The 55661-nt window shown below is 72.5% G+C and carries 57 protein-coding genes and 3 pseudogenes (2 of these 60 cut by a window edge); 21 read left to right on the top strand and 39 right to left on the bottom strand.

Annotated elements, in window-relative coordinates; translation table 11 throughout:
• Nucleotides 1-286, top strand: the final stretch of a protein-coding gene (locus OTB20_RS16665; protein WP_267818294.1) for an alpha/beta hydrolase. 1298 nt of this gene lie to the left of the window's left edge; only the last 286 of its 1584 coding nucleotides appear in the window; the start codon falls outside the window, past its left edge; its stop codon occupies nucleotides 284-286.
• Between the two features lie 19 nt (nucleotides 287-305).
• Here OTB20_RS16665 and moeZ read toward each other — a convergent pair whose 3' ends face one another.
• From moeZ to OTB20_RS16615, 11 genes and pseudogenes are all read right to left on the bottom strand, one after another.
• Nucleotides 306-1484: an adenylyltransferase/sulfurtransferase MoeZ gene (moeZ, locus tag OTB20_RS16660; RefSeq protein WP_267755687.1), complete on the bottom strand. Its 1179-nt coding sequence runs from the start codon at nucleotides 1482-1484 to the stop codon at nucleotides 306-308.
• A 63-nt stretch (nucleotides 1485-1547) separates the two neighbouring features.
• Nucleotides 1548-2300 (bottom strand): spherulation-specific family 4 protein, encoded by a 753-nt coding sequence (locus OTB20_RS16655; RefSeq protein ID WP_267818292.1) that lies wholly within the window; start codon nucleotides 2298-2300, stop codon nucleotides 1548-1550.
• Nucleotides 2288-3298, bottom strand: a complete 1011-nt coding sequence (locus OTB20_RS16650; protein WP_267818290.1) for an NAD-dependent epimerase/dehydratase — start codon at nucleotides 3296-3298, stop codon at nucleotides 2288-2290. The genes OTB20_RS16655 and OTB20_RS16650 overlap by 13 nt, the downstream gene beginning before the upstream one ends.
• A gap of 108 nt (nucleotides 3299-3406) precedes the next feature.
• A complete protein-coding gene (locus OTB20_RS16645; RefSeq protein ID WP_267818289.1) occupies nucleotides 3407-4327 on the bottom strand; it encodes a hypothetical protein in 921 nt (306 codons plus the stop codon).
• Complete coding sequence (locus tag OTB20_RS16640; protein ID WP_267818408.1) at nucleotides 4324-6147, bottom strand: DUF3492 domain-containing protein; 1824 nt, start codon at nucleotides 6145-6147, stop codon at nucleotides 4324-4326. Before OTB20_RS16640 ends, OTB20_RS16645 begins: the two co-directional genes overlap by 4 nt.
• 172 nt (nucleotides 6148-6319) lie before the next feature.
• Nucleotides 6320-7899 (bottom strand): annotated as a pseudogene (locus OTB20_RS16635) (dipeptide ABC transporter ATP-binding protein).
• A 47-nt stretch (nucleotides 7900-7946) separates the two neighbouring features.
• Nucleotides 7947-9120 (bottom strand): annotated as a pseudogene (locus OTB20_RS16630) (ABC transporter substrate-binding protein); the annotation flags it as partial.
• Nucleotides 9121-9184: 64 nt separating this feature from the next.
• A pseudogene (locus OTB20_RS16625) lies at nucleotides 9185-10364 on the bottom strand (RNA-guided endonuclease InsQ/TnpB family protein).
• Between the two features lie 224 nt (nucleotides 10365-10588).
• Entirely contained in the window at nucleotides 10589-10684 is a 96-nt protein-coding gene (locus tag OTB20_RS42430) for an Ms4533A family Cys-rich leader peptide (RefSeq protein WP_323182329.1), read from the bottom strand.
• A gap of 46 nt (nucleotides 10685-10730) precedes the next feature.
• A complete protein-coding gene (locus tag OTB20_RS16620; protein WP_267818287.1) occupies nucleotides 10731-12266 on the bottom strand; it encodes a DUF3152 domain-containing protein in 1536 nt (511 codons plus the stop codon).
• Between the two features lie 4 nt (nucleotides 12267-12270).
• Nucleotides 12271-13308 carry an alpha/beta fold hydrolase gene (locus OTB20_RS16615; RefSeq protein WP_267818285.1) on the bottom strand — a complete coding sequence of 346 codons (1038 nt, stop codon included), beginning with the start codon at nucleotides 13306-13308 and terminating at the stop codon, nucleotides 12271-12273.
• Between the two features lie 120 nt (nucleotides 13309-13428).
• Between OTB20_RS16615 and OTB20_RS16610 the strand changes: the two genes are divergently transcribed.
• The 4 genes from OTB20_RS16610 to OTB20_RS16595 all read left to right on the top strand — a co-directional run bounded on the left by OTB20_RS16610 (nucleotide 13429) and on the right by OTB20_RS16595 (nucleotide 15299).
• Entirely contained in the window at nucleotides 13429-13644 is a 216-nt protein-coding gene (locus tag OTB20_RS16610; RefSeq protein ID WP_267818283.1) for a hypothetical protein, read from the top strand.
• A gap of 145 nt (nucleotides 13645-13789) precedes the next feature.
• On the top strand, nucleotides 13790-14428 hold the full coding sequence (locus OTB20_RS16605) for a TetR/AcrR family transcriptional regulator (RefSeq protein WP_267761916.1): 639 nt from the start codon (nucleotides 13790-13792) through the stop codon (nucleotides 14426-14428).
• Nucleotides 14429-14601: 173 nt separating this feature from the next.
• A complete protein-coding gene (locus OTB20_RS16600; RefSeq protein ID WP_250741766.1) occupies nucleotides 14602-14829 on the top strand; it encodes a DUF3107 domain-containing protein in 228 nt (75 codons plus the stop codon).
• 167 nt (nucleotides 14830-14996) lie between these two features.
• Nucleotides 14997-15299 (top strand): hypothetical protein, encoded by a 303-nt coding sequence (locus OTB20_RS16595; RefSeq protein WP_267818280.1) that lies wholly within the window; start codon nucleotides 14997-14999, stop codon nucleotides 15297-15299.
• Between the two features lie 82 nt (nucleotides 15300-15381).
• Here OTB20_RS16595 and OTB20_RS16590 read toward each other — a convergent pair whose 3' ends face one another.
• Nucleotides 15382-16140, bottom strand: a complete 759-nt coding sequence (locus OTB20_RS16590; protein WP_267818279.1) for a ferritin-like fold-containing protein — start codon at nucleotides 16138-16140, stop codon at nucleotides 15382-15384.
• A gap of 482 nt (nucleotides 16141-16622) precedes the next feature.
• Here OTB20_RS16590 and OTB20_RS16585 point away from each other — a divergent pair, with 482 nt between their 5' ends.
• The 3 genes from OTB20_RS16585 (at nucleotide 16623) to OTB20_RS16575 (ending at nucleotide 19926) form a co-directional block, all read left to right on the top strand.
• Nucleotides 16623-18686: a DEAD/DEAH box helicase gene (locus tag OTB20_RS16585; protein WP_324290382.1), complete on the top strand. Its 2064-nt coding sequence runs from the start codon at nucleotides 16623-16625 to the stop codon at nucleotides 18684-18686.
• A 107-nt stretch (nucleotides 18687-18793) separates the two neighbouring features.
• Nucleotides 18794-19675 (top strand): alpha/beta fold hydrolase, encoded by an 882-nt coding sequence (locus tag OTB20_RS16580; RefSeq protein ID WP_267818277.1) that lies wholly within the window; start codon nucleotides 18794-18796, stop codon nucleotides 19673-19675.
• 98 nt (nucleotides 19676-19773) lie between these two features.
• Nucleotides 19774-19926 (top strand): hypothetical protein, encoded by a 153-nt coding sequence (locus OTB20_RS16575; RefSeq protein WP_243335969.1) that lies wholly within the window; start codon nucleotides 19774-19776, stop codon nucleotides 19924-19926.
• 110 nt (nucleotides 19927-20036) lie between these two features.
• On the opposite strand, the gene OTB20_RS16570 is transcribed toward OTB20_RS16575, so the two are convergent.
• The 4 genes from OTB20_RS16570 to OTB20_RS16555 all read right to left on the bottom strand — a co-directional run bounded on the left by OTB20_RS16570 (nucleotide 20037) and on the right by OTB20_RS16555 (nucleotide 23051).
• Complete coding sequence (locus tag OTB20_RS16570) at nucleotides 20037-20642, bottom strand: MarC family protein (protein WP_267818275.1); 606 nt, start codon at nucleotides 20640-20642, stop codon at nucleotides 20037-20039.
• 70 nt (nucleotides 20643-20712) lie between these two features.
• Nucleotides 20713-21579 carry a PHP domain-containing protein gene (locus OTB20_RS16565; protein WP_267818273.1) on the bottom strand — a complete coding sequence of 289 codons (867 nt, stop codon included), beginning with the start codon at nucleotides 21577-21579 and terminating at the stop codon, nucleotides 20713-20715.
• 166 nt (nucleotides 21580-21745) lie between these two features.
• Complete coding sequence (locus OTB20_RS16560; protein ID WP_267757473.1) at nucleotides 21746-22387, bottom strand: DUF6758 family protein; 642 nt, start codon at nucleotides 22385-22387, stop codon at nucleotides 21746-21748.
• A 79-nt stretch (nucleotides 22388-22466) separates the two neighbouring features.
• On the bottom strand, nucleotides 22467-23051 hold the full coding sequence (locus OTB20_RS16555) for a suppressor of fused domain protein (protein WP_267818271.1): 585 nt from the start codon (nucleotides 23049-23051) through the stop codon (nucleotides 22467-22469).
• A gap of 403 nt (nucleotides 23052-23454) precedes the next feature.
• Here OTB20_RS16555 and OTB20_RS16550 point away from each other — a divergent pair, with 403 nt between their 5' ends.
• Complete coding sequence (locus OTB20_RS16550; RefSeq protein WP_267757471.1) at nucleotides 23455-24579, top strand: magnesium and cobalt transport protein CorA; 1125 nt, start codon at nucleotides 23455-23457, stop codon at nucleotides 24577-24579.
• A 31-nt stretch (nucleotides 24580-24610) separates the two neighbouring features.
• Nucleotides 24611-25123 carry a hypothetical protein gene (locus OTB20_RS16545; RefSeq protein ID WP_267818269.1) on the top strand — a complete coding sequence of 171 codons (513 nt, stop codon included), beginning with the start codon at nucleotides 24611-24613 and terminating at the stop codon, nucleotides 25121-25123.
• Nucleotides 25124-25156: 33 nt separating this feature from the next.
• Here the strand turns inward: OTB20_RS16545 and OTB20_RS16540 are convergent, their stop codons facing one another.
• Nucleotides 25157-25927, bottom strand: coding sequence for a hypothetical protein (locus OTB20_RS16540; protein WP_267818267.1), 771 nt, complete (start codon nucleotides 25925-25927; stop codon nucleotides 25157-25159).
• 257 nt (nucleotides 25928-26184) lie between these two features.
• Here OTB20_RS16540 and OTB20_RS16535 point away from each other — a divergent pair, with 257 nt between their 5' ends.
• The 3 genes from OTB20_RS16535 (at nucleotide 26185) to OTB20_RS16525 (ending at nucleotide 29347) form a co-directional block, all read left to right on the top strand.
• Nucleotides 26185-27492: a magnesium transporter MgtE N-terminal domain-containing protein gene (locus OTB20_RS16535; protein ID WP_267818265.1), complete on the top strand. Its 1308-nt coding sequence runs from the start codon at nucleotides 26185-26187 to the stop codon at nucleotides 27490-27492.
• Between the two features lie 94 nt (nucleotides 27493-27586).
• Entirely contained in the window at nucleotides 27587-28135 is a 549-nt protein-coding gene (locus OTB20_RS16530) for a DUF1003 domain-containing protein (protein WP_267818407.1), read from the top strand.
• A 96-nt stretch (nucleotides 28136-28231) separates the two neighbouring features.
• Nucleotides 28232-29347, top strand: a complete 1116-nt coding sequence (locus OTB20_RS16525; RefSeq protein WP_267818405.1) for an Mrp/NBP35 family ATP-binding protein — start codon at nucleotides 28232-28234, stop codon at nucleotides 29345-29347.
• An 82-nt stretch (nucleotides 29348-29429) separates the two neighbouring features.
• Here OTB20_RS16525 and OTB20_RS16520 read toward each other — a convergent pair whose 3' ends face one another.
• The 5 genes from OTB20_RS16520 to sigE all read right to left on the bottom strand — a co-directional run bounded on the left by OTB20_RS16520 (nucleotide 29430) and on the right by sigE (nucleotide 33865).
• Nucleotides 29430-30134, bottom strand: a complete 705-nt coding sequence (locus OTB20_RS16520; protein ID WP_267818263.1) for a hypothetical protein — start codon at nucleotides 30132-30134, stop codon at nucleotides 29430-29432.
• Nucleotides 30135-30268: 134 nt separating this feature from the next.
• Entirely contained in the window at nucleotides 30269-30718 is a 450-nt protein-coding gene (locus OTB20_RS16515) for a sec-independent translocase (RefSeq protein WP_267757482.1), read from the bottom strand.
• A gap of 118 nt (nucleotides 30719-30836) precedes the next feature.
• The gene (locus OTB20_RS16510) at nucleotides 30837-32282 is read right to left on the bottom strand and encodes a trypsin-like peptidase domain-containing protein (RefSeq protein WP_324290381.1); all 1446 of its coding nucleotides are present in this window, start codon (nucleotides 32280-32282) and stop codon (nucleotides 30837-30839) included.
• Between the two features lie 135 nt (nucleotides 32283-32417).
• Entirely contained in the window at nucleotides 32418-33089 is a 672-nt protein-coding gene (locus OTB20_RS16505; protein WP_324290380.1) for an anti-sigma factor family protein, read from the bottom strand.
• A complete protein-coding gene (gene sigE, locus OTB20_RS16500; RefSeq protein WP_267818262.1) occupies nucleotides 33086-33865 on the bottom strand; it encodes an RNA polymerase sigma factor SigE in 780 nt (259 codons plus the stop codon). The genes OTB20_RS16505 and sigE overlap by 4 nt, the downstream gene beginning before the upstream one ends.
• Before the next feature lie 143 nt (nucleotides 33866-34008).
• Between sigE and OTB20_RS16495 the strand changes: the two genes are divergently transcribed.
• Complete coding sequence (locus OTB20_RS16495; RefSeq protein WP_267757465.1) at nucleotides 34009-34671, top strand: O-methyltransferase; 663 nt, start codon at nucleotides 34009-34011, stop codon at nucleotides 34669-34671.
• A 169-nt stretch (nucleotides 34672-34840) separates the two neighbouring features.
• On the opposite strand, the gene OTB20_RS16490 is transcribed toward OTB20_RS16495, so the two are convergent.
• A complete protein-coding gene (locus OTB20_RS16490; RefSeq protein ID WP_003966491.1) occupies nucleotides 34841-35008 on the bottom strand; it encodes a DUF3117 domain-containing protein in 168 nt (55 codons plus the stop codon).
• A 330-nt stretch (nucleotides 35009-35338) separates the two neighbouring features.
• Here OTB20_RS16490 and OTB20_RS16485 point away from each other — a divergent pair, with 330 nt between their 5' ends.
• Nucleotides 35339-36142, top strand: a complete 804-nt coding sequence (locus OTB20_RS16485; protein ID WP_267818260.1) for an enoyl-CoA hydratase/isomerase family protein — start codon at nucleotides 35339-35341, stop codon at nucleotides 36140-36142.
• 82 nt (nucleotides 36143-36224) lie between these two features.
• Here OTB20_RS16485 and OTB20_RS16480 read toward each other — a convergent pair whose 3' ends face one another.
• Both OTB20_RS16480 and OTB20_RS16475 read right to left on the bottom strand, forming a co-directional pair.
• Nucleotides 36225-36803 carry a DNA-3-methyladenine glycosylase I gene (locus OTB20_RS16480; RefSeq protein WP_324290379.1) on the bottom strand — a complete coding sequence of 193 codons (579 nt, stop codon included), beginning with the start codon at nucleotides 36801-36803 and terminating at the stop codon, nucleotides 36225-36227.
• Nucleotides 36800-37135, bottom strand: a complete 336-nt coding sequence (locus tag OTB20_RS16475; RefSeq protein ID WP_267818258.1) for a DivIVA domain-containing protein — start codon at nucleotides 37133-37135, stop codon at nucleotides 36800-36802. The genes OTB20_RS16480 and OTB20_RS16475 overlap by 4 nt, the downstream gene beginning before the upstream one ends.
• A 76-nt stretch (nucleotides 37136-37211) precedes the next feature.
• Between OTB20_RS16475 and folP the strand changes: the two genes are divergently transcribed.
• Nucleotides 37212-38072 carry a dihydropteroate synthase gene (gene folP, locus OTB20_RS16470; protein WP_267818256.1) on the top strand — a complete coding sequence of 287 codons (861 nt, stop codon included), beginning with the start codon at nucleotides 37212-37214 and terminating at the stop codon, nucleotides 38070-38072.
• 87 nt (nucleotides 38073-38159) lie between these two features.
• Here the strand turns inward: folP and OTB20_RS16465 are convergent, their stop codons facing one another.
• The gene (locus tag OTB20_RS16465) at nucleotides 38160-38918 is read right to left on the bottom strand and encodes a TIGR00730 family Rossman fold protein (protein ID WP_267757460.1); all 759 of its coding nucleotides are present in this window, start codon (nucleotides 38916-38918) and stop codon (nucleotides 38160-38162) included.
• A gap of 64 nt (nucleotides 38919-38982) precedes the next feature.
• A complete protein-coding gene (dapE, locus tag OTB20_RS16460; protein WP_267818254.1) occupies nucleotides 38983-40062 on the bottom strand; it encodes a succinyl-diaminopimelate desuccinylase in 1080 nt (359 codons plus the stop codon).
• A gap of 87 nt (nucleotides 40063-40149) precedes the next feature.
• On the opposite strand from dapE, the gene OTB20_RS16455 reads away from it, so the two are divergent.
• A complete protein-coding gene (locus OTB20_RS16455) occupies nucleotides 40150-41127 on the top strand; it encodes a hypothetical protein (RefSeq protein WP_267818252.1) in 978 nt (325 codons plus the stop codon).
• A 228-nt stretch (nucleotides 41128-41355) separates the two neighbouring features.
• Nucleotides 41356-41763, top strand: a complete 408-nt coding sequence (locus OTB20_RS16450; RefSeq protein WP_267818250.1) for an ATP-binding protein — start codon at nucleotides 41356-41358, stop codon at nucleotides 41761-41763.
• A 96-nt stretch (nucleotides 41764-41859) separates the two neighbouring features.
• Here OTB20_RS16450 and dapC read toward each other — a convergent pair whose 3' ends face one another.
• Both dapC and fdxA read right to left on the bottom strand, forming a co-directional pair.
• The gene (dapC, locus tag OTB20_RS16445) at nucleotides 41860-42960 is read right to left on the bottom strand and encodes a succinyldiaminopimelate transaminase (protein WP_267818248.1); all 1101 of its coding nucleotides are present in this window, start codon (nucleotides 42958-42960) and stop codon (nucleotides 41860-41862) included.
• 166 nt (nucleotides 42961-43126) lie between these two features.
• Nucleotides 43127-43456, bottom strand: a complete 330-nt coding sequence (fdxA, locus tag OTB20_RS16440; RefSeq protein WP_048475372.1) for a ferredoxin — start codon at nucleotides 43454-43456, stop codon at nucleotides 43127-43129.
• Between the two features lie 117 nt (nucleotides 43457-43573).
• Between fdxA and OTB20_RS16435 the strand changes: the two genes are divergently transcribed.
• From OTB20_RS16435 to OTB20_RS16425, 3 genes are all read left to right on the top strand, one after another.
• Nucleotides 43574-44566, top strand: coding sequence for a GNAT family N-acetyltransferase (locus tag OTB20_RS16435; protein WP_267818246.1), 993 nt, complete (start codon nucleotides 43574-43576; stop codon nucleotides 44564-44566).
• Nucleotides 44563-45354: a transglutaminase-like domain-containing protein gene (locus tag OTB20_RS16430; protein WP_267818245.1), complete on the top strand. Its 792-nt coding sequence runs from the start codon at nucleotides 44563-44565 to the stop codon at nucleotides 45352-45354. The genes OTB20_RS16435 and OTB20_RS16430 overlap by 4 nt, the downstream gene beginning before the upstream one ends.
• A 155-nt stretch (nucleotides 45355-45509) precedes the next feature.
• Entirely contained in the window at nucleotides 45510-46307 is a 798-nt protein-coding gene (locus OTB20_RS16425; RefSeq protein WP_267818243.1) for a MerR family transcriptional regulator, read from the top strand.
• Between the two features lie 58 nt (nucleotides 46308-46365).
• On the opposite strand, the gene OTB20_RS16420 is transcribed toward OTB20_RS16425, so the two are convergent.
• The 10 genes from OTB20_RS16420 to OTB20_RS16375 all read right to left on the bottom strand — a co-directional run.
• Complete coding sequence (locus tag OTB20_RS16420; RefSeq protein WP_267757451.1) at nucleotides 46366-46983, bottom strand: response regulator; 618 nt, start codon at nucleotides 46981-46983, stop codon at nucleotides 46366-46368.
• Nucleotides 46980-48086, bottom strand: coding sequence for a sensor histidine kinase (locus OTB20_RS16415; protein ID WP_420716422.1), 1107 nt, complete (start codon nucleotides 48084-48086; stop codon nucleotides 46980-46982). The genes OTB20_RS16420 and OTB20_RS16415 overlap by 4 nt, the downstream gene beginning before the upstream one ends.
• Before the next feature lie 92 nt (nucleotides 48087-48178).
• Nucleotides 48179-48934: an ABC transporter permease gene (locus OTB20_RS16410; RefSeq protein ID WP_267818242.1), complete on the bottom strand. Its 756-nt coding sequence runs from the start codon at nucleotides 48932-48934 to the stop codon at nucleotides 48179-48181.
• 5 nt (nucleotides 48935-48939) lie between these two features.
• Complete coding sequence (locus tag OTB20_RS16405) at nucleotides 48940-49902, bottom strand: ABC transporter ATP-binding protein (protein ID WP_420716413.1); 963 nt, start codon at nucleotides 49900-49902, stop codon at nucleotides 48940-48942.
• A 161-nt stretch (nucleotides 49903-50063) separates the two neighbouring features.
• A complete protein-coding gene (locus OTB20_RS16400) occupies nucleotides 50064-52160 on the bottom strand; it encodes a peptidoglycan binding domain-containing protein (RefSeq protein WP_267818241.1) in 2097 nt (698 codons plus the stop codon).
• Between the two features lie 237 nt (nucleotides 52161-52397).
• Nucleotides 52398-52781 carry a DUF6113 family protein gene (locus OTB20_RS16395; protein ID WP_267818239.1) on the bottom strand — a complete coding sequence of 128 codons (384 nt, stop codon included), beginning with the start codon at nucleotides 52779-52781 and terminating at the stop codon, nucleotides 52398-52400.
• The gene (mshB, locus tag OTB20_RS16390; protein WP_267818238.1) at nucleotides 52778-53686 is read right to left on the bottom strand and encodes an N-acetyl-1-D-myo-inositol-2-amino-2-deoxy-alpha-D-glucopyranoside deacetylase; all 909 of its coding nucleotides are present in this window, start codon (nucleotides 53684-53686) and stop codon (nucleotides 52778-52780) included. The genes OTB20_RS16395 and mshB overlap by 4 nt, the downstream gene beginning before the upstream one ends.
• A 65-nt stretch (nucleotides 53687-53751) precedes the next feature.
• Nucleotides 53752-53946, bottom strand: a complete 195-nt coding sequence (locus OTB20_RS16385; RefSeq protein ID WP_266904827.1) for a hypothetical protein — start codon at nucleotides 53944-53946, stop codon at nucleotides 53752-53754.
• 359 nt (nucleotides 53947-54305) lie between these two features.
• Nucleotides 54306-55346: an ABC transporter ATP-binding protein gene (locus OTB20_RS16380; protein ID WP_267818237.1), complete on the bottom strand. Its 1041-nt coding sequence runs from the start codon at nucleotides 55344-55346 to the stop codon at nucleotides 54306-54308.
• Nucleotides 55339-55661: the 3' portion of an ABC transporter ATP-binding protein gene (locus tag OTB20_RS16375; RefSeq protein ID WP_267757442.1), read on the bottom strand. 652 nt of this gene lie beyond the right edge of the window; 323 of the gene's 975 nt are visible here — the last part of the coding sequence; the start codon falls outside the window, past its right edge; its stop codon occupies nucleotides 55339-55341. Before OTB20_RS16375 ends, OTB20_RS16380 begins: the two co-directional genes overlap by 8 nt.

Below are 55661 nucleotides of genomic sequence, written 5' to 3'. Positions count from 1 at the left end.
CACCCCGGACGTCTCGGCGCCCGGCTCGGCGCCCATCCTGGTGATCGGCAACACCGGTGACCCGGCGACCCCGTACGAGGGCGCCCGCAAGATGGTGGAGCGGCTCGGCCCCGGCGTCGGCGTGGAGCTCACCTTCAAGGGCGAGGGGCACGGCGCGTACAACAGCGGTGACCCGTGCGTGCAGAAGGCCGTCGACGCCTACCTGCTCGACGGGAAGGTGCCCGGCGCCGGCACCGTCTGCACTGCCTCGGCGGCGCCCCCGCCCTCCTCGCCGGCGCCCGCCTGACACCGGATCCGGGTGACTGCTAGTAGATCGGCTTCTCGGGCTCGATCTGGTGGACCCAGCCGATGACGCCGCCGCCGACGTGGACCGCGTCCGCGAAGCCCGCGGACTTCAGGACCGCGAGGACTTCCGCACTGCGGACACCCGTCTTGCAGTGCAAGACGATGCGCTTGTCCTGCGGCAGGTCCGCCAAGGCGGTGCCCATCAGGAACTCGCCCTTGGGGATCAGCTTCGCGCCGGGGATCGAGACGATCTCGTACTCGTTGATCTCGCGGACGTCGATGATCTCGATCGGCTCGTCGTTGTCGATCCACTCCTTGAGCTGCTTGGGAGTGATCGTCGAGCCGAGCGCGGCCTCCTGGGCCTCCTCCGACACGACGCCGCAGAAGGCCTCGTAGTCGATGAGCTCGGTGACGGTCGCGTTCGGACCGCAGACCGCGCAGTCGGGGTCCTTGCGGACCTTGACCTGGCGGTACTGCATCTCCAGGGCGTCGTAGATCATCAGACGGCCGACCAGCGACTCGCCGACACCCGTGAGGACCTTGATGGCCTCGGTGACCTGGATGGACCCGATGGACGCGCAGAGCACGCCCAGCACGCCGCCCTCGGCGCAGCTCGGGACCATGCCCGGCGGGGGCGGCTCCGGGTAGAGGCAGCGGTAGCACGGGCCGTGCTCGGACCAGAAGACGGAGGCCTGGCCGTCGAAGCGGTAGATCGAACCCCAGACGTACGGCTTGTTCAGCAGCACGCAGGCGTCGTTCACGAGGTAGCGCGTGGCGAAGTTGTCCGTGCCGTCGACGATGAGGTCGTACTGGCTGAAGATCTCCATCACGTTGTCGGCTTCGAGCCGCTCTTCGTGAAGGACCACGTTCACGTACGGGTTGATGCCCAGCACGCTGTCGCGGGCCGACGCGGCCTTGGAACGGCCGATGTCCGCCTGGCTGTGGATGATCTGGCGCTGCAGGTTCGACTCGTCGACCTCGTCGAACTCCACGATGCCCAGCGTGCCGACGCCGGCCGCGGCGAGGTACATGAGGGCGGGCGAGCCGAGGCCACCCGCGCCCACGGCCAGCACCTTGGCGTTCTTCAGGCGCTTCTGGCCGTCCATCCCGACATCCGGGATGATCAGGTGGCGGGAGTACCGACGGACCTCGTCAACAGTGAGCTCAGCAGCTGGCTCTACCAGGGGTGGCAGCGACACAGGGACTCCGTAGATGATTAAGTCTTAACGGTGGTTCTTCCCGTAACACTGCCACGCCCTCCTTCATTCCGAGACACCCGGTCCGATCCGCGAGACGATTTCGTCCCAGTACCCGGGCATCGACGCCCACGGGTCCCGGTCCACGGCCCCGCGCCGGTCGGTGAACCAGATGGTCCCCGCGCCCTGCCAGCGGGCGATCCGGAGCGCTTCCTCCAGGTGTGTCCGCGGTACTCCGTGCACGAGGTGGCAGAACTGCTCCGGCGGATGGTCCGCCGTCCACTCCGCCACCTGCGACCAGCGGTAGTCGGCCCAGGTTCCGGAGAAGGTGACCAGTTGGTCGGCGGTCTCCGTATATCCCTCGCAGGGGTGGGTGCCGTGTCCGAGGACGATCCGCATGCCCTCCCCGAGTCCCCGCAGGGTGTCCGTGACCCGGCGCACCGAGGCCAGGTCCGCCTCCCCGGCGGGGGCGTCGGCCAGGTAGAAGCCGCCGACGCCGTACCAGTCGCGGAAGCGGTGGGCGTCGGAGACGAGCTCCCCGAAGGACCGCTCCCCGTCCCGCATCGCGAGATGCCCGAGGACCTCGCCCCCCGCGCCGCGGAGCTTCCCGGCCGTTTCCGTGCAGTGCGGGTCGGGCCGCCCGCCCGGACCGTCCGCGACGTTGAGGACGGCCCAGTGCAGGGGCGTGCCGGGCCGGGTCAGCTCGGCCCACTCCACCGGGGCCAGCAGCGGGTGCGCGTAGCCCGGGACCCCTAACCCGAGCCGGTCGGCCTCGGTGGCCGCCGGGCCGGCGGTGGCCGGCGTGGTCAGATGCGGCACGCCGCCTCCATCCAGATGTCCGCGAGGGATTCCTCCAGGTTGATGCGGGGCCGCCAGCCGAGCCGGTCGCGGGCGGTACGCACGTCCGCCTGCTGCCAGGCTCCGCACCCGTCCGGGTAGGGGGGTTGGGCTGTTGCCGCGGCGAGCTGTTCGGCCGTGGCCTCGGAGCGCGGGGAGCCGATGGCGGCGAGCCCGGTGGGCCGGCCCGGGTGCCCGTGCGCCTGCGGGTGCTGCATGTGCTGCGGTACGTCGACCTCGTGCAGCGAGCCTCCGTACCCGGCGACCCGCGCCAGCACGGCGGCCGCGTCGCGCAGCCGGACCGCCCGGCCGGTGCCGATGTTGACGACGCCCTGCGCGGCCGACAGCGAGGCGGCGTGCACCGCCCGCGCCACGTCCCGCACGTCGACGAAGTCGCGCTGGACTCCGAGCCCGCTGAGCTTGAGCTCGCCGTCCCCGGACTGCATCGCGCGCCGCATGGCCTCCGCGAGCCGGCCGAGCGGGGATCCGGCCGGGGTGCCGGGGCCGACGGGTGAGAACACCCGCAGGACGACGGCGTCCAGCCCGGAGCCCAGTACGAGCTCGGTGGCGGCCAGTTTGCTGACTCCGTACGGCCCACCAGGCCTGGGCACGGCGTCCTCGGCCGTGGACGATCCGGGCTGGCTGGGCCCGTACTCTGCAGCGCAGCCGAGCTGGACGAGCCGGGCGCCGCAGCCGCTGCGGCGCAGCGATTCGCAGATGGTGGCGACGGCGACCGTGTTGTGCCGGGTGAGCTCGCGGGCACCGCCCCGGGTGGCTCCGGCGCAGTTGATGACGACGCCCGGGTGCACGGCGTCGAGGAACCGGGTGAGCGCGCCGGGGCTGCCGGTGGCGAGGTCGAAGCGGACGTCGGCGTCGTCGCCGCGGCCGAGCACGGTGAGCTGGACGGCGGGGTCGGCGAGCAGCCGGTCCGCGACGTAGCGCCCGAGGTATCCGTTGGCTCCGATCAGCAACACCCTCATCGCGCGGCCCCTTGGTTGGTTGGCTGGCCGGTCATGTCCTGTGTCTCCTTGCTGGGTGGGTGGATCGGGGTGGGGGGTACGGCGCTTCGGTGTGTGCTTCCGAAGAACTCAGTGGGTTCCGGGCCGCTGCGCGTGCGCGGAGGCCCGTGACAGCGCGAGAACGGCGGGTACGAGGACTCCCACCACGGCGGCGAACGGCGCCGCGGGGAACGGGAGCAGGGCGAGTACGAGGGCCGGGGCCGCGGCGAGGGCCCCGCGAGGGGCTCCGTGGACGAGCAGCAGCCGGGTCAGGAGGAGCAGCACCGCGAGCGGCACGGCCACCGCCGGCGGGGCCCCGGCCAGTGCGGCCGCCCCCGCGGCGGCCACGGCGTACAGCGCGAGCGTCCCGAGGAGCAGCGGTCTCACCCCGTCGGCGAAGTCCTCCAGGACCCGGCTCCCGGCGAGCCGGCGCCGGGCGCGGGCCGCGAAGACGGCGCCGGCCAGGTGTGCGGGGGCGGCGGACACCGCCAGGGCGATCCCGAGCGGGGTCCCGTGCCGGTGGACGGCCCAGCCGAGGGCGGCGGCGGCCAGCAGGTACACGGGGGCGGGGAAGCGGCCCCCGGCGGCCTGGCCCGGCCGGCCGAGCGCGGCGACGGTGGCGAGCACCGTGAAGGCCCCGGCCCAGGGCACCCCGGCGGCGGCCGCCCCCAGCGCGAGGGCCCCGGGCAGCAGCGCGTAGCCGAAGCCCCGTACCGCTTTGGCGTGGACCGGGATTCCGGCCGGCGGGGCGGGCGGGGTTCCGTCGCGGGGGGTGCGGGCGTAGAGCTCCTCGGCGAGGGAGAAGACGTCCCGGTGGCGGAAGCGGGCGGCGGTGCGGTCGGTGATGCCGTGCGCCTCCAGCCCGGCGGCGATCTCCAGTGGGTCCACGGCGTGCTCGCAGAGCTCCCGGTGGCGGTGGAGCAGCGCCTTGACGGGATCCCCGCCGGAGCGGTGCGAGGGTCTGCGCGGTGAGGGGTCGACGGGGGCGGCTTCGTCCAGGGGAACGGTCACAGGGAGGCCTCCGAGCTCGTGACGGGCACCGCGACGCGCCCGGCGCCGGCGTCGGGCGCCACCGGGTGCTCGGTGTCGCCGGCCTCGACGGCTCCGGCCGGGGCCGGGGGGTCCTCGGCGCCCGGGGCTGTCGGGCCGTCCGCCGCGGAGGCGGTGCGGGGCTCCGCCGAGGGCTCCGGGGTGGCCCAGGTGGGGGTGGCCCAGTGGCCCGGGACCCGGGCCTCGGGCGGCTGCTCGAAGGGCACTCCGGTACCGGTCGCGTCGGGGCGGGCCGGGCCGTGGGCGAGCAGCCGCAGGTAGGACTCCTGGAAGGCGTTGACGTTCTGCTCGACGGTGAAGAGTTCGAGGGCACGTGCCCGGGCGGCCGATCCCAGGCGCTGGGCCCGCTCGGGGTCCCGCAGCAGCGAGACGCAGGCTTCCGCGAGTGCGCGCGGATTGCGCGGCGGCACCACGAGCCCGGTCCCGCCGATCACCTCGACGACGGCGCCGACGTCGGTGGACACGGTGGCGCGGCCGCAGAACATCGCCTCGGCCAGGGTGATGGGGAAGCCCTCGATGACGGAGGAGAGCACCGCCACCCGCCCGGAGCCGTAGGCCTCGGCCGTGTTCGGGGCGTCGGGTCCGCCGATCTCCTCGAAGGTGACCGGGTTCTCGCCGACCGCGTGCGCGTCGGCGGCCTCGTCGGGGAAGAGCTGTGCGGCGAGCGAACGGCAGTCGGCCAGGTAGCCGTGCCCGACCTCGTGGTTCCCCGCTCCGGCGGGACCGCCGGAGGCCGAACCACCGGAGCCCGAACCGCCGGAGGCCGGACCGACCGCCGTCGCGAAGATCCGCAGCCGTGCGCGCGGTTCGGCCCTGCGGACCTCGGCGAAGGCGTGCAGCAGGGCGATCAGGTCCTTGGCGGGCTCGATCCGGCCGACCCAGACGAGCGTGTGCGGGTCTCCGCACGCCGCGTCCTCGCCCACCCCGGCGAATCGGTCCGCCTCCATCCCGGGGTAGACCGTGCGCAGCCGCTCGCGGGAGGCCCCGCAGCGTTCCTGCCAGCGCCGGGCGTGTGCGTTGCCGGGGGTGAGGAGGTCGGCCTGGGAGTAGATCTCGCCGGCCAGCCGGGTGTGGAACGCCGCGAGCAGGGCCCGTACGGCCGGCCGCTCGTCCCGCGCGGAGTGCTCCAGGTAGTGGGCCCGCAGCTGGACCCCGTACTCGGTGACCAGGAGCGGACTTCCGAAGAAGCGTTTGGCCAGGAGTCCGGGGATCGCCGCCACCCCGCCCGCGGTCGCGTGGCAGACGTCGACCTCGCGCAGGTCCTCGTACCAGTCCAGGGACAACGGGCGCAGCATCCGCTCCAGTTCGTCCACGAACTCCAGGAGGTCCGCGACCTGTGCCCGCTGTACGGCCCTGCTCGCCTCCGGGGCGCGACAGGCGGACTCCACCGCCCGTACGGCGGTCTCGGAGCGCAGTGCCGCGTACAGCCCGCCCTGTTCCCAGGCGAGCGCGGCGAGCCCGTACAGCCCGTCCGCGAACCGGTCGGGGTCGGCTCCGCAGATCCCGCGGACCAGTTCCGTGAAGGCGGCGGCGAACCGGCGCCGCTCGCGCCGCCGGTAGCTGCGCCCGTCGTCGGCCGGCGCCCACAGCGGGGCGGTGTGCACCCGGGTGACGTGGGAGGGCAGCGGCACCCGGCCGCGCTCCTCCTGCTCGGCGGTGCGGCTCAGTGCGTAGAGCTCGAACTCGTGCTGGGGAAGCCCGCGTACGAGCCGGTCGCACCACAGCCTCGCTTCGCCCGTGGCATACGGATAACCACCTTCCGTGAGCAGTCCGATCCGCACGAGTGGCACCCCCGATCTCCCGTTTCAGGCGGTCTCCGTCGGTCCGGCGACCCGCCGGATACGAACTCAAGCGGATATGCCGAAGGCGCGACGGACGGTTGTCCGTCGCGCCACCGGAAGGGGTGAAGAGTCGTAACTTTCCCGTACGGTTCGCGTTCGAGCACGCTAAGAACTACGAGGACACCGCGAGCACTCCGCCCGGGCGGCTCCGGCCGAGCCGGCGGGCGGCGGCCCGAGCCGGGTCGAAGGACGGGACGGCGGCCAGCAGCTCCCGGGTGTAGGCGTGCGCGGGCCGCTCGTACACCTCGTCGACGGGGCCCTCCTCCACGATCACCCCGCCCCGCATGACCGCGACCCGGTCGCTCACCTGCCGCACCACAGCGAGGTCGTGCGCGATGAAGACCAGCGCGATGCCGAGTTCCCGCTGGAGCTCGGCCAGCAGGGCGGTGACCTGCGCCTGCGTGGTCACGTCGAGGGCCGGGACGGGCTCGTCGCAGACGATCAGCCGGGGCCGGGGCGCGAGGGCCCGGGCGATGCCGACGCGCTGGCGCTGGCCGCCGCTGAACTCGTGCGGGTAGCGGTCGTAGTGGGCCTCCTCCAGGCCGACGCGGAGCAGCAGTTCACCGACCCGGGCCCGGATCGCCCGCCGGTCCTTCTCCCCCGCCGCGCGCAGCGGGTCCGCGATGGACTCGCCGATCGAGCGGCGCGGGTTGAGGGAGGCCACCGGGTCCTGGAAGACCATCTGGACCCCGGGCACCACTCCCACGCTCTCCCGCCCGTCCCGGCGGACCTGCCCGGAGCCGGGCTCCAGCAGTCCGACGAGCATCCGCCCGAGGGTGCTCTTGCCGCTCCCGCTCTCCCCGACGATCCCGAGCGTCTCCCCACCCCGCACGAAGAGCGAAACCCCGCCGACGGCCTCCACCCGCCGCTTCCCCCGCCCGAACTCCTTCCGCAGGGAAAAGGCCTCGACGACGGGGGGCTCATCCAGCGCGGCCGGGCCCAAATCCACCCCTGCCCGCACCTCCACCAGCCCCGCCGGGCCCAAAATCAGCCCCGCCGGCGTGTGAGGCGCGGGTTCCGGGGCGGAGCCCCGCTCCTGGTCTCCCGCGCCAGAGTCCGGCACGGGAGACCAGGAGCGGAGCCCAGGCCGCGGAGCCCGGCCAGGCGTTCCCTCCCAGCGGTAGCCGGGGGAAGCGCGGGTACGGGCAGCGCCCGTATCGCCTCCGGCGTGGGCACCCTCGGGGCGTCGAGCCTCGGCACCGCCGCCAGCAGGGCCCGGGTCTACGCGTGGCCGGGCTCGGCGAGAACCCGGCCGACGGGCCCCCGCTCCACCACCACCCCGTCCCGCATGACGAGCACCCCGTCCACGTTCTCCGCCGCCACGCCCACGTCGTGCGTGACCAGCAGCAGCCCGAGCCCCCGCTCCTCCCGCAGCCCGTGCAGCAGGTCGAGGATCTGCGCCTGGACGGTGACGTCCAGCGCCGTGGTCGGCTCGTCGGCGATCAGCAGCTTCGGCTCGCACGCCAACGCCATCGCGATCAGGGCCCGTTGCCGCATGCCTCCGCTGAACTCGTGCGGCCGTGCCCGGGAGCGGCGTACCGCGTCGGGTATGCCCACCCGGTCCAGTACCTCCACCGCCCGGGCCCGCGCGGCGCGCCGCGAGGCGTCGGAGTGGATCCGGTACACCTCGGCGATCTGGTCGCCCATGGCGTAGTACGGGTCCAGGGAGCTCATCGGATCCTGGAAGACCATGGCGGCGACGCCCCCGCGCAGCTGGCGGAGCTCCGCCGGGGAGGCCGTAGTTCCTTGGCCTTGGCCGGGTCGCCGGTCCTGCCGGCCGGGAAGTGGTCGTAGGCGGTGAAGCCGAAGGCCTCCAGCTCGGGCAGGAAGGTGGTGGCCGGCTCGGCGAGGGCGGAGCCGCCGGCCGCGTTGATCACGCTGGTGCGGTTGATCGCGTAGGAGATGGCCTGGCGGACCTTCGGGTTGTCGAAGGGGGCGGTCTTCGGGTTGAAGGCGAGGTAGTTGACGTAGCCGAAGTGCCCGGTGCCGACCCGGCCCTGGAGTTCCTTGTTCGCGCCGATCTGGGCGAGCTCGGCCGGGCCGAGGTTGGTGTCGGTGGTGACGGCGGCCGCGTCGGCGCCGGAGCTGGTGGACAGGCGCTGGTTGATGACCGCCGCGTCGAGTCCGGACCGGACGTCGATCTTGTCCGGGTAGGCCTTGCGCTCCTCGTCGGTCTTCTCGTCCCAGTTCTCGTTGCGCTCGAGGGTGAGGTGCTCGCCGTCGTTCTCGTTCTTGACGACCTTGTACGGGCCGGAGGAGAGCGGGTGCTCCTCGTACTTGACTCCGGTTTCCTTGGCCTTGGGCACGGGCGCGAACTGCGTCTGCGTGGCGAGGAAGGGGAACTCCCCCTCGGGCTTGCGGAGTTTGAAGACGATCGTCTTCGCATCGGGCACGACGATCGAATCGAGGCCCTTGCCGCCGTCCTTGTACGGGCCCTCGTACGTCTCTCCGCCGACCAGCCAGTCACGCAGGTACGGGGCTCCGCCCGACAGTTCGGCGGCGAAGGACCGCTCGATGCCGTACTTGATGTCGGCGGTGGTGATCGGCGAGCCGTCCTCGTAGTTCAGTCCGTCCTTCAGCGTGTACGTCCACTCGGTGGCGTCGGCGTTGGGCTTGCCGAGGTCGGTGGCCAGGTCGGGCCACCTCGGCGCCGGCCGGGCCCGCCTCGCGGTTGCGGGTGGTGAGCGTACGGAAGACGAGCGAGGGGACGTTGCCGCCGCCGGAGGTGTAGAGGCGGGCGGGGTCGAAGTCGCTCTGCGGCTCGTTGTTGAGGACGGTCAGGGTGCCGCCCTTCTGCGGGGCGGCGCCGGTGGCGCCCGGCTTGCCGCCGGCGGAGGCCTTGTCCGTGCCGTCCTTGGGCCCGCAGGCGGCGGCGCCCCCGGCCAGAACGACGCTGACGGCGACCGCGGCCACGCGGCGCGATATGAGGGACTGACGGGCCGTGACTCCTCCCCCTCATGAATGAGGGGGCTTCTCGCTATGCCAATGCGGCGTTGCGACGGACCAGCCCGGCCCGTAAAACGTTAACGGCGCCCACCGTGTCAGCGTGTGCCAGGCGGCCGCACGCTATGCAGTGGAATTTGTCCTGTGTGGGCCGATTCTCCTTGGCGGTGTGCCCGCATCCGGGGCACCGCCGGGAAGTATTGCGGGGGTCCACGGCCATCACTTCCCGCCCGGCACTCTCAGCCTTCGCGTTCAGGATCGCGAGGAACACCCCCCATCCGGCATCAGAGATCGAACGGTTCAATCCGGTCTTCGCGGCGGCCCCGTTGGGCAGGAAACCGCCCGGCATTTCGGGGTCGGGCTTCGGAGCGACGGTGCGCACCATGTTGCGGATCTTGAGGTCTTCGTGCGCGATGAAGTCATGCTCACGGACCAGGGCGTACGCGGTCTTGTGGGCGCTTCGCGACCTTGTCTACTGCCCGGCGGTGGTTGGGGGTGCGCTTGTCGCGGCGGACCCGGGGAAACCGGCTCAGGGCCTGCTGTGCGACGGCGAGACGGCCCGCGTTGCTACGGCCGTGGCGCGGGTTGGGGACGAAGGCACCATTTGAGTCGGCGAGGAAGTTCACGATGCCCATGTCGATGCCGACCACGCTGCCGGTTGCAGGGAGCGGATCGGGCTGCTCCTGCTCGGCGGTCAGGACGACGAACCACTTACGACCCTCACGCTTGACCGACAGGGTCTTGACCCTGCCCACGACCGGCCGGTGCTGGTGGACCTTGACGTGCCCGACGCCCTGGAGGCGGACGCGGGTCACCGGATCGTGCGGGGTGGCATCCCAGCGGCAGCCGTCACCGTCCTTGGGGAAGTCGACCGTGTCGAACCAGTTGACGCCACGGAACCGGGGGTAGCCGGGGGTGTCGCCGGACTTGACCCGGCGGAAGAACGCCTGAAACGCCTTGTCCAGGCGGCGGAGCGTGGCCTGCTGCGAGGAGAACGACCACCGGCCCTGACACTCCGGGTCGAACACCCGGACCTCCCTGAGCTGCGCCGACTGCTGCCCGTACTTGACGCTCGTCTTCGACACATGCCGGTAGGCTTCACGCCGTTCCTGCAACGCCCCGTTGTACAGCGAGCAGTGATCACGCAGCATCTCGCCGAGCGCGATCGACTGACCCACGGTGGGCCGCATGAGGAACCTGTACGCACGGATCACCCGGCCCGCCCCCTTCCAACTCCTGTGAATCAACACAGCCAGGGCCACTGACAACACAGCGAACTCCGGCGCTCCGCGCCTCCGGGCCAAGGATGCGTTTCCTCCCCAGCTAGAACAGGGGATACCCACGCAAGATCAGGGATGGAGCCGCACCTGCGGGCATGGAGCCCCCGGGCGCGGCGAAACAACGGAGAGAAAGAAGAAGTCGCGCGCTCAGGGAGGCGTCAGCGACAGAGGATGTCGGCCACGCTGTGCGCGGTCACACCAAGCAGCGCCAGCTCAATGGCGGCGCTCGCGGTGGTGGTGTGGAGGTGCGACATGCGGAGAACAATGACCGACCTTCGGACGGCTTGTCAGCGCGGCCGATCAACTCCCGGGGAACACCCAGGGGTTGGCCTTGCACTGGATGTCGTTGATGTCCAGGGACTTCGTCTGCTGCTGCATGATCGGGGCGAGCGTGCCCCGTGTCGAGCAGTTCACGTGCCCGTGGCCCAGCCGGTGGCCGACCTCGTGGTTGATCAGCATCTGGCGGTAGGCGAACATCTGGTCCGCCCCGTACGTCGCCGAGCCCTGCGACCAGCGGTACGCGTTGATCATCACGCGGTCGGTCGACGCGGAGTCGCAGGAGACGTTGTCGACGGTGGTGTCGAGCCCGGACTTCTTGCACCAGACGCCGGTGGTCCCGGGGCTGGCGAGCGTGATGACGAAGTCGGCCTCGCCGCCCGGCACCCGCTCGAAGGTCTTCGTACCGCCGTGTCCCCAGCTCCGGTCGTCGTTCAGCGTGCGGTGGACGGCCTCGGCGAACAGCTGCGGGTCCAGGGCGAGCCCCTGCTCCACGTCGACGCGGTAGCGGACCACCCGGCCCTTGCCGGGCCCCTCGGCCACGCCGGGCACGGTGTCGAATGCGCCGGAGCCCTTCAGCTTCTCGTCGATCGGGAACTGCTGCGCCATCTTCTCCTCGTACGAGAGCTCCGGCGCGGCCTGGAGCAACGCGGAGGCGTCCGGGGTGGGCCGGTCGTCGGAGCGGGAGGCGGCGGAGTTGCCCTGGGCGGCGTGGCTGTTGCCCTCGTCGGCGGCGCGCGCACTGTTCTTGCCGGTGTCGCTCTCGGGGGTCACCTGGCCCGCGACGACGACGGCGAGCGCGACGGTGACGGCCGCGGCGGCCATCCCGGCGTACGTACGGGCCTTGCCGCCGCGCCCGGCCGCGGGCGGGGCCTCCTGGACCGGGGTGACCGGCTTGCGGGGGGCGGGGATCCGGCGGTGCGAGCCGGTCGCGGTGAAGGCGTCCTCGGGCGCCGGCGCCCCGTAGGGGGAGCGCGTCGCGGTGAAGGCGTCCTCGGGGACCGGGATCCGACGGTGGGAGCCCGTCGAGGTGAAGGCGTCCTCGGACACCAGGCCCCCGCGGTGGGAGCCCGTCGAGGTGAAGGGGTCCTCGGGGAACGGGACCCGGTGGTGCGAACCCGTCGAGGTCGGCGGGGAGTCCAGGGTGATCTGCGGGAACCCAACCGCGGGGGTACCGAAGGCCGGGGTGTCGAAAGTCCGGGTGTCGAAGGCCGGGACACCGAAGGCCGGGACGCCGCCCTCCCGCGTCTGCCCCGGTACGGGCAGGCCCGCGCCGGTCGCCGGCCGGGTGCGCGGGGCCCCGCGCCAGTCCCCGTCCGCGGTGCCGGTACCGGCGGCCGCGCCCCAGGCGCCGCCGGGCTCGCGCTGTTCGGGGTGGCCGCCGCGCGCGGCCGGAGCCGGCTCGTGGCGCGGCGGGGCCGCGTACCCACGAGGGGCGGCGGCCGCCTCGGACCACCCGGCCGGGGCCGGCGCTCCGGCCTGGGCACCGGCCCGCTCGGCCGGCTGCGGATGGCCGGAGCCGGCGGCTTGGCCGGGCTCCTTGCGACTATGTCGTCCCACGTCCTCAGCCCTTGCCGTCCTCGTCGCTGTTCACTGTCTGCACGGTGTGCTCCGTCCCGGCCGGATCCGGCCGGGAGCCGGACCCGCCGCCGGTGGCGTCCAACAGCTCCCGGAACGCGGCCGCGACCACCTCGGGGTGCTCCATCATGGCCACGTGTCCGGCCTCGGGCAGGCACAGTAGCCGCGAACCCCGGAAGGCCGCGGCGGCCTTGCGCGCCATACGGTACGAGACGAGTTGGTCCCGGCCACCGTAGACCAGCAGCGTCGGGGCGAGCACGCGCTGCGCCTGGCGCCAGAGCCCGTGCTGGCCACCGAGGGTGTACGCGTCGACGATGCCGCGCGAGGAACGGGCCAACGCGTCCCAGAAGTACGGCAGTGCGATCCGCCGCTCCATCTCCTCGACGGCCGCCGCGAACGCCTCGGGCGTCACCCGCGAGGGGTCTCCGTAACAGAGCTCCGTCACCCCCCGGGTGCGCCGCTCGGCGCTCAGCCCGCGGGTGAGCCGGACGAGGAGCCCGGCCATGCCGGGTACGGCGAGCAGCGCGGTCGGCACGGCCGAGCTCTGCACGCGCAGTTCGGGCAGGGCCGGGGAGACGAGCGTCAGCGTGCGCACCAGGTCGGGCCGGACGGCCGCGACCCGGGTGGAGGCGGCCCCGCCGAGGGAGTTCCCGAACAGGTGGACCGGCCCACGCCCGGCCGCGTCGAGGTGACGGATGACGGCGCGCGCGAACCCGGTGACGGAGTAGTCCCGGTCGGCGGGCGGCGGGGACCAGCCGAAGCCGGGCAGGTCGACGGCCTCGCCGTCCACGGAGTCGGCGAGCCGCCCCATGAGCGCGGACCAGTTCTGCGAGGACCCGCCGAGTCCGTGGACGAAGAGCGCGGGCGGCAGGCCGGTTCGGACCGGCGGGCGGACCCGTACGGCCATTTCCAGCCCGGGCAGCCGGTCGGTGCGCAGCTGCTCCCCTTCGGCCACTCGCACGGCTCCCACCAGGGAAGACGACGCGGCGGTGGACCGTACACCCGGCAGCTCGGTCGAAGACATGGGGCAATGTTACGAGACGATCACGCGGCTCCTCTTGTGTTCGCCGTCACAGATGCTTGGCGGACCGCCTAGCGGGGTACGCGCGATCCTCCTAGGCTCGTAGGAGGAAAGGGGTGCTCCATGACTGTCGACCCTGCGGAACCGGACACCTTCCAGCCAGAACTGCGAGAACCCCTCGACGTGGAAGCCCCCGAGGCGGACGCGGCGGAGCAGAACACGGAGCTGATCCCGAGCGAGGACGATCCGCTCACGGCCGTGGGACAGCGCGAAGTCGCGGACGGGGACGCCGTCGAGCAGGCCCGGGTGGTGGCCCTGGACGAGGAGGACTACCGCTGATCCAGCGCTGACCAGCATCTCCGGGGGTAACCGGCGGTCCGTACCGCGAGAAAACTCGGCTTGAACCCTCCAGATTCGGTTACCGAAAAGTACGATGGCCGCGCGGCGCAAGGCGCACTGTGTTCAAAAGAAATTGGGAGGCGGCGTGACAGCCATCGAGCAGACCGAGGCAGCGCGTCCGCGGGGCACGCGACTTCCGCGCCGGGCCCGGCGCAACCAGCTGCTGGGCGCGGCCCAGGAGGTCTTCGTCGCGCAGGGTTACCACGCTGCGGCGATGGACGACATCGCCGAGCGGGCCGGGGTCAGCAAGCCGGTGCTCTACCAGCACTTCCCGGGCAAGCTCGACCTCTACCTGGCTCTTCTCGACCAGCACTGCGAGTCCCTGCTGGTCTCCGTGCGCACCGCGCTGGCGTCCACCACCGACAACAAGATGCGCGTCGCCGCGACCATGGACGCCTACTTCGCCTACGTGCAGGACGAGGGCGGCGCCTTCCGGCTCGTCTTCGAGTCGGACCTGACGAACGAGCCGGCCGTGCGCGAGCGCGTCGACCGCGTCTCGCTGCAGTGCGCCGAGGCCATCTCGGACGTCATCGCCGAGGACACCGGCCTGTCGAAGGACGAGTCGATGCTGCTGGCCGTCGGCCTGGGCGGGGTCTCGCAGGTCGTGGCCCGGTACTGGTTGTCGAGCGAGAGCCCGGTCGCCCGCGACACCGCGGTGGGCCTGCTGACCTCCCTCGCCTGGCGCGGAATCGCCGGCTTCCCGCTGCACCCGACGGACGTCTGAGCCGGGCCGGCCCCGCACTCCGGGCCGGCCCCGACCGTCTTCGCCGGTCTGACCGGCTGCTGTTCGCTGCGAGCGTTTCCGCCACGCGGCGGACACGTCCCCTCTCCGGGCTAATGTGGACCCGGTAACGGCGCGGCTCATCGCGCGAACCGGACCGTCGGAGGGACAAGGCCGTGGAGGTCAAGATCGGCGTGCAGCACGCACCCCGGGAGATCGTGCTCGAGAGCGACCTGAGTGCCGAGGAGCTGGAGAGCATCGTCACCGCCGCCCTGTCCGGCTCGGCGCCGCTGCTGAGCCTCACGGACATCAAGGGCCGCAAGGTCCTGGTGCCGTCCGAGCGCCTGTCGTACGTCGACCTGGGCGAGCCCAGCGTGCGCAAGGTCGGCTTCGGCGCGCTCTGAGCGAAGCGCTCCGAGAACCCCGAAGTACCCAGCTGTACCGAGAACGGCCCGGTGGACGACTCCACCGGGCCGTTTCCGTTTCCTCCGCTTCGGGTAGGACCGCCTTGATTCGGGTAGGACCGCTCTGAGACGAACCCCCGGTACTCAACCGTTCGAGAGGAACCCTCATGCTGCTGATCCAGGCGCTCGGCTCCACTCTTCTGGGCCTCGCCCTGGCCGGGACGGCCGTCCGAGTGCTCGGCCCGCGGCTGCCCTCCGCGCGGACGGTGCTGGTGAGCGGAGCGGCGGGCGCCCTCTTCGGGGCCTATCTGACGAACACCGCGCTGGGCCCCGGCCACAGCACCCTGTTCGCGACCTTCATCGGCGGTGCTCTGGTCTCGGCGGTGGTCGTGTCCCTGCTGCTGCGGCCCACCGGCCGGACCGGGAGGCAGTCCCACCGGACTCCGTTTTCGGTTCCGACGCGGGGCTAGACGGCCCCACTGACAGACAGAAGGCCCCCACACGGAGCTTCCGCGCGGGGGCCGACGTACGCCTCGGGGCCGGGGGGCGGGGCTATGCCGCCAGGCCCAGGGCGGCCATCCGCTTGGTGTGCGCCTTGGTGATCCGGGTGAACATCTCGCCGACCGCCGCGAGGTCGAAACCGGCCGCCATCCCGTCCACCCCGCCGACCAGCATGGTGGAGAGCGCGTCGCGCTCGGCGACCACGCGCTGGGCCTGCGACAGGGCCTCGCCCATCAGCCGGCGGGCCCACAGTGCGAGCCGGCCGCCGCAGCGCGGGTCGGCCTCGATCGCGGCGCGCACCTTCTCGACGGCGAAGCCGCCGTGGCCGGTGTCGTCGAGCACACTCACGACGAGCCCGCGGGTGTCGGTGTCGAGGTGGGTGGCCACCTCGCGGTAGAAGTCGCTGGCGATGGAGTCGCCGACGTACGCCTTGACCAGGCCCTCCAGCCAGTCCGACGGGGCGGTCTGGCGGTGGAAGTCGTCGACGCCCTTCGCGAAGGGCTCCATCGCGGCGGTGGCGTCCTCGTCGATCTCGGCGAGCCTGGTGCTCAGCCGCTCGAAGTGGTGGAATTCGGCGGAGGCCATCTTCGCGAGCGCGGCCTTGTCCCCGAGGGTGGGCGCGAGCTTCGCGTCCTCCGCCAGGCGTTCGAAGGCCGCGAGTTCGCCGTACGCGAGCGCCCCGAGCAGGTCCACCACGGCGGCCCGGTACTGCGGCGAGGAGGAGGCCGTGGCCCAGTCCTGGGCGGCGATACCGGCCGCCTCGGCGGGGGCGCTTTCGTCGGCGGGCGATGCGTTTTCAACGGTCGACATGCTCCGCACAATAGCTCGCCGAATGGCACCGTGAACCACCTGCTCAGTCCACGTAAACGCGCCTACCTGGTGAATTCACCCGACACAGCTGCGCGATTCCGGGGTACAGTGGTAATGCGCCTGCCGAACACTCGGCGGGCCATCCCGAATGAGGATGCCCGGTCGGTGGCCCGATCGGCTCCACCCGACCGCCCTCGGCGTGATGCGTACGTTCATACGTACCGCCTCCCACGAGGGGCCCCCTCAGCGGCATAAAGCGCCTGAGCGATGGCTCGTGGTCCCGCGCAGTTTGCACGGCTCGCCCAGATTCGGGCGGGCACAGTACTGCAAGCCCGGCACGGTACGACCCCCCTTCGCCGCCTCGCGCCGCGTCTCACAGAAGAGGCAGCACCCTGATTACGTTCCGAGACCTCGGGATCCTTCCCGAGACGGCCGAAGCCCTTGAGGCCGTCGGCATTGTGTCCCCCTTCCCGATCCAGGAGATGACCCTCCCCGTAGCCCTTTCCGGCTCGGACGTCATCGGCCAGGCCAAGACCGGTACCGGCAAGACGCTCGGTTTCGGCCTTCCCCTGCTGGAGCGCGTCGTCGTCCCCGCGGACGTCGAGGCCGGCCGGGCCCGGCCCGACCAGCTGACCGAGGCCCCGCAGGCCCTCGTGGTGGTTCCGACCCGCGAGCTCTGCACCCAGGTCACCAACGACCTCCTCACCGCGGGCAAGGTCCGCAACGTCCGCGTCCTCGCCATATACGGCGGCCGCGCGTACGAGCCGCAGGTCGAGGCGCTCAAGAAGGGCGTCGACATCATCGTCGGCACCCCGGGCCGCCTGCTCGACCTGGCCGGACAGAAGAAGCTCGACCTGTCGAAGGTCAAGGCGCTCGTCCTGGACGAGGCCGACGAGATGCTCGACCTGGGCTTCCTGCCCGACGTCGAGCGGATCATGAGCTACCTGCCGCCGAAGCGTCAGACCATGCTGTTCTCGGCGACCATGCCGGGCGCGGTCATCGGCCTGGCCCGCCGGTACATGACGCAGCCGACGCACATCCGCGCCACCTCCGTCGACGGCGAGGGCGCGACCGTCGCCAACACCACGCAGCACGTCTTCCGTGCGCACAACATGGACAAGCCGGAGCTCGTCTCCCGCATCCTGCAGGCCGAAGGCCGCGGGCTCGCCATGATCTTCTGCCGCACCAAGCGCACGGCGGCCGACATCGCCGAGCAGCTGGAGAAGCGCGGCTTCGCGTCCGGCGCCGTCCACGGCGACCTGGGCCAGGGTGCCCGCGAGCAGGCGCTGCGCGCCTTCCGCAACGGCAAGGTCGACGTGCTGGTCTGCACCGACGTCGCCGCCCGCGGTATCGATGTCGAGGGTGTCACCCACGTCATCAACTACCAGACGCCCGAGGACGAGAAGACCTTCCTGCACCGCGTGGGCCGCACCGGTCGCGCGGGCAAGAAGGGCATCGCCGTCACCCTGGTCGACTGGGACGACATCCCGCGCTGGCAGCTGATCAACAAGGCGCTGGAGCTGGGCTTCCACGACCCGGTGGAGACGTACTCCACGTCCCCGCACCTGTACGAGCAGATGAACATCCCGGCCGGCACCAAGGGCGTCCTGCCGCGCGGCGAGCGCACGCGGGCCGGCCTGAAGGCCGAGAACCTGGAAGACCTGGGTGAGACCGGCGGCCGCGGTGGCCGTGGCGGACGCGACAGCGCCCGTGACGGTGGACGTGACCACGGTCGTGACCACGGTCGTGACGGCGGACGCGATGGCGCCCGTGACGGTGGCCGTGCTGCCGCTGCCCCGGTTGCTACCGAGGAGCGTCCCGCCCGGACCCGTGCGCCGCGCCAGCGCCGCCGCACCCGTGGCGGCTCGGAGAATGCCGAGTTCCTGGCACCGGTGACCACCGAGGCCACCCCGGTCGCCGAGGCCACCCCGGTCGCCGTGGTCAGCCCGGTCGCCGCGGTCGTCCCGGCCGTCGAGGCTCCGGAGGCCCCGGAGGCCCCGGCCTCCGACGAGTCGCGCAAGCCGCGCCGTCGCCGGGCCCGGTCGGCCGCTCCGGCCGCCACCTTCGTAGCCGCCGCCGCGCTGCCGCCTCTGGAGGCCCCGGCCGCTCGGGCCCCGGAGCCCGACTTCCAGATGGCCCCGATGGTCGAGCCGGTCCGGGAGCGTCGCACCACCCGTGAGCGCGCCCCCCGCAGGACCGCGGCCGCCCCGGTGGTCGAGGTCTTCGCCCAGGCCGCCGTGGTCGAGGCTCCGGCCGTCGCCGCGGTCGCCGTCGCGGTGGCCGAGGAGGCTCCGGTCAAGCCGAAGCGCGTCCGCGCGCCCCGCAAGGTCGCCGTTGTCGCTCCGGCCGCCGAGGTAGTCGTCGAGGCCGCCGCTCCGGTGGCCGAAGAGGCTCCGGTCAAGCCGAAGCGCGTCCGCGCCCCCCGCAAGGCCGCCGCTGCCGCCCCGGAGGCTCTGGCCGCCGAGGCCGCCGAGGAGGCTCCGGTCAAGCCGAAGCGCACGCGGACCCGCAAGGTCGCCGCCGCGGTGGAGAGCCCGGAGGCGTAACGCCCTGCCGATGGCCCCGGTCCCCTTCCTCAGGGGGCCGGGGCCATCGGCGTACCCGGGGGCGAGCGCGGCCCCCGTACGGCTGTACGGGCCGGTAGCCTCGGGCCATGAGCAAGCCGCCGACCCTCACGCTCCCGCCCGAAGCCCGCGCGTACCGCCTGGCCACGGCCCGCGGTGAGTTCGCCGTGCACGAGGCCGTGCCCGGTGGGCCGGCCCGCGGTACCGCCCTGCTGGTGCCCGGCTACACCGGCAGCAAGGAGGACTTCATCGGCCTCCTCGGGCCGCTGGCCGCCGCCGGGTACCGGGTCGTCTCCGTCGACGGGCGCGGGCAGCACGAGAGCGGCGGCCCGCGCACGCAGGCCCCGTACGCCCTGGCGGAACTGGCGCGGGACGTCCTCGCGCAGACGGCGGCCCTGGACGCGGGCGGCCCGGTGCACCTGCTCGGGCATTCGCTGGGCGGGCTGATCGTCCGCACGGCCGTGGTCCGGGATCCGGCCCCGTACGCCAGCCTCACACTGCTGAGCAGCGGCCCGGGCCCGGTCTGCGAGGACCAGCGCAGCCGTACGAAGCTGCTGGTCTCGGCGCTGGAGGCGATGGGCGGCGACATGGCGGGCATCTGGGCGGCCATGCGTGCCATGGATCCCCGCGACGCGCCCCCCGAGGACCCCGCCCTCGCGGCTTTCCTGCGCGAACGCTGGATGGGGACCGTCCCGGAGCAGCTGATGGTCACCGGCCGGGCGCTGCTCGAGGAGCCGGACCGGATCGAGGAGCTCGCCGCCGCGGCTCCAGGGCTGGCGAAGCTGGTGCTGTCCGGGGAGTCGGACCCGGTGTGGCCGGTGTCGGAGATGGACGCCATGGCGCGGCGGCTGGGCGCGGCGCGGGTGGTCGTGCCGGGCACGGAGCACTCTCCGAACGCCGACAATCCGCTGGCCACGGCCGCGGCGTTGGTGGCGTTCTGGGTGGGCTCCGACGGCTCCGGTACCCGTTAGTAGTTAGGCAAGGAAAAAATTTCCTTAGCGTAGGGAATGTTTGCGGCTTACACTTCGTTAACCCTGTACAAGCAAGAACTGACGAAGGGAGAAGCCCCATGCGCTTCGAGATTCTGCGCCTGGACGACGTCGACGGATCTGCCGTGGACAGCACCGTCGTGGACGCGGCCTCCGTCAACCGGATCGTGCAGCAGGCCGCAGCCGTAGGCCAGCGCATTCTGATCCGACCGGCCGAGACCGTGTCCAACTAGACCGTGTCCACCCGCACCGCGATCAACTGACGAACGGCGACCGTCGCCGCGTACGCAAGTGCCCCCCACCGGGATCGGTGCGGGGGCATTCGCATGCGCGGGCAGAGGCGCTACGAGGTGTGGACCACCTGGACCACGCCGTTGATGATCTGCTGGACGGCGATCGCGGACAGCATCATGCCCGCCAGGCGCGTCACCAGGACCACGCCACCGTCCTTGATCACCCGGATGATGACGAGCGAGTACCGCATCACGATCCACAGCACGATGTGCATCGCGACGATCGCGGCCCACACCGAGAACTGGCCGGTGACCCCGTCGGCCTTCTGCACGGCCAGGATCACCGAGACGATCGCGCCTGGCCCGGCGAGCAGCGGCATCCCGAGCGGGACCAGCGCGACGTTCACGTCCTTGGTCTGCTTCGGCTCGTCGTTCTTGCCGGTGAGCAGGTCGAGCGCGATGAGCAGGAGCAGCAGCCCGCCCGCGATCATCAGGGCCGGCACGGAGACGTGCAGGTAGTCGAGGATCTGCTGGCCGCAGATACCGAAGATGGCGATGACGCCGAAGGCGACGCAGACGGCTTGCCAGGCCATGCGGCGCTGCACCTTGGCGGGGCGGCCGGAGGTCAGGGCGAGGAAGATGGGCGTGATCCCCGGGGGGTCCATAATCACAAAAAGCGTGAGAAACAGGGATCCGAAGACGGCGAAATCGAGCACAGTGATGCCTTGCAGGAGAGGGGTGTCACGAAGGAAAAGGGGGGCTGAGCGGGAGGGTCGGCGGCAGCGGTCAGCCGCGTACGGGTCCACCTGCGCCGGGGACCGGGAACGCCCCGGTGGCGCGGCGGGTGATCTCGCCGTAGATCTCGGGGTCGGTCGTGTACTCCCCTAGACGGCAGGTCTTGCGGCTGCCGTGGTAATCGCTGGACCCGGTGGTCAGCAGACCGAGATCGGCGGCCAGGCCGCGCAGGCGCGCGCGGGTGGCGGCGTCGTGGTCCATGTGGTCGACCTCGATGCCGTCGAGGCCGGCGGCCGCGAGGGCGGCTATGGCGCTCTCGGGCACGCAGGTACCGCGTTTGACGGCGGCGGGGTGGGCGAAGACGGTGACTCCGCCGGCCGCCTTGACCAGGCGGATCGCGTCGAAGGGGTCGAACTCGTGCTTCTCGGCGTACGCGCGGCCGCCGTCGGCGAGCCACTGCGCGGTGAACGCGTCCGACACGGTGCGCACGACGCCGAGCTCGACGAGCGCGGCGGCGATGTGCGGGCGCCCCACGGAACCCGCGCCGGCGATCCGGGCGACGTGCTCCCAGGTGATGTCCACCCCGAGCCCCTGCAGCTTGCCGACCATGGCCTGCGCGCGCGGGACGCGGTCGTCGCGTACGAGCTCCCGCTCACGGAAGAGCTCGGGCTCCTCGGGGTCGAAGAGGTACGCCAGCATGTGCATGCCGATGCCGTCGAGCCGGCAGCTCAGCTCGGCGCCGGTGACCAGGGTCAGGCCCTCGGGCAGCGCCTCGGTGGCCTCGCGGTATCCGGCGACGGTGTCGTGGTCGGTCAGCGCCACCACGTCGAGTCCCGCGGCGGCGGCAGCCCGCACCAGCTCGGCGGGGGTGTCCGTACCGTCCGAGGCCGTGGAGTGGGCGTGCAGATCGATGCGCACGGCCGGGCTCCAGGTGGGGGTGGGTATGACGGGGGACGCTCAAGGATACCCCCGGCCCGGACGCCCCGAGCGCGCCGCCGGACCCGTACTGCGGACGAAATCCGCCGTCACCACGCGACGTGGGCGCCCGGAGTGGCCGAGCGATGCCGACGGCGCCTCAGGCGCGTCAGGGGGAAATGATGCGGGGGCTCAGGGCGCCGCAGGGCAGCAGCTCGACCTCGGCTCCCGCGTCGCGCAGGTCCGTGAGGACCAGCTCGTCGTACATCAGCAGGCCCGACTGCTCCGGCCAGACGATCGCCCACAGCCACAGTCCGCGGGCCTCGCCGGCGAAGACGGCCCGGTCCTCCGGGACGCCGGTGACGTTCCACAGCGGCGTCGGGCGCCCGGCGGCGACCACTTTGGCGTGCGGCGGGGCGGAGACGTTCATGTAGGGGCCCGGGTCGGGGGCGTCGAGGCCGGCGAACCGCGCGCCCAGGCCGACGCCCAGTTCCTCGGCGATCAGGAGCAGCTCGCCGATGCCGCCGAGCGGGCCTGGACCCGAGCAGGCCACGGCGGTGGCCCGGCCGCCGCTGCGGTCGTCACCGGCGGTGGCGATCCCGGTGAACAGCCAGCCGACGGGCAGCGGCCAGGGCATCCAGACCGGTACCTGCGCCCGGTTGACCACCACGCCCAGGCCTTCGACGCTGGGCGGGATCACGGGCTGCAGTGGATGGACGGTGCCGTGCAGCGTGCACTGCCAGGAGTCGGCGAAGAGGCCGGGCGCCCTGACCCGGCCACCGCACTTCGGGCAACTCGGTTCGCCCCTCATAAGAAGCCACGCTCCTCCCCGGCGCGCGCCCCGTCAAGACGCGATCACCCGTCCGGGCGGCCGAACGGTGGCCGGAGGCTCAGTCCAGGGCGACTGCCGTACGCAGAGGGTCCCGCAGATCCGTGCCGCGCGCGAGCCAGCGTTCCTGCAGGGCGGCCGCGCCGTGGACCCGCTTCCAGGCGGCTTCGTTCGCCGTCATCGGCAGGAGGGGGAAGAAGGAGACGGGGGCCATGGGGTCGTCCAGGGCGACGTCCTCCGCCAGGCCGCCCGGCTCCGCGACGAGCACCGAGGTGAACGGCGCCCCGTCCCAGAGGGGTTCACCCACGTCCAGTGAGGCTCCGGGCGTCACGATCAATCCTTCCACCTGGGGCGACGCCGCCAGCACGGCCAGCGGCCGCAACAGCTTGTCGGTGGGCGCGAGCCCGCCCCGTACGGTCAGGACGAGTTCGGCGCGCGGGCCGCGGACCGGATCGGCGACCACCGCCGTCGGGTCGGTCATCGGCTGGGCGGACATGCCGAGGGTCGCGTACCGCACGAGGTCGCCCTCGGTGAAGCGGAGGACTTCGATGCGGTCGGTACCCAGGAAGGTGACGGCGGCGCGGGCGTCGGGTTCGCCGAGCGCGGCGCGCAGCCGGGCTTCCACAAGGGCCAGAATTTCTGCCATGGACCGAGCATAGAACTCGTATCAGGCGGGTAAAGGGCGGGTCTTGACCATCCGTCGGCTGATATCGTTGACCGTTGGTCGGGGACGCTCTCAGAAGAGAAGTTTCAGTGCCCCGGCGACAGGACGTCCCTTACGGGGGACCGGCCGGAGGAGGTGGGGCTGCGGTGCATCGAAGTCGATCGCACAGTACGTGCAGTACGAATCGCTCTTCCACTTCACCGACGGGCGTGCCGCGCCCCCTTTGATCCGCACTCCAGGATCAGTCGAAGAGCGACGGAAGAACTGTGTCCTCCCGTCCTGATCCTTCCGCGCGCCCGCCCGGACTGCCGACCGCGGCGAGCGTGCCCTTCGGAAGGACCTCCCACCCGTACGGTCCGCAGCCGTGCGCGCGAAGGAGCCTGCCATGTCGATGCTGCCCTACCTCCGTGCCGCCGTCCGCCCCGCGCTGCGCAGGTCGACCCCGGTCCAGCCCGGGTACGACGCCACCCGCGACCCGTCCGCGAACAACGCGGTGGTCGACTGCGCCGTCTACCGCGACGGCCGGCGCGACGTGCGCGCCCGGGATTCCTCCTGTCTGACGCCCCGTGAGGCGATGCGCGCAGTCCGGGAGGACGGGGGCTTCGCGTGGATCGGCCTGCACGAGCCGACCGAGGACGAGTTCGCCGGGATCGCCGCCGTGTTCGGGCTGCACCCGCTCGCCGTGGAGGACGCGGTGCACGCGCACCAGCGGCCGAAGCTGGAGCGCTACGACGACACCCTCTTCACCGTCTTCAAGACGATCCACTACGTCGAGCACGCCGAACTCACCGCCACCAGCGAGGTGGTGGAGACCGGCGAGGTGATGTGCTTCACGGGCCCCGATTTCGTCATCACCGTCCGGCACGGCGGCCACGGCTCCCTCAAGGGCCTGCGCCACCGTCTCCAGGACGATCCGGCGCTGCTCGCCAAGGGTCCGTCCGCCGTCCTGCACTCCCTCGCCGACCACGTCGTCGACGGCTACATCGCCGTCGCCTCGGCCGTCCAGGACGATATCGACGAGGTCGAGAGCGAGGTGTTCGCCGCCCCCGCCAAGGGCAGTGCGCGCGGTGGCGACGCGGGCCGCATCTACCAGCTCAAGCGCGAGGTCCTGGAGTTCAAGCGGGCCGTCTCCCCACTGCTGCGCCCCATGGAGCTGCTCAGCGAGCGCCCGATGCGCCTGGTCGACCCCGACATCCAGAAGTACTTCCGCGACGTCGCCGACCACTTGGCCCGCGTGCACGAGCAGGTCGTCGGCTTCGACGAGCTGCTGAACTCCATCCTGCAGGCCAACCTGGCGCAGGCGACCGTCGCCCAGAACGAGGACATGCGCAAGATCACCTCCTGGGCGGCGATCATCGCCGTGCCCACGATGATCTGCGGCGTGTACGGAATGAACTTCGAGCACATGCCGGAGCTCCAGTGGCGCTACGGCTATCCGATGGTCATGGCCGCCATCGTCGGGAGCTGTTTCACGATCCACCGGGCCCTGCGCCGCAACGGCTGGCTGTGAGCGCCCGCGGGGCGCTGGCTACCCTGTGCGCATGACTCTCAGCGCGCTCGATCTGGCCCTCGTCGAGGAGGCCACCAAGAAGTCCGGCCTCATCTGGGTCCGCGGCTCCGGGGCCGACCGCGGCCTGTGGCACGCCTGGGTGGACGGCGCGGCGCACGTGCTCGGCGACGGGCCCGGGGAGCAGCCGTTCCCGGGGCTCGCGGACGGGGCGGCGGCCGAGGTGACCGTGCGCAGCAAGGACAAGGGCGGCCGGCTCGTCGCGTGGACGGCGACCGTACGCGAGCTCGCGCCCGGCAGCGAGCAGTGGGAGGCCGCGGTGGCCGAGCTCAAGGGCAAGCGGCTCAACGCGCCCGACTCCGCCGAGATGACCGAACGCTGGGCCCGGGAGTGCCGGCTGCTGCGCCTGGAGCCGGAGTCGGTCCGGCCGGACCTGCCCGCGGGTTCGCTCGCGGCGGCTCCGCTGGGCTCCCCGGCGACGACCCGGCTGCCCGCGCCGGCCGGGCTGCCGAAGCTGCTGCTGAAGCGGAAGAAGGCGGCCCGCTAGCCGTCTCGTTGGCGCATCGCGGACGGGACGGGGTCAGCCCTGCGGGTCCGCGCCCTGGCCGGAACCTTCCTCCTGCTCCTTGGTCGTGGGCAGCTGGGAACCGTAGTCCACCGTCTGGTCGGGCGTGGGCGCGGTGAGATCGACCGGCTTGCCCCATTCCGCGAGGACCACCCGGCCGGCGCCGCCCGCGCGTTCCATGAGGAGCGGGTAGGGGGTGCCCTCCAGGGAGACCGAGAGTTTGCCGCCCCTGCCCTTGTCGGCCGAGACCTGGACGGCCCGGGTGGGACCGACCTTGGTGTAGTTCTCGCCCTTGGTGAGCTTCCCGTCGAGGCCGAGCAGCCCGTCGAGCATGACCTGCATGTCGGTGAACCCGCGGAACTGCTTGTAGGTGGGGTCGCCCTCGGGCACCTTGACGAACTTGTCACCGAGCTTGCCGGCCGCCTCGGACTCGCCCCAGAACGCGGTGCTCGCCTTGAGGTAGAGCTGCTCGCCGACCCGCAGCAGCTGGAAGGTGTTGTCGTCCTGGGACTTCACCTCGCCGGAGCCGCCGTCCGCCCCGAGCCGCATGTCCAGGGTGAAGGACTTGCCGCCGCTGACGAGCGTGCCGGACAGGTGGACCGACCGGGCCCCGGTGACGGCCGTCTTCGCCTTGTCCTCGATCTGGTCGGCGGACAGTTTGCCGACCCCGTTCGTACCCTCGTCGGGGTCCGCCCCGCACCCCGTTCCGACGACGGCCAGGCCCGCGCACAGGGCGCTGACGAAGGCGGCCCGGCGCAGCCGCGGGGCGGGGAAATAGGCGGTCACTGGCAGGTGCCCCTCTCGTTTCGTCGGCGGGCAGCTGGCAGCGTACCCGCCCGTACGCGGGCCTCTGCGCGGAGCCCGCGCGGAGGCCGCGCGGAGGCCGCGCGGAGGCCGTGGGGACGCGCGTGCGGAGGTCACGGGGGCGCCGCGGGTGCGGCCGGGCGGACGGGCCCACCAGGAGGTTGCGTGCGGCACGGGCTAACCTGAGGGACGGCAGTACCGGTGATCGACGGATGACGCAGCTCGTAGGAGGCGCTCGGATGGCGGCAGGCGCCCCACGGATCTTCGTCTCGCATCTGTCGGGTGTGCCCGTCTTCGACCCCAACGGCGACCAGGTGGGCCGGGTACGCGACCTCGTCGCGATGCTCCGCGTGGGCGGCCGGCCGCCCCGGCTGCTCGGCCTGGTGGTCGAGGTCGTCAGCCGGCGCCGGATCTTCCTGCCCATGACCCGGGTGACGGGCGTCGAGTCCGGCCAGGTCATCACCACCGGCGTGGTCAACATGCGCCGCTTCGAGCAGCGCCCCACCGAACGGCTGATCCTCGGCGAACTGCTGGACCGTCGGGTGCGCCTCGTCGCGGACGACGAGGAGGTCACCGTCGTGGACGTGGCCATCCAGCAGCTGCCGGCCCGCCGTGACTGGGAGATCGACCGGATCTTCGTACGGAAGGGCAAGTCGGGCGCGCTGCGCCGGCGCGGCGAGACCCTGACCGTGGGGTGGTCGGCGGTGACGGGGTTCTCGCTGGAGGAGCACGGGCAGGGCGCCGAGAGCCTGGTGGCCACCTTCGAGCAGATGCGCCCCGCCGACGTGGCGAACGTCCTGCACCACCTGACGCCGAAGCGGCGCGCCGAGGTGGCGAGCGCCCTCGACGACGACCGGCTCGCCGACGTCATGGAGGAGCTGCCCGAGGACGAGCAGGTGGAGATCCTCGGGAAGCTGAAGGAGGAGCGCGCGGCCGATGTCCTGGAGGCGATGGACCCGGACGACGCGGCCGACCTGCTCTCCGAGCTCCCGGAGGACGACATGGAACGGCTGCTGACGCTGATGCGGCCGGACGACGCCGCCGACGTGCGGCGGCTGCTGTCGTACGAGGAGAACACCGCGGGCGGTCTGATGACCACGGAGCCGATCGTGCTGCGGCCCGACGCGACGGTCGCGGACGCACTGGCCCGGGTGCGCCAGTCGGACCTGTCGCCGGCGCTGGCGGCGCAGGTGTACGTGTGCCGGCCGCCGGACGAGACGCCGACGGGCAAGTACCTGGGCACGGTGCACTTCCAGCGGCTGCTGCGCGATCCGCCGTTCACCCTGGTCAGCTCGATCGTGGACACCGGCCTCGCGCCGCTGCGGCCGGACGCCTCGCTGCCGGTGGTGACCAGCTACCTGGCCGCGTACAACATGGTCGCGGTCCCGGTCGTCGACGAGAGCGGCTCCCTGCTGGGCGCGGTCACGGTCGACGACGTACTGGACCACCTGCTCCCGGACGACTGGCGGGAGACGGACTTCCATTCCGAGGGTTCCGACAGTTCCGACAGTTCCGAGGATGCGGAAGGGGACGTACGTGGCCACTGAGCGGGGGCGCGGCGATCAGGGCGCGCGCGAGCGGCGGCGCGAACAGATCCGGGAGCGGCGCGAACAGGCGCGGCTGCAGGCGCGCGAGCACGGACTGACGGCGGAGTCGGCGGAACGTTCGACCGGGTCCAGCGCGCTGACGCGCTCGCGCACCCGGCTCGACCTGCCGCGCCCGGCCCGCCGGCGGCTGCTGCCCGAATACGACCCGGAGGCCTTCGGGCGGCTGTCGGAGCGGGTCGCGCGGTTCCTCGGCACGGGCCGGTTCATCGTCTGGATGACCGTCGTCATCATCATCTGGGTGCTGTGGAACATCTTCGCGCCCGGGCACCTGAAGTTCGACCAGTACCCCTTCATCTTCCTGACCCTGATGCTGTCGCTCCAGGCCTCCTACGCGGCCCCGCTGATCCTGCTGGCGCAGAACCGGCAGGACGACCGGGACCGGGTCAACCTGGAGCAGGACCGCAAGCAGAACGAGCGCTCGATGGCAGACACCGAGTACCTGACCCGGGAGATCGCGGCCTTGCGGATGGGTCTGGGGGAGGTCGCCACGCGCGACTGGATCCGGTCCGAGTTCCAGGATCTGATCAAGGAGATGGACGAGCGGCGGCTATTCCCCGCCGAGAGTGACGAAGGCGACCGTTAGCGGGCTTTCCTCAGGCCCGCCGCCGCGCCGTACCATCGGGGCATGGCTACCGACACAAGCTCCGCCTCCGCTGCTGCCGTGCCCGAGCAGGACGCGATCCTGGACGCGCTGGCGACGGTGAACGACCCCGAGATCCACCGGCCGATCACCGAGCTGGGCATGGTCAAATCGGTGGAGATCGGCGACGGCGGCGAGGTCGCCGTCACCGTGTACCTGACGGTGTCGGGCTGCCCCATGCGCGAGACCATCACCAACCTCGTCACCGAGGCCGTGCAGCAGGTCCCCGGCGTCACCTCGGTCGCCGTCACGCTGGACGTGATGAGCGACGAGCAGCGCAAGGACCTCGCGGCGACCCTGCGCGGCGGCACCGCCGAACGCGAGGTCCCCTTCGCCCAGCCCGGCTCACTGACCCGCGTCTACGCGGTCGCCTCCGGCAAGGGCGGCGTAGGCAAGTCCTCGGTCACCGTCAACCTGGCGGCGGCGATGGCGGCCGACGGCCTCAAGGTCGGTGTCGTCGACGCCGACATCTACGGCCACAGCGTGCCGCGCATGCTCGGCGTGGAGGGCCGCCCCACCCAGGTCGAGAACATGATCATGCCGCCGTCGGCGCACGGCGTGAAGGTCATTTCCATCGGCATGTTCACCCCCGGCAACGCGCCCGTGGTGTGGCGCGGCCCGATGCTGCACCGCGCCCTCCAGCAGTTCCTGGCCGACGTGTACTGGGGCGACCTGGACGTCCTGCTGCTCGACCTGCCGCCGGGCACGGGCGACATCGCGATCTCCGTGGCCCAGCTGGTGCCGAACGCCGAGATCCTCGTGGTGACCACCCCGCAGCAGGCGGCGGCCGAGGTCGCCGAGCGGGCCGGCTCGATCGCCGTGCAGACGCACCAGAAGATCGTCGGTGTCGTCGAGAACATGTCCGGGATGCCGTGCCCGCACTGCGACGAGATGGTCGACGTGTTCGGCTCGGGCGGTGGCCAGCGGGTCGCCGACGGACTGACCAAGACGATCGGCGCGGCGGTGCCGGTGCTGGGCTCGATCCCGATCGACGTACGGCTGCGCGAGGGCGGCGACGACGGCACGCCGGTCGTCCTGTCCGACCCCGACTCCCCCGCCGGCGCGGCCCTGCGCGCCATCGCGGGCAAGCTCGGCGGCCGCGCCCGCGGCCTGGCCGGGATGTCCCTGGGGATCACCCCGCGCAACAAGTTCTGACGCGCACGGGCTCCGCAGGGGTCCGGCAGAGGTTCGAGGGCACCGCCACCGGGCGGTGCCCTTCCTCGTACCCGCCCTGCGCCTACTCGTACGTTCCGAGGTCCGCGATCACCGAGAACCCGAGCCCGTAGGCGCTCATGCCCCGGCCGTACGCGCCCAGGTGCACACCGCTGCCGGTCGACCCGGCCAGCACCCACCCGAACTCCGACTCGCGGTAGTGGAACGGCGTCGGCTCCCCGTCCACGGGCAGCGACAGCGTCGACCAGTCCTCGCCGCCGAGGTCGTCGGCGAGCTCCCACGCGGCCTCGGTCTGCTGGTCGAGCCAGTCGTCGCGCAGGCTGTGGTCCATCTGCCCCGGCCAGCTGTAGGCCAGCAGCCCCGAACCCGCCAGCCAGGCGGCCGAGGAGACCGAAGTGGCCTCCAGTACACCGGTGCCGTCGCCGCTGCGGCGCAGCGGGTTGCTGGCCACGGTGACGACCACCGCGAAGCGCTCCTTCTCCCCGGTGGCGATCTCGCCGCGCGCGGAGGGCTCGTCCCCGTGGCCCGTCGAGCCGTGCTCCACACTGCCGTCGGCGCCGACGGCTACCTGCATCAGCCAGCGGGGGCCGGTGAACGCCCCGTCCAGCCCGTACCAGGGGAAGTCGGCCCGCAGGTACCCCTCGGCCGCCCGGCGGGCGGCAGGGACGGGCGGGGCGGCCGCGTCCGGGGGCTGTGGATGGTCCTGGGGCGCGGGCGTCTGTGCCTCGGCGGGCTGTGCGCCTACCCGGCTACTGCTCGTCGTCTCCATCTGAGCGGCCTCTCGTTCCGTGGGATCCGGAACGGCCCACCCCCCTCGGGCGTCCTGGGTCCGGACTCAAAGGAGGATAGCCACCCGACCGCGGTTCACCGCTCAGGCAGGCGCACGCGTGGTCTCGGGTGGCGTCAGGTCGCGTCGGCGTCGTACCGCGTGCGCTGCTCCTGCGCCGGGGCGACGGGCTTCTTGACCATGTCCGGTCCGGCGGCCGGGGCGGGCGCGGCGAGGGCGCCGCCGGGGGCCGCGGCCTCGTCGGACTCCTTGCCGTTGACCGCGTCGGTGACGTCGTTGAGTTCCTTGCGGAGATCGAAGCTGCTCCGGATCTCCTTGAGGTCCTCGTTCTCGGCCAGCTGCTTGCGGATGAAGTTCTTCGGGTTCAGGTCCTCGAACTCGAAGTCCTTGAACTCCGAGCCCAGCTCGGAGCGGATGTCCTGCTTCGCGCTGTCGGAGAACGCCCGGATCTTCCGGATGACGCCCGTGACGTCCTGGATGACCTTGGGCAGCTTGTCCGGGCCGAAGATGAGAATGGCGAGCACCACGATCGTGACCAGCTCGAGTGCGCCTATGTCGTTGAACACCTTGCCCCGCTCCTCGGCTCTCTCCACGTCAGGCCTGTCACACGGTACCCGGCCAGGTCCACAGGCCAATACACCAGGACCGGCTGATTACCGAACCGATTCGCCTTTCACCCTGCCGTCACGATCCGTTCGCCGATCCGAGGACCACCTCCAGCGTGCGCTCCCGGCCCCCGCGCAGCACGGTGAGCGTGAGCCGGTCGCCCGGCCGGTGGGCCCGGATCTTGATCACGAGTTCGTCGCCGCCGTGCACGCGCACCCCGTCGACCTTGGTGATCACGTCGCCCGGCTCGATCCCGGCGCGGGCTCCCGGCCCGCCGGCGGTGACGGCCGGCTTCCCGCCCTCGCCCTTCTCCCCCACGCGGGCCCCGTCGCCGGAGTAGTCCATGTCGAGGGTGACCCCGATGACGGGGTGCGTGGCGCGGCCGGTGCGCATCAGTTCCTCGGCGACGCGCTTGCCCTGGTTGACCGGGATGGCGAAGCCGAGGCCGATGCTGCCGCGCTGCTGTGCGGAGCTGTCCCCGCCGTCGCCTCCGCGGATGGCGCTGTTGATGCCGATGACCTGGGCCTTGGCGTCGAGTAGCGGTCCGCCGGAGTTGCCGGGGTTGATGGGGGCGTCGGTCTGGAGGGCGTCGACGTAGCTGACGTCGCTGCCGTCTCCCTTGTCCCCGCCGGCGGTGATGGGGCGGCCGGTGGCGCTGATGATCCCGGCGGTGACGGTGTTGGAGAGGTCGAAGGGGGCCCCGATGGCCACGACCGGGTCGCCGACTTCGACGTTGTCGGAGTTGCCGAGCGCGAGGGGCCGCAGGCCGCGTACCCCGTCGACCTTGACGACGGCCAGGTCGTATCCGGTGTCGCCGCCGACCAGTTCGGCGGCGACGCTCTCTCCGGTGCTGAAGGTGACCGTTATGGCCCGGGCCCCGACGACCACGTGGTGGTTGGTGAGGATGTGTCCCTGCCCGTCGAGGACGAAGCCGGTACCGGTGGAACTGCCCTCCGCGCTGTCGACGTGCAGGGTGACCACGCCGGGCAGGGCGGTGGCGGCGATCCCCGCGACGCTGTCGGGAGCGCGGCCGCGGTCGGCGGCGGGGGCCGTCTGCGGGAGTTCGAGGCGGGTACCGGCCCGCCGCTCGGCGAGGACGCCCGCGTAGCCGCCGATACCGCCGGCCAGGACGGCGGTCCCGATGGCGAGGGCGACGCCCTGGCGCAGCCGGGCGCGGCGGGTCCCCGCCCTGCCGTGGTCCACCGCCTGCAGGGGCACCGCACCCCACGGGTCGTACCGCGGCTCCGCCTCCGCCTCTGCCTCCGGCAGGTTCCGCTCGGGCGGTACGGGCTCCTCGCGCGCGGCGACCGGTTCCGCGGGACGGCTCCACCACAGGGGCACGGGGGCGGGGGACTGCGCGGCCACCGGATCCCGGTCCGCCTCCGTCTGAGCCTGCCGCGCGGTCCGCGGGGGCGGTACGGATGCTCCGCGCGCGCCGACGGGCTCCGCGGGCCGGCTCCACCACAGGGGCAGGAGGGCGGGGACCGGATCCGCCGCCGGATCGGTCTGCTGACTGTCGGACATGGGAGCTCCCCGCCTGGCTGTCTGTCTCCGCCGGCCGCCCGGGGGCGGCGCGTCTGGCGGAGATTCAACCAGGTTGCCCGTGCTGCCCGCCCCGGCGGGCCGAAAGTACGGGCGCCGGGGGCGGGCTCGGGGCTCCTACCGGTACAGGGAGACCGGGCGCGCCGAGGAGGAGGCGGTGTTGGGGGACGGCGACGGGGAGGCCGCGAGGGGGGTGACGGAGCGGAGCGTCGGGACGGTGCCCGGCTTCGGCATCCGGTTCTCCCGGACCACCGCGTCGACCACCGGCACCACGGGTCCCGTTCGCGCGGCCGGGGCCTCGCCCCGGGCATTGGGCTCGATCGCTTCCATCGGCAGCGTGCCGCCCAGCGCGATCGCGGCGAGCGACACCGCTCCGGCGGCGACGAAGGCGAAGCGGCGCCGCTGCCGGCCCACCTCGTGTATCCGAAAACCCTGCTGCTGCGGCGCGGCGGCGGCCGCGGGCGGCGCGTAGGCGAAGGTCGGGAAGGGCTCGGCGCCCGGCGGCGGGCCGAAGCGGCCGGAAGGACCTGAGGGGCCGTCGGAGCCGCCTCCCGGCAGTCCTTGCAACCGCGCCAGGAGCCCGGCCGACAGCGGAGGCGGTGCGCTCTCCACGAACATGGTCTTCAGGCGCCGCTGCGCATCGGCCTCGGCCTTGCATCTCGCACACGTCGCCAGGTGCGCCAGCACCCGTTCGCGGGCATCGTGGCTCAACTCCCCGTCCACGAGGGCGGCGAGCCGGTCGCCCAGGTGATGTTCGGCAGGCGACGGGGACGGACTGGTCCCGCTCACTCGGCTCCGCCCTCTCCCCCGGTGCCGGGCGCTCCCACCGCCACGCCGGCCAGCGCACGCTGCTCCGCACGGGCCTCGGGCGACCGGTGCTTGAGCGCCTTGCGCAGGTGGGAGCGGCCCCGGTGGATACGGCTGCGCACGGTGCCGAGCTTCACGCCCAGCGTGGCGGCGATCTCCTCGTACGACAGGCCCTCGATGTCACACAGCACCACGGCCGCGCGGAACTCGGGCGCGAGCGTGTCCAGCGCCTGCTGCACGTCCGCGTCGAAGTGGGTGTCGTGCAGCACCTGCTGCGGGGACGGCTCACGGCTCGGCAGCCGCTCGGCGGCGTCGTCGGCGAGGGCGTCGAAACGGATCCGCTGCTTGCGGCGGACCATGTCCAGGAACAGGTTCGTGGTGATCCTGTGCAGCCAGCCCTCGAACGTGCCGGGCGTGTAGGTGGACAGCGAGCGGAAGACGCGGACGAACACTTCCTGCGTCAGGTCCTCGGCGTCGTGCTGGTTGCCCGTCAGCCTGTAGGCGAGACGGTAGACCCGCGCACTGTGCGTGCTGACGATCTCCTCCCACGAGGGAGGGGTCCACGCCTGGGAGCCCGCATCGGCGGCGAAGGTCGCGGTTGTTGCGGTGTCTGCGGTGCGGAAGCGGTCAGCAATGTTGGTCACGGATTTCGGCTCACCGGCCGACCAGAAGAGGCGTCGGAGGACACCCCCACGATCCACAGGCGCAGCCGCACCTCCCCTGTCGGCTCTGGTGGTGTCCAGCGGAATCCCTACCATAGCCACCCTTCCCGTCAGCTCTGGATAAGCTTTTTTGCAGTAACTTTGCATCGGTCCCGGGCCCCGGCCCGTCCTTGCGTCTCTACTGCTCACAACGCCCGGTCCCATCTGCGGGTTCCCGACTCCAGCGGATACAGTCACCGTTGCGCCAACTATGGGGACAGGAGAGGGTCATAACCGGCAACCGGCAGACGAGCTGGGCGTTCGCCGACGCGTTTGTCGCCGAAGACGACGCTCTGCGATGGGCCCGCGACCGGTCCAGGGAAGCGGGACTTCGCTCCGTCTCCCCCGGCACCGGGGCCGCGCTGCGCCTGCTCGCCGCCACCGCGGACGCGAAAGCGGTCGCCGAAATCGGCACCGGAACCGGCGTGTCCGGCATCCACCTCCTGCACGGAATGCGCGCCGACGGGGTCCTGACAACGGTCGATCCCGAACCGGACCGGCAGGCCTTCGCCCGCCAGGCGTTCCGCGCCGCCGGCTTCGCGGGCAACCGCGCCCGCTTCATCCCGGGCCGCGCCCTGGACGTACTGCCCCGGCTGGCGGACGGCGGCTACGACCTCGTCTTCTGCGACGGGGACCCCTCCGAGTCCCTCGACTACCTCGCTGAATCGTTGCGCCTACTGCGCCCCGGCGGCCTCGTCTGCTTCGAGGGAGTCTTCTCCGACGGCCGTACGGTCGACTCCGCGGCCCAGCCGGTGGAGGTGCTCCGCGTCCGCGAGCTACTGCGCAGCGTCCGCGAGAGTCCGGCCCTGGAGGCCGCCCTGCTCCCGGTGGGCGACGGCCTGCTGTGCGCGGTCCGGCGCTAGGAAGGCTCCGTCCGGCGCCGAAGAGGCGCCGATCGAGCGCGGCCTCGCGCGAGGCCGCCCGGCAGGCCGGCGGCGTCGCGGGGCCAATAAAAAAAACAACACCGCCCCGGGCGCGGTGAGCGACCGGGGCGGTGCAGAGATTTCAGTTGGCGCCAGTACCCTCGACGGGTTAGCCGACAACCTTCTTCAGGGCGTCACCCAGGGCGTCCGCTTCGTCGGGAGTCAGCTCGACGACGAGCCGACCGCCGCCCTCGAGCGGTACGCGCATGACGATGCCCCGCCCCTCCTTGGTGACCTCGAGCGGGCCGTCGCCCGTCCGCGGCTTCATGGCCGCCATGCTCGTTCCCCTTCCTGAAACCAGTTCATCGTCAGCCGACGGCTCCATTCAGGCGCCTAGTACCCGGCATCGAACACATTGCTTCCAGGCCATTATCCCGCATGTCAGGACCCGATGACCAACATCGGCTGGGAACGCTTGTGCAACGCGCTTGACCAAAACCACTCATTTCGGGGAGCCGCCTGCGATACTTCGCCGCCGCACCTCACCTTCACCCTCCTGTTTATTTGACGCACATCACATGTGCGACCGCGGCCCGGTCCGCCATGCTGGCCCTTGCACCGGCCGATACCGGTCGGTAGCCACCCGCGACGAAGGGGGACCCCCGCCATGGCCGACAGCGTGCTCTACGAAGTGACCGACGGACTCGCGACCATCACGATCAACCGCCCCGAGGCCATGAACGCCATGAACACCGAGGCCAAGGTCGCCCTGCGCGACGCGGCCCGGGCGGCGGCCGCCGATCCGGCGGTACGGGCGGTCCTGCTCACCGCGGCCGGCAACCGGGCGTTCTGCGTGGGCCAGGACCTCAAGGAGCACGTCGGGTTCCTGGCGGCCGACCGCGAGCACGGCTCCTCACTGACCATGAACACCGTCGCGGAGCACTACAACCCGATCGTCCGGGCGCTGACGGAGATGGCGAAGCCGGTGGTCGCTGGCGTGAACGGGGTCGCGGCCGGCGCGGGCTTCGGTTTCGCCCTGGCGGCGGACTTCCGGGTGGTCGCGGACACCGCGTCCTTCAACACCTCGTTCGCGGGGGTCGCCCTGACCGCCGACTCGGGCGTCTCCTGGACGCTGCCCCGCCTGATCGGCGGCTCGCGCGCCTCCGACCTGCTGCTCTTCCCCCGGTCCGTGAAGGCCCAGGAGGCCCTGGAACTCGGCATCGCGAACCGCGTCGTCCCCTCCGAGCAGCTCGCGGCAGAGGCGCTGGCCGTGGCCCGGCGGCTGGCCGAGGGCCCGACCGTCGCCTACGCGGCCCTGAAGGAATCCCTGGCGTACGGGGCCTCACGGTCGCTCGACGACGCGCTGGACCACGAGGACGTGCTCCAGGCCCGTGCGGGCGGCTCCGCGGACCACGGGATCGCCGTCGAAGCCTTCCTCGCGAAGGAGGCTCCCCGCTACCTGGGCCGCTGACCGGGTCCCCTCCGGGGCGGCCGGCTCCGCCCGGACCCCTGGGGCTCCGCCCCGGCCGACGGCGCCGCGGCTGCCTGCGGGCTCAGGGGGACGGGGTACGGGCCACGCAGTGGGCCAGGTGGTCGTTCACCAGGCCGCAGGCCTGCATCAGGGCGTAGGCCGTCGTGGGGCCCACGAAGCGGATGCCCGCCTTCTTCAGGGCCTTGGCCAGGGCCGTGGATTCCGGGGTCACCGCCGGGATCTCGGTGGTGCTCCTCGGGACCGGCCCCGGGGCCGGGGCGTGGGACCAGATCAGAGCGTCGAGTTCGCCCTCGCCCCACCCGGCCAGGGTCTTCGCGTTGGCGAGGGTCGCCTCGATCTTCGCGCGGTTGCGGATGATCCCCTCGTCGCCGAGGAGCCGTTCCACGTCCTGCTCACCGAACCGCGCGACCCGGTCGATCTCGAAGCCCTCGAACGCCGCCCGGAACCCCTCGCGCCGGCGCAAGATCGTCAGCCAGGACAGCCCCGACTGGAACGCCTCCAGACACAGCCGCTCGTACAGCGCGTCGTCCCCGTGGACCGGCCGCCCCCACTCCGTGTCGTGGTAGGCGATGTAGTCCTCGGTGGACAGGCCCCAGGGGCAGCGCAGGCCCCCGTCGGGGCCGGCGACCACTCCACTCACTGCTCGGCGCCCTTGGTCAGGTCCACGGAGGCGTCGGCGGGCGCGGCGGCCGCGGTGAGCTCGGCGATCCGTGCGTCACGCTCGGCCAGCTCCGCCGCGAGCCGCTCCAGTACGTCGTCCACGTCGGCCATCCGGTAGCCGCGCGGGGCCACGGGCAGACGGAGCTCGTCGATGTCCGCCCGCACGACGGGGCGGTTCTCCGGCAGGGCGTCCGAGAGCCGGTCGGGCTCGGCCTCCGGCAGCACGGCCTCGGATCCCCCGCCGGCCACCCCGAGGGTGACTCCGGCGACGACCACGACCAGCGCGATGAGCAAGAACGCGAACACGATCAACTCCCCTGAGAGACTCCGGCCACCAGGTTAAGGTCGCAGGCGAGGCGCAAGGGCCGCCGAAGGAGGAAAGAGCAGGATGCTGCGACTGGGCAGGCGCGAGTTCGACACCCACGAGCCGGTGATCATGGCCATCGTGAACCGGACTCCTGACTCCTTCTACGACCAGGGAGCGACCTTCCGCGACGAGCCGGCCCTGGACAGGGTCGAGCAGGCGGTGGCCGAGGGCGCCGCGATCATCGACATCGGCGGGGTCAAGGCCGGTCCCGGCGAACACGTGGACGCGGCGGAGGAGGCCCGGCGCACGGTGGGCTTCGTCGCCGAGGTGCGCCGCCGCCACCCCGACGTGGTGATCAGCGTCGACACCTGGCGGCACGAGGTCGGCGAGGCGGTCTGCGAGGCGGGGGCCGATCTGCTGAACGACGCGTGGGGCGGGGTCGACCCGAAGCTGGCGGAGGTGGCCGCGCGCTACGGCGCCGGCATCGTCTGCACCCACGCGGGCGGGGTCGAGCCGCGGACCCGGCCGCACCGGACCCAGTACGAGGACGTGATGGCCGACATCCTGCGCGTCACGGTCGGGCTGGCCGAACGCGCGGCGGCCCTGGGCGTCCCCCGCGAGTCGATCATGATCGACCCGGGCCACGACTTCGGGAAGAACACCCGGCACTCCCTGGAGGCCACCCGGCGCCTCCCGGAGATGACGCGGACGGGCTGGCCGGTGCTGGTCTCCCTGTCGAACAAGGACTTCGTCGGGGAGACGCTCGACATGCCGGTCAAGGAACGGCTCCTGGGCACCCTGGCCACGACGGCCGTCTCGGCCTGGCTGGGCGCCCAGGTCTACCGCGTCCACGAGGTGGCGGAGACCAAGCAGATCCTCGACATGGTCCGCTCGATCCAGGGCCACCGGCCCCCGGCCGTCGCCCGCCGGGGCCTCGCCTGAACCGACGGCCCGCAGACCGGACGGCCGGCGGCCCGGCGACCGGACGGCCCGATGGCCGGAGGCCTGCGCGGCCTCCGGCGGGGCCTCCTACCTGGCGACTTCCTTCGTCACCAGCGCGATCGCCTCGTCGACGTCGTCGGTGACGTGGAAGAGGTAGAGGTCCTTCTCCGAGGCCTTGCCCTGGGCGATGACCGTGTTCTTCAGCCAGTCGATGAGCCCGCTCCAGTAGGCCGTGCCGAACAGCACGATCGGGAAGCGGGTGATCTTCTGCGTCTGGACCAGGGTCAGGGCCTCGAACAGCTCGTCGAGCGTGCCGAGTCCGCCCGGCAGCACGACGAAGCCCTGGCTGTACTTCACGAACATCGTCTTGCGGACGAAGAAGTAGCGGAAGTTCAGCCCGAGGTCCACGTGCTGGTTGAGCCCCTGTTCGAAGGGGAGCTCGATGCCCAGGCCCACCGAGATGCCGTTGGCCTCCCGGGCGCCCTTGTTGGCCGCCTCCATCGCGCCCGGGCCGCCGCCCGTGATCACCGCGAACCCGGCCTCGACGAGCGCGCCGCCGATCCGCACGCCCGCCTCGTACTCCGGCGAACCCGCCGGCGTCCGGGCCGAGCCGAACACGCTGATCGCCGGCGGCAGCTCCGCCAGGGTGCCGAAGCCCTCGATGAACTCCGACTGGATGCGCAGGACCCGCCACGGATCGGTGTGCACCCACTCGGAGGGCCCGGCCGAATCCAGCAGCCGCTGGTCCGTCGTACTGCCGGCCTGCACCTGGCCCCGCCTCCTCAGCACCGGCCCGAGCTGCTGCTCCTCGGGCCGACGACGAGCGGTCCCTTCAGGGTTGCCCATGATGTGCTCCCTCCTGCTGATCGTTGGATCAGGTTAGGCGCACAAAGGTGACGAGAAGGGGAATTCAGGAGGTCAGCCAGGCGCGGAGTCGTTCCTCGCAGTGGAGGATCGCCTTCGTCTCCACCCGCTCGTCGACCTTGTGCGCCAACAGGGCATCTCCCGGGCCGTAGTTGACCGCCGGGACGCCCAGTGCGCTGAAGCGCGAGACGTCCGTCCAGCCGAACTTCGGCATGGCGTGTCCCCCGACGGCCTCCATGAAGGCCGCGGCGGCCGGGTGGGAGAGGCCGGGGAGGGCGCCGGGAGAGAGGTCGTCGACCACGAACTCGTCGATGTCGCAGTCCGCGAACACCTCCCGGACGTGCTCGATCGCCTCTTCCGTGGTCCGGTCGGGGGCGAAGCGGAAGTTGACCGTCACGGTGCACGCGTCGGGGATGACGTTGTTGGCGACGCCGCCGTCGATGCGGACCGCGTTGAGGCCCTCGTGGTACTCCAGACCGTCGATCACGGGCCTGCGGGGCTCGTACGCCGCCAGCTTGGCCAGGATCGGGCTCACCGCGTGGATGGCGTTGGAGCCCATCCAGCTGCGCGCGGAGTGGGCGCGCTCGCCGGCCGTGCGGAGCAGGACGCGCAAGGTGCCCTGGCAGCCGCCCTCGACCTCGGCGTTGGAGGGCTCCAGGAGTACGGCGAAATCACCGGTCAGCCAGTCGGGGTGGGCCTCGGAGACCTTGCCGAGGCCGTTGAGGTCGGAGGCGACCTCTTCCTGGTCGTAGAAGACGAAGGTGAGGTCGCGGTTGGGCTCCGGGACGGTCGCCGCGATGCGCAGCTGTACGGCGACGCCCGACTTCATGTCGGTGGTGCCGCATCCCCACAGGACGTCGTTCTCGTCGAGGCGGGAGGGCACGTTGCCGGCGATCGGCACGGTGTCGAGGTGTCCGGCGAGTACGACGCGTTCGGCGCGGCCCAGGTGGGTGCGCGCGACCACGTTGTTGCCGAAGCGGTCCACGGTGAGGTGCGGCAGCGCGCGCAAGGCGTGTTCCACGAGGTCGGCGAGTACCTTCTCGTCGCCGCTCACGGAGGGGATGTCGACGAGCCGGGCGGTCAGCTCGGCAGCGTCCTGGGTGAGGTCCAGCTCGGATTCGGGCATGGGGCTGACCCTAACGCCCCGGGCTGCGGCAGAGCCTGGTCCGTCCGGCCGATGGACGCGTCGAACGGCTCAAGTACGGTGGGCGGCGTGCCGGAGACCGATCGCAGCCGCCCCCGACGCCGCCGCCCGTTCCGCTGGGCCGCCGGCTTCCTGGTGCTGATGGCGGTCGCCGGCTACTTCGTCGTGCAGCGCGCGTCGAACGGCGGTGGCGGCGTCCCGTACTGCACGGCCTCGGCCGGCGCGAAGAGCGGCGCCGAGGGCGGCTCCGGCGACTACGACGAGCTGTCCCCGGACCAGGCGGCGAACGCGGCGACGATAGCCGCCGTGGGCGTCTCCAAGGGGCTGCCCGACCGGGCGGTGACGATCGCGCTGGCGACCGCCATGCAGGAGTCGGCCCTGCGCAATCTCGACCACGGCGACCGCGATTCGCTCGGCCTGTTCCAGCAGCGGCCCTCACAGGGCTGGGGCACGCCGGCCCAGATCATGGACCCCGTGTACTCGGCCGGGATCTTCTACGACCGGCTGGCCGAGATCAAGGGGTATTCGCGGCTCCCGCTGACGGTGGCGGCGCAGAAGGTGCAGCTGAGCGCCTTCCCGCAGGCCTACGCGAAGCACGAGCCGGACGCCGCCGTGCTGACCACGGCCTTCACCGGCGACGGCCACCTGACCTGCACCGGGCCCGTGCCCGCCGGGCCCGGCGATCCGGCGAAGGTCCGGGCGGAGCTGACCCGGCTGCTCGGCAAGAACCCCCCGTACACGCTGTCCGCGGATCCGGGTGGCCGGGCCGCGGAGGGCGATGGGGCGGCCACCGAGTCCGAGGTGACCCTGGTGGCGAAGCCCGGCGGCGGGGCCGCGGCGGCCCGCGCCGGCCAGGTGCTCGCGCAGTGGGCGGTGGCCGGCTCCCGCGAGCTGGGGATCACGCGGGTCTCGTACACCGCCGGGTCCTGGGTCGCGGACAAGGACGGCGACCGGTGGCGGGAACGCGGCGCCGCGGCGGCCGAGAAGGGCGCGGGGGATCCCGGCGCCGCGGGTCCGGGCCAGGTACGGATCTTCGTGCGCGGCTGAATTCCCGATGGACGGGTGTGCGATCCGTCCCCCGTGAGGGGGCGGCCCGTACGGCGGACACAGGCGCCCTCGGGGGCATACAAGCGCAGGTCGGCGCGTGTTCCGCGCGGTCGGTCCGGAAGCCGATTAAACGATGCTTTGCGGATCCTTTACCGACCGGCTCCGCAACTCGAGCCCCCCTCCGAGCGGTTGTCACGACGTACTCAGCCGCTACCGCTTAGGAGCAACATGTCCCTCCCCCTGACCCGTCGGATCGCCCGTGCCGCGCTGCTCCTCGCAGCCGGGGCAGCGCCCGTGGTCGGTGCGGCCGGCGCAGCCAGCGCCGCGGGCCTGGAGTCCGTACCGCAGCTGGGCGCGCTCACCGCGCCGGACGCCACGGTCGCCGCCGCGGGCGACACCGCCACCGGCGCCGTGCCCACCGCGTCCACCCTTCCGGCCGACGCGCCCACCGACGAGGTCACCGGCGCGGCGGGCAGCCTGCTGGCAGGGCTGCCGCTCGCCGGTGGCGGCCTGCCGGGCGGACTCCCCGGCGGCCTGCCGGGCGGACTCCCCGGCGGACTCCCCGGCGGCCTGCCGGGCGGACTCCCCGGCGGCCTGCCGGGCGGCCTGCCGGGCGGCCTGCCCGGCCTCGGCTAGCAGCCGGCGCCGCAAGAACGCCGAGGGGCCCGGGAGCACGAACTCCCGGGCCCTTCGGGCTGTCACGGCGCCGGAGCGCCGGCTGCTGGAGACGGCTTAGAGCGCCAGCCGCTTGGCCGCCGCCGCGACGCGCTCGTCGGTGGCCGTGAAGGCGACACGGACGAAGTTCGCGCCCGCCTCGCCGTAGAAGTCGCCCGGAGCGACGAGGACGCCCAGCTCGGCCAGGTGGGCGACCGTGTCCCAGCAGGGCTCGTCCCGGGTCACCCACAGGTACAGGCTGGCCTCGCTGTGCTCGACGCGGAAGCCGTGTGCCTCCAGGGCCGTGCGCAGCGTGTCGCGACGGGCCGCGTAGCGCAGCCGCTGCTCCTCGACGTGTACGTCGTCGCCCAGGGCCGCCACCGTGGCCGCCTGGACGGGCGCGGGGGTCATCATGCCGCCGTGCTTGCGGATCTGGAGCAGTTCGCCCAGGACTTCGGCGTCACCGGCGATGAAGGCCGCCCGGTAGCCGGCCAGGTTGGACCGCTTGGAGAGCGAGTGGACGGCGACGATGCCCTCGTACGAGCCCCCGCAGACCTCGTCGTGCAGGACGGAGACGGCCTCGGCCTCCCAGCACAGTTCCAGGTAGCACTCGTCGCTGAAGATCAGGATCCCGTGCTCGCGCGCCCAGGCCACGATCCCTGCGAGCTCCGCCTTGAGGAGGACCGCGCCGGTGGGGTTGGACGGGGAGTTGAGCCACAGCAGCTTCACACGGGCCGGGTCGAGGTCCGTGGTGGGGTCGTCGTAGACCACGGGCTCGGCGCCGCACAGCCGCGCGCCGACCTCGTACGTCGGGTAGGCGAGTCGCGGGTAGGCGACCTGGTCGCCGGCGCCGAGGCCCAGCTGGGTCGGCAGCCAGGCCACCAGTTCCTTGGATCCGACGACCGGAAGGACGTTGCGGTGTCCGGCGGCGCCCGCTCCGAGGCGGCCGCGCACCCAGCCGGTGATCGCGTCGCGCAGGGCGGTGGTGCCCCACACCGTGGGGTAGCCCGGGGAGTCCGCGGCCTCGATCAGGGCGCGCTGGATCAGTTCCGGGACCGGGTCGACGGGGGTGCCGACGGAGAGGTCGACGATGCCGTCCGCGTGGGCCGCCGCCGTCGCCTTGTACGGCTCCAGCTTGTCCCAGGGGAAGACGGGGAGACGGGCTGAGACTGCGGCCACGTTGCGCGCTCGCTTTCCGGGTGTCCGTGCTTGTGCTGCTTTGGTGCTTCCGTGCTCTTCCAGAGCATCTTCGTACCGGTGAACCGTGCCGGCCGAAAACACCTCGGTCCCGTGCGGCTGCGAGCCGTACGGGACCGAGGGACGCGCGTGGGGCGGTACCCGACCGTCAGTGGCTCGGGTTGATGTCCGCCGGGAGGGCTGCGACGAAGGGGTGGTCGCGCTCGATCAGGCCGAGCTTGGAAGCACCACCGGGCGAGCCGAGCTCGTCGAAGAACTCGACGTTCGCCTTGTAGTAGTCCTTCCACTCTTCCGGAGTGTCGTCCTCGTAGAAGATGGCCTCGACCGGGCAGACCGGCTCACACGCACCACAGTCGACGCACTCGTCCGGGTGGATGTACAAGGACCGCTGGCCCTCGTAGATGCAGTCGACGGGGCACTCTTCGATGCATGCCTTGTCCTTGACGTCGACACAAGGCTCCGCGATGACGTAGGTCACGCTCTCGTTCCTCCTCGGTAGGGCTTTCCAATTCGCGCGGGAGCGCGGCGTCGTCGATGCCCACCTCTAGTATCTCCGTTCCCGGGCACGATCCGAACAGGAGGGGCGGACAGAGCTGTGGAAATCACTGCCGGTGGACGGCTGGAGATCCGGATCACACCCGCTGACGTGGGTAAACGAGTCTCTGTGCGACGGGTGGAGCGCGGCTCGACCGACGCCCCCCGGTTCACGGACACCGTAGGGGTTCTCACATCCTGGAACGCGGGTGTGGTGACGATCACACGGAAGACCGGCGAGTCCGTCCGAATCGCGGAATCCTTGCTGGTCGCGGGCAAGGTCGTGCCCGCCGCGCCGGCCCGGCGGAAGGGGCCCGCGGCCTCCTTCGAGGAGGTCGCGCGGGCCTGTGCGCGGGCCTGGGTACCGCTGGAGAGCGAGCCGCTGGGCGAGTGGACGCTGCGCGCGGCCGGTGGATTCACCCGCCGGGCCAACTCCGTCCTGCCGTTCGGCGATCCCGGGACGACGCTGGACGATGCACTCGCGCGGGTGACCTCCTGGTATGCGCGAAGGGGCCTTCCGGCCTACGTCCAGGCCGCCACGGGGGCCGCGGGCACGCAGGAGCTGCTGTGCGCGGAGCTGGAGGCCCGGGGCTGGGTCCGCGAGGTGTCGGCGCAGGTCCGGGTCGGCGGGCTGGCGGCGGTCGGGGACCTGGCGGTGGAGGAGTCCGTGGTCTCGGGCGTACGTCTGACCCGGGCCCCGGACGAGGAGTGGCTCGCCCGCTACGGGCGGGTGGAGGACCCCGAGCTCGCGCGCCGGGTGCTGACGGCGGGGCCCTCGGTGTGGTTCGCGACGGTACCCGGCCGGGCGATCGGGCGGCTCGTGGTGGACGGCCGGTGGGCCGGTTTCGCGGCCGTCGAGGTCGACCCGGAACACCGGCGGCGGGGTCTGGCCTCGGCCGTGATGGCGGCGCTGGCGCGGCGCGCGCTGGAGGAGGGCGCCTCGGCGGCCTGGCTCCAGGTGGAGAGCGACAACACGGGGGCGCGGGCGCTGTACGAGGGGATGGGCTTCGGGACCCATCACTCCTACCACCACTACCGCCGGACGGCGGCGTGACCTCGCCCTGGCGGGAGCGGTTCGCCGAGGAGGCGCGGGCGGAGCGGCCCGACCTGGCCACGCTGTGCCTGCTGCTGGCCGCGGAGGGGGACCCGGAGCTCGACGAGCGGGCCATGGACTGGGCGCAGATCGAGCTGGACCGGCTGGCGGGGATGCTGCCGTACGGGCTGCGGGGTGCTCGCGCGTGGGCTTCGGCGGTGAGCGAGCTGCTGGGCGGCCGGCTGGGTTTCCACGGCACTCCGGGCGACTACGACCGGCTCTCGTCCTCGCTGCTGCACGAGGTGCTGCGGCGGCGGCGCGGGCTGCCCATCCTGCTGTCCGTGGTCTGGCTGGAGGTGGCCCGGCGGGCCGGGGCCCCGGTGTACGGGCTGGCCCTGCCGGGTCACTTCGTGGTGGGCTTCGGGGATCCGGAGGAGGGTGTGGTCGTCGACCCCTTCGCGGGGGGCGCCTCGCTGGGCGCGGGCCCGGCGGAGCTGGCGGCCGGGCCGCGGACCGCGGCGCGCACGCTGGACATCGTCCTGCGGATCCTGAACAACATCCGGGCGTGGGCCTCGGCGCGGCCGGAGCACTCGGGGGTGGCGCTGTGGGCGCTGGACCTGGCGCTACTGCTGCCCTCTCATCCCGCGGCACTGCGCTACGAGCGCGCGAAGCTGCTGGTGGAGCGGGGGCAGTTCGTGGCGGGGGCGGCGGAAATGGAGTCCTACGCGCTGGTCGTGGACGTGATCGATCCGCCGTCGGCCGACCGCATCCGCGCGGAGGCGACGGCGGCGCGGGCCCGGCTCAACTAGTGCTGTGACCGGAATGGTTCACCGTGTCGCGGCGCCCGGCACGGCACTTCGCGGCCACAGCACTAGACCGTCGAGCGGGGGTCGGGGATCGGGGCCGGGCCCGGCCGGGGAGCGGCCTTGAGTCTCCAGTGGGTGGAGACAGCAGAGTGGGGGACATGAACGCCACGACCCTCTACTCGATCGGGGAGCTTTCCCGGCGGACCGGCCTGCCCGTGAGGACCATCCGGTTCTACTCCGATTCGGGGGTGGTGGCGCCGACCACCCGAAGTCCCGCCGGCTACCGGCTCTACGACCTCGACGCACTGCGCCGTCTGGAACTCCTGCACACCCTGCGCGAGCTGGGCATGGACCTGGCCACGATCCGGCGGGTACTGGACCGCGAGCTCTCCGTGACGGACGTCGCCACGGCGCACGCCGACGCGGTGGACGTACGGATCCGGGTGCTGCGACTGCGTCGGAGCGTGCTGCGCGCCGTGGCCGGACGCGGGTCCGATCCCGAGGAGATCAAGCTCGTGCACAAGCTCACAATGCTGTCCGGCGAGGAGCGCCGGCGGCTGATCGACGATTTCATCGACGGCACTTTCGCCACCTTCGCCGCGGCGGATGCCGACCCGGCCGCGGTGACCATGATGCGCGCCGCCACTCCCGAGCTCCCCGACGATCCGTCCGACGAGCAGGTCGCCGCGTGGGTGGAGCTCGCCGAGCTGGCCGGCGACGAGGACTTCCGGGCCCGGATGCGCCGAGCGGCCGTACGCCAGGCCGCCGGGTACGCGCCCGGCATCGAGGCCGGGGCCGGCGGGGAACCGGCGGCCCCCGAGGAGGCGCAGGATCCCGGGGTGGAGCGGTACTGGCGGCTGGTGTGGATCGTCAACGGCTGGCAGGTGGTGGCGGACCTGCTGCCGCCGCACCCCGGCACGCGTCCGGGCCCTGATGGCCCCGCCAACGCGCGATGACCGCGCGGCGCGGTAGCCTGCGCGGCCCGGACCTCCTTACGGGGCATCCGGCCCGGCGCTACAGCCAGCCCTTCTCGCGGGCCACGCGGACCGCTTCGGCGCGGTTGCGGGCCGCCAGTTTCTGGATGGCCGTCGAGAGGTAGTTGCGGACCGTGCCCTGGGACAGGTGGAGCCGGGCGGCCAGTTCCGCGTTGGTCGCTCCCGACTCCGCCGCGCGCAGGACCTCCCGTTCGCGGTCGGTCAGCGGGTTGGCGCCCTCGGCCAGGGCGGCGGCCGCCAGGTTGGGGTCGATGACGCGCTCCCCCGCGAGGACCCTGCGTACCGCGTCGGCGAGTTGTGCGGCCGGTGCGTCCTTGACCAGGAAGGCGGAGGCCCCGGCTTCCATCGCGCCCCGCAGGTACCCGGGGCGGCCGAAGGTCGTCAGGATCACGATCCGCAGGGCGGGAAGTTCGGCGTGCAGGGCCGCCGCCGCCTCGATGCCCGTCATGCCCGGCATCTCGATGTCGAGGAGGGCGACGTTGACGTCGTGGGACCGGGCCGCGGCCACCACCTCGTCGCCGCGGGCGACTTGGGCCACCACCTCGATGTCCGGCTCCAGCCCGAGGAGGGCCGCCAGGGCCTCGCGGACCATGGACTGATCCTCCGCCAGGAGGATCCGGATCGGGCGTGGGGTCATGGCCGTGATCCTAGGGGGACGCGTGCCTCGAGCCGGAAGCCGGCCCTGCCCCGCTCGCGCCGCCCGGCCGGAGCCGCGGTCAGGGTGCCGCCGACCGCCGTCAGTCGTTCCGTCAGACCCGTCAGGCCGTTGCCGGGGGTGCAGGGGCCGGGTGCGCCGTCGTCGGTGACCGTCAGCTCCGCCACCGGGCCCGCCAGGGTCTGCTGGGTGCCCAGGGCGACCGTACAGCGCCTCGCGCCGCTGTGCCGGACCACGTTGGTGACGGCTTCGCGCAGCGCCCAGGCCAGCGCCGATTCGATCTCCTCCGGGAGCTCTCCCGGCCAGTGCGAGGGGAGGTCCGCGAGGATGCCTGCCGCCGTCAGCGCGGTCCGGGCGCCCGCCAGTTCGCCGGGGAGCGTCGGCCGCCGGTAGCCGCTCACGGCCTCCCGTACGTCGACCAGTGCCTGTCGGCTGACCTGCTCGATGTCGGCCACCTGGCGGGCGGCCTCCTCGGGCCGGCCGGGCAGCATCCGCCCGGCCAGTTCGCTCTTGAGCGTGATCAGCGACAGCGAGTGCCCCAGCAGGTCGTGCAGGTCCCGGGCCATCCTCAGCCGTTCCTCGTTGGCGGCGAGCTGCGCCACCGTGGCCCGCGCCTGGCGCAGTTCGATGGTGGTGCGGATCATCGCGCGGACGCCGACCATGGCGAACCCGCCCATCAGGGCGGGGATCAGCAGGCCCGCCAGGTACGCCTTGCCGTCGGGCACCGCGAGGGCCGTGACCGTCAGCAGGGCGGTCGCGCCGGGGACGGTCCAGCGGGAGACCTCCCCTGGGAGGGCGGCCCCGGAGGAGATGGCCACGTAGACGAAGAGCACGAGCCATTCGCGGCCGAGCGTCAGGGAGAGGAGCGCGGCCTGGGCGGCGAGCGCCGTCACCGAGAACAGGACCCGGCGGGTGTCCATCTGCCGGGCGGTGCGGAAGACGAGGGTCAGGTACCAGGTGACGAAGACCGCGAGGCCCAGCCAGCCGAGCAGCCGGACTCCGAGGGGGTGGCCGCCGCTGATCAGGTCGGTGACGGGGGCGCTGAGGTAGAAGAGCCAGATGCTGATCCACAGCGCTTTCACGATCCGCTGCCGGCCGCTCTCCGGCGGGACCCCTGCCCGGGTCGAGCCCGGTACCCCTGTCGGTTCCCCGGCTTCCGCAATGCTGGTCACGGCTCTCACGCCTTCAGGGAGTCCTTGCGGTACAGCCAGGCGGCGGCACCGGTGAACAGTACGAAGTACCCCGCGAGTATGGCCACGTCCTTGGCGTGTGGCGCGCCGCCCAGCTCGATGGCCTGGCCGAGGCCGGCGTAGGCGTGGGTCGGGAGCCATTCGCAGATGGCGCGGAGCCAGCCGGGGAAGTTGGCGGTGGGCATCCACAGGCCGCCGAGGATGGACAGGCCGAAGTAGCAGAGCATCGTGACGGGGCGGACGGTGTCCCCGCTCGCGAGGTAGCCGAGGGCGACGCCCAGGGCGGCGAAGACCAGGCTGCCGGCCCAGATGGAGCCGGTGAGGGCGAGCCACTGCCAGGCCTCGAACCGGACGCCCTTGACGCCCGCGGCGACCGCGAAGACGACGAGGATGGCGGGGAGCGAGAGCACGCCGGCGCTCGCGGTCTTCGCGATGACGTACCCGTGGCCGGGCAGGGTGGTGAGGCGCAGCTGTCGGACCCAGCCGGCCTCGCGCTCCTTGGCGATGCGCTCGCTGTTGCCCATGAGGACGGCGGTGAGGGCGCCGAAGGACGCCATCGCCACCATGTAGAACGCGGGCATGGTCAGGTCCGTGCCCATGACCTTGGTCGTGCCGCTGAGAGTGCCGCCGAGCATCAGGAAGAGGGCGGCCGGGTAGAGGACGGTGAAGAACATGTACTTCTTGTTGCGCAGGGCGCGGATGATCTCGAGTTTGACCAGCTTGGTCGTTCCGGTGTTCTGCATGGTGTTCAGGCCTCCTCGGCCTCGGTGAGGGCGATGAAGGCCTGCTCCAGGCCCAGGCCCGCGACCTCCAGGTTGCGGGGGTGGGCGCCCAGGGCGTACACGGCGTGGACGGTCGCGTCGGCGTCGCTCGACTGGAGCCGGACGGTGTCACCGTGGCGTTCGAAGCCGGTGAGGCAGGGGAGTTCGCGCAGGGCGCGCTCGTCGACCGAGCCCTCGGGGAGGTCGAAGGCGATCCGGCGGGCGCCGGCCCGGGCCTTGATCTCGGCGGCGGTGCCGTCGGCGAGGAGCCGGCCCTTGCTCAGGACCAGCACCCGGTCGGCGATCGCGTCGGCCTCCTCCAGGTAGTGCGTGGCGAACAGGACGGTGCGGCCCTGGGCCGCCTGTTCGCGCATGGTGGCCCAGAAGGCCTGCCGGGCGGTGACGTCCATGCCGGTGGTCGGCTCGTCGAGCACGATCAGGTCGCTGTGGCCGGCCGAGGCGAGGGCGAAGCGCACGCGCTGCTCCTGGCCGCCGGAGAGCTTGTTGACCATCCGGCCGGCGATGTCGCCGACCCCGGCGAGGCCGAGTACCTGCTCGACCGGGTACGGGCGCGGGTGCAGGGCGCAGGTGAGCTCGACCAGTTCGCGTACGGTCACCTCCTCCATCAGGCCACCGGTCTGCAGCATCGCGCCGACCCGGCCGGCCGCGATGGCCTCGCGGGGGGTGGTGCCGAAGAGCCGGACGGATCCGGAGTCGGCCGGGCGCAGGCCGAGGAGCAGGTCGAGGGTGGAGGACTTGCCGGCGCCGTTGGGGCCGAGGAGGGCGACGGTCTCGCCCGGGTGCAGGTCGAGGGAGAGCCCGTCGACGGCCCGGACCGGGCCGTAGCTCTTGGTCACGTTCTCGAAGCTCACCACGGCCGCGCCCGGGGCGCCGCTGCCGGGGCCGGGTTCCGTGGCGGCGCTGGACTGCGTCGCGGTCTTCGTCTTCATGGCTCAAGGCTCCCGGGTACGGGGGTCCGCGCGGCAGTGTCCCGCGTCGTGTGAGCCGCATGACCGATGTCATGCGGTTCGGTAGACGCGGATGCGCCGGAGCCCCTCCCCGGCATCCGGGGAGGGGCTCCGATCCGAGCTCACGGGTGCGTGCGCACCGGTCAGTTCGGGTTGGTGTCGATGACCTCGGTCCGCTCGGCGGTCGTCTTGCCGCGCAGCGCCTTGCCGAGGGCGCCGGCGACGTCCTGCGGGGTGATGGCGGTCTTCTTGCCGGTGCCGCGCATGATGAGGACGCCGTCGAAGGTGTTCCCGTAGGTGGTCTTGAGGGCTTCCAGGTCGTACTTCTCGACGAGGTGGCCTTCCACGACCTGCATGCTCAGGATCTTCGGCAGGGACTTGGCGCCGAAGGGGATGGACTTGGCGCCCGCCTTGATGAGGACCGGCGCCGACATCGCGGGCTCGGCGAACTCCTTCATGGCCCGGTCCAGTTCGTCCTTGCCGACGACCGGGTCCTTGGTGGCGACGGGGAGGTCGACCGGAGTGGATCGGCCGCTGGCGACCATGTCGCGGAAGGCCTTGGTGACCGGGCCGACGGAGCTGTCCACGTCGAGCATGGAGCCGGGCTTGCCGGGGACGGCGACGGCCTTGCCGGTGTCGAAGGTGATGGTGGCCTCGGTGGGGGCGCCGGCGGTGCCGGCCACCTCCTGGAGGGCGACCCGCAGCTTCTCCTCGTCGATGGGCATGACGGCCTCGGCCTGGCGCTCGCTGCCGAACAGGGAGCCGATGACCGTGACGGGGTTGTAGTCGCTGCCCGCCGCGTTACGGACGGTGGTCTGGCCGTCCAGGCTCAGGCCGGCCTTCTCGGGCTTGAGCTCGACCGGCTTGCCGCCGACGGTGAGCTGGAGCGGGGCGGAGGCGCGGTTGCCGAAGGCCGTCTGGAGCTTGGCGACGGCCTCGTCGCGGGTGCCGCTGATGTCGACGCCCATGACGGTCGTGCCCTTGGGGACGTCGGAGTGGTTGAGGAGCAGACCGGCTCCGTAGGCCACGCCGAGCAGCGTGAAGAGGGCGCCGCCGAGGAGGACCAGCTTGTTCCGGCTCTTCTTGGCGGGCCGGGCCGGCGCCTTGCCCTTGTTCGCGGGCGCCGGGGCGGCCGCGCCCTGCCCCGCGGCGCGGGCGCCGGGTGCGGGCTGCGGGTGTCCGGCGGAGTCCAGCTCGGGGCCGGGCCAGCTCGGCGCCTGCGGACCGCCCAACGGTACGGAACCCAGCTCGGGCCCACCGGTCGGACCGGCCGGGCCGCGGCCGGTGCCGGGCCAGGCGGGGGCGGGCGGGACGGGAGCTCCCAGGGCCTGGGCCACGGGACCGGAGCCGGGGCCGTACGCGGCTCCGGCGACGGGCGGCGGCCCGGGCGGACCGGCGGGACCGCCGCCGGGGCCCTGCATGTGGCCCTGCCCGGGGCCCTGCATGTGGCCCTGCCCGGGGCCCTGCATGTGGCCCTGCCCGGGGCCCGCGGGACCGCCCGGACGGGGGCCGCCGGGTCCGGCGGGAGGCGCGGGGTAGCCGGGGCCGGGGCCGGCGCCCGGCCCGGTGCCGACGCCGGGGCCGCCGGGGCCGGGGCCCATCGGCGCACCGGGGCGCGGTCCCGCCTGAGGCTGGGGGTAACCCTGCGGGGGCGTGTCGAAGCGCTGGCCGCCGGCCGGGGCCGGGGCGGGCATCGGGCCGGAGCGGGGGCCGCCGGGGCCGGGGCGCGTCGGCGCGCCGGGGCGCGGTCCTGCCTGAGGCTGGGGGTAGCCCTGCGGGGGCGTGTCGAAGCGCTGGCCGCCGGCCGGGGCGGGGCCGGGGCCCGGGTCGGGGCCGGAGCCGGCCTTGCGCGGGGCGAACCAGTTGCTGGCCGCCTCGTCTCCGGGACCCTGCTCGGGTGCGGGAGCCGGGGCGGGAGCGGGCTCGGGCTCGTACCCGGCCTCGGATTCGGGCATGGACTGGCGTACGACCACGGGCGGAATCGGCCGCGAACCCGGGATGTTGATCCGGATCCGGGTCGTCAGCTGGGTCTCCGTCTTCGGCCCGTCGGAATCGGGTGTGGACGGCTTCGCGGGCGGTGCGGTCACTGAACTCTCCTCCGGGATGGTCGCCGTGCCCGGACCGGGTGGCACTGTCGTGGACGGATACTGGCCTGATCCGTACGGCTGCGCACCCGAGGGGTACGCAGCTCCTCCGGGCCCGTTGGGCCCGGAGGACGGACTGTCAGTTTCACGGCTCACGTCAGATTCTCCCGATCGGCTCCGCCGCCCGTCATAGCGTGCGCGGGCAGCTCGGCGGCCGGTCCACCATACTGGCCGCCGCCCGCGCGCACCCGGCGGCCGAGTGCGAAGGGTCCCCCCGGACCGCCTGCGTGCCCCCTGCGCGCACCCTTTGAGCACCCGTCGCCCGGCTCGCGGAGGTCCGCGCAAGGACTGGCCGAGGGGCCCGTCAAGGCGTCGTGGGCGGCCGACACCACGTCACTTGGCGTTCCGGGCGGCCGAAAGCGGCCGGTCGCCCGGGCCGCTCATCGTGGCGCACATCACAGCAAGCACCACACCACCCAAAAGGTAGGCGTACATGCCGATTCCGGACGAACCGAGCAGGAAGTCTCCCTCCGGCCGGGGTACTCCGAGGATCACGTAGGCGAGGAACCAGCCGAGGGTGCTCGCCCCCACGCCGATGCCGGTGCCGAGGGCGATCCGGGCCCCGAGGAACAGGCCGAAGAGCGCGAGGAGCGCGAGCGCCAGTCCGCCCGGGAACCACAGGTCGACCACGAGCCAGCCGGCCACGCCGGTCAGCACCCCCGCCGCCAACAGGCCCAGCAGGGCGGCGATCCGGCCCGGGTTCCACGTACCGCTCATGCCCGTACCCCCGCGAAGAGGTCGCGTTCACGTTCGCCCGCCGGGCTTCCCGGCCGGCCCGCGGCCAACTCGTAGTACTCGCGGGTGAACAGCGGCTGCGCCAGGTCGTTGGAGAGTGCGAAGAAGGGCCCGTCCACCGCGATCTGGGTGGCGTGGGCCCGCATCGCGGCGGTCTTGGCCGCCACGAACCCCTGTTCCGCGGCCTCGTCGCCGCCGATCTCGGCGGTGATCCGGTCGTCGGCCACCACTCCGGGCACGTCGTCGGGCTCGGCCAGCCCCGGGAAGGGCGCCTTGCCCCCGCCCGCGCGCAGCCGGTCGAAGCCCTCGTCGACGACCGAGCGCGGGACGCGGTTCCAGTAGAGCTTCTCGATCGCGTGCGGTGCCCCGAGGTCCCGGCGGTACGTGGGCTCCGCGGCCAGTTCGACGGCGCGGGTCGCGACGCGGTGGGCCTGGATGTGGTCGGGGTGGCCGTAGCCGCCGTCCGGGTCGTAGGTGACGAGGACCTGGGGGCGCAGCTCGCGGATCACCTCTACGAGGTACCCCGCGGCCTCGTCCACGTCGGCGGACCAGAAGGCGCCGGGCCTGCGGTTCTGCTCGGCGCCCATCATCCCGGAGTCCCGGAAGCGGCCGGGGCCGCCGAGGAAGCGGTGGTCGGCCACGCCCAGTTCGCGCATGGCGTCGGCGAGCTCGCCGATGCGGTGGGTGCCGAGGGTGTCGTCGCGGTCGGCCGCCAGGTGGGCGAGTCCCGGCGGGATGACCTCACCCTCCTCGCCGAGCGTGCAGGTAACCAACGCGACATGGGCGCCCTCGGCCGCATACTTGGCCATGGTGACGCCGTTGTTGATCGACTCGTCGTCCGGGTGCGCGTGCACCAGCAGGAGCCGACGGGCGGGAAGACCGTTCATGGGGGCAAGCCTACGAGGACCGCCCCCGGTAACCCCACACGGCGTCCTCGCGGCGCCCGCGCTCCCTAGAACTTGAGGCCGCTGATCATGCTCGCCACGTTGGAAGTGAGCTGGGAGAGCGTCGGAGCCACGGTCGAGCTCGCCAGATAGAAGCCGAGCAGTACACAGACCACTGCGTGACCCGCCTTCAGGCCCGAACGCCGGACCAGCAGGAAGACGACGACTGCCAGCAGCACCACGGCCGAGATCGATAGTGCCACGGCGTTTCACCTCCACGTCGAGCGGACATCGGGGTCACGTACTCGCAACTCGGTGCTCGGCAGAGTCATACCCACCGTGCGCTACGGATCATAACTATCCGTACCTCCACATCGATCGATTCCGGCAGCACGAGGGGCGCACGCCGCGCACGTCCGGGCTCACAGAAGTGCCGGCCGGGGAGGTTGTACGCCTCCCCGGCCGGCTGTCGGCACCCGCACGGCCGCACGGAGTCCAGGCTGCCCGGCCCAGATCTCGGGACAGAAACGGTCAAGTTGCCTGCATGTAAACCGAGTTGTGATGGACCTGTGGTGCCGCACGCAGCTGTGGCCAGAAATGAGCGGTGCCGGGGGCTCTCAGCTCACTCCTTGGTCGGTGCTCCCGGCGGCGGGACCGCCGGACGCTCGGACGCGAAGTGACAGGCGGAGGGGTGGGCCGCCGGGCCGCCCGGGAGGAAGGCCGGGATCTCCAGGAGCGGGACCTCCGACGCGCAGCGCGCCTCGGCCTTCCAGCAGCGGGTGCGGAAACGGCAGCCCGAGGGCGGGTTGGCCGGGGAGGGCACGTCGCCGGAGAGGATGATCCGGTCGCGGCCGGCGCGGGCCGCCGGGTCGGGGACCGGGACGGCGGAGAGCAGCGCCTGGGTGTACGGGTGGGTCGGGTGGTCGTAGATCTGGGTGTCGGTGCCGATCTCGACGATCCGGCCCAGGTACATGACGCCGACCCGGTCGGAGATGTGCCGGACGATCGAGAGGTCGTGCGCGATGAACACGTAGGAGAGGTCGAACTCGTCCTGGAGCCGCTCCAGGAGGTTGATCACCTGGGCCTGTACGGAGACGTCGAGGGCGGAGACCGGCTCGTCGGCGACGATGATCTCGGGCTTGAGGGCGAGGCCGCGGGCGATGCCGATGCGCTGGCGCTGGCCGCCGGAGAACTGGTGCGGGTAGCGGTTGATGTACTCCGGGTTGAGGCCGACCACGTCGAGGAGCTCTTGGACCTTGCGGCGCCGGTCGCCCTTGGGGGCCACCTCGGGGTGGATCTCGTAGGGCTCGCCGATGATGTCGCCGACCGTCATGCGCGGGTTCAGGGAGGTGTACGGGTCCTGGAACACCATCTGGATGTTGCGGCGCACGGCCTTCAGCGCCTTGGCGGACAGCTTGGCGAGGTCCTCGCCCTTGTACGTGATCGCGCCCGCCGTCGGGCGTTCCAGGTTGACCAGCATCTTGGCGACGGTGGACTTGCCGCAGCCCGACTCCCCCACGATGCCGAGGGTTTCGCCGGCCCGCAGGTCGAAGGAGACCCCGTCGACGGCCTTGACCGCGCCGACCTGTTTGCGGAAGAGGATGCCCTGGGTCAGCGGGTAGTGCTTGACCAGGTCCTCGACCACGAGGATGGACTCAGCCACCGAGGCACTCCTTCCAGAAGAAGCAGGCGCTGGCCCGGTCCGGTCCCACGTCGGCCAGCGGCGGTACGTCGGCGCGGCAGACGGCCCGCGCCATCGGGCAGCGCGGGTTGAAGGCGCAGCCCGGCGGAATGGCGAGCAGGTTGGGCGGCAGGCCCTTGATGGCGTAGAGCTCCTGGCCCTTCTGGTCCAGGCGCGGGATGGAGTCGAGCAGGCCGCGGGTGTAGGGGTGGGCCGGGTTCCGGTAGATCTCGTGCACGGGTGCGGTCTCGACGATCCGGCCGGCGTACATGACCGCGATCTTGTCGGCCACGTCGG

Origin of the sequence: Streptomyces sp. H27-H1 (assembly GCF_026627445.1) — a bacterium.
In the GTDB taxonomy this organism is placed as follows: Bacteria; Actinomycetota; Actinomycetes; order Streptomycetales; family Streptomycetaceae; genus Streptomyces.
Note: the sequence above shows the minus strand (reverse complement) of the source record. Positions and strands in the feature narration are given on the sequence as shown.

Excerpts from the sequence above, each read along its gene's own strand:
- OTB20_RS16580 (WP_267818277.1), top strand. The coding sequence starts at position 18,794 with ATGAGCAAGCCGCCGACCCTCACGCTCCCGCCCGAAGCCCGCGCGTAC.
- OTB20_RS16420 (WP_267757451.1), bottom strand. The coding sequence starts at position 46,983 with ATGACCCCACGCCCGATCCGGATCCTCCTGGCGGAGGATCAGTCCATG.
- OTB20_RS16510 (WP_324290381.1), bottom strand. The coding sequence starts at position 32,282 with ATGTCCGACAGTCAGCAGACCGATCCGGCGGCGGATCCGGTCCCCGCC.
- OTB20_RS16485 (WP_267818260.1), top strand. The coding sequence starts at position 35,339 with ATGGCCGACAGCGTGCTCTACGAAGTGACCGACGGACTCGCGACCATC.
- OTB20_RS16490 (WP_003966491.1), bottom strand. The coding sequence starts at position 35,008 with ATGGCGGCCATGAAGCCGCGGACGGGCGACGGCCCGCTCGAGGTCACC.
- OTB20_RS16560 (WP_267757473.1), bottom strand. The coding sequence starts at position 22,387 with ATGAGGGGCGAACCGAGTTGCCCGAAGTGCGGTGGCCGGGTCAGGGCG.
- OTB20_RS16535 (WP_267818265.1), top strand. The coding sequence starts at position 26,185 with ATGGCGGCAGGCGCCCCACGGATCTTCGTCTCGCATCTGTCGGGTGTG.
- OTB20_RS16545 (WP_267818269.1), top strand. The coding sequence starts at position 24,611 with ATGACTCTCAGCGCGCTCGATCTGGCCCTCGTCGAGGAGGCCACCAAG.
- OTB20_RS16590 (WP_267818279.1), bottom strand. The coding sequence starts at position 16,140 with ATGTCGACCGTTGAAAACGCATCGCCCGCCGACGAAAGCGCCCCCGCC.
- OTB20_RS16595 (WP_267818280.1), top strand. The coding sequence starts at position 14,997 with ATGCTGCTGATCCAGGCGCTCGGCTCCACTCTTCTGGGCCTCGCCCTG.
- OTB20_RS16575 (WP_243335969.1), top strand. The coding sequence starts at position 19,774 with ATGCGCTTCGAGATTCTGCGCCTGGACGACGTCGACGGATCTGCCGTG.
- dapE (WP_267818254.1), bottom strand. The coding sequence starts at position 40,062 with ATGCCCGAATCCGAGCTGGACCTCACCCAGGACGCTGCCGAGCTGACC.
- OTB20_RS16585 (WP_324290382.1), top strand. The coding sequence starts at position 16,623 with ATGACCCTCCCCGTAGCCCTTTCCGGCTCGGACGTCATCGGCCAGGCC.
- OTB20_RS16395 (WP_267818239.1), bottom strand. The coding sequence starts at position 52,781 with ATGAGCGGTACGTGGAACCCGGGCCGGATCGCCGCCCTGCTGGGCCTG.
- mshB (WP_267818238.1), bottom strand. The coding sequence starts at position 53,686 with ATGAACGGTCTTCCCGCCCGTCGGCTCCTGCTGGTGCACGCGCACCCG.
- OTB20_RS42430 (WP_323182329.1), bottom strand. The coding sequence starts at position 10,684 with ATGTCGCACCTCCACACCACCACCGCGAGCGCCGCCATTGAGCTGGCG.
- OTB20_RS16410 (WP_267818242.1), bottom strand. The coding sequence starts at position 48,934 with ATGCAGAACACCGGAACGACCAAGCTGGTCAAACTCGAGATCATCCGC.
- OTB20_RS16450 (WP_267818250.1), top strand. The coding sequence starts at position 41,356 with ATGTCCCTCCCCCTGACCCGTCGGATCGCCCGTGCCGCGCTGCTCCTC.
- OTB20_RS16550 (WP_267757471.1), top strand. The coding sequence starts at position 23,455 with ATGTCGATGCTGCCCTACCTCCGTGCCGCCGTCCGCCCCGCGCTGCGC.
- OTB20_RS16425 (WP_267818243.1), top strand. The coding sequence starts at position 45,510 with ATGAACGCCACGACCCTCTACTCGATCGGGGAGCTTTCCCGGCGGACC.
- OTB20_RS16520 (WP_267818263.1), bottom strand. The coding sequence starts at position 30,134 with ATGGAGACGACGAGCAGTAGCCGGGTAGGCGCACAGCCCGCCGAGGCA.
- OTB20_RS16465 (WP_267757460.1), bottom strand. The coding sequence starts at position 38,918 with ATGGGCAACCCTGAAGGGACCGCTCGTCGTCGGCCCGAGGAGCAGCAG.
- OTB20_RS16650 (WP_267818290.1), bottom strand. The coding sequence starts at position 3,298 with ATGAGGGTGTTGCTGATCGGAGCCAACGGATACCTCGGGCGCTACGTC.
- folP (WP_267818256.1), top strand. The coding sequence starts at position 37,212 with ATGCTGCGACTGGGCAGGCGCGAGTTCGACACCCACGAGCCGGTGATC.
- OTB20_RS16555 (WP_267818271.1), bottom strand. The coding sequence starts at position 23,051 with ATGGCAGAAATTCTGGCCCTTGTGGAAGCCCGGCTGCGCGCCGCGCTC.
- OTB20_RS16405 (WP_420716413.1), bottom strand. The coding sequence starts at position 49,902 with ATGAAGACGAAGACCGCGACGCAGTCCAGCGCCGCCACGGAACCCGGC.
- OTB20_RS16615 (WP_267818285.1), bottom strand. The coding sequence starts at position 13,308 with ATGTCTTCGACCGAGCTGCCGGGTGTACGGTCCACCGCCGCGTCGTCT.
- sigE (WP_267818262.1), bottom strand. The coding sequence starts at position 33,865 with ATGGTAGGGATTCCGCTGGACACCACCAGAGCCGACAGGGGAGGTGCG.
- OTB20_RS16610 (WP_267818283.1), top strand. The coding sequence starts at position 13,429 with ATGACTGTCGACCCTGCGGAACCGGACACCTTCCAGCCAGAACTGCGA.